Raw genomic sequence first — 56435 nt, forward strand, 5'->3', positions numbered from 1 at the left:
GCTCTGCTCCCGTGGCGGGTTACTCTGCCTGCCTGACCAGCTTCACTTCGTCAATACGGTTCTCACTGCACGCTTACTGCCAATCCGCCATTGGAGACAAACTGCTCCCCATAGTTGTGGATAGTGGTGCCAGTGGCCAAACCGCCGCTGTAGACGTACTGCTTACCATTGTCGATAGTAGATTCTGTAGCCATACCTCTACTGTAGACTTTCTGCATGCCACCACTGTTTATGATAGTAGAGGTGGTCGAGCCACTTATTGTCTGCAGACCACCACTGTTTATGATTGTAGAAGTTGCTGAGCCCCCAATGTCTACGCGCTGTTGGCCACTGTGAATGGTCGTGGATGTGACAGAGCCGCCAACTTCCTGATAGCCACCTATGTAGATAGTAGTAGAGGTGGCAGAACCACCACTGCGTACGAACTGCGAGCCGCCGCGGAGTGTAGTGTGGATGGCTGAGCCGCCAAGGTTGACCTCCTGATAACCACCTCCTGCGCTGATGATAGTAGAGGTTGCTGAACCGCCGGATAAAATATGCTGCTGACCACCACTGATTGTTGTTGAGGTGGCTAAACCTCCTGCGGAGATTATCTGCTTTCCAGCATTATATATAGCAGTAGAGGTTGCAATGCCGCCAACACTGACGAGTTGAACTCCAGCATTGTTTATAGAAGTGTCTATGGCCGAACCCCCAGTGAAGACGGTTTGGACTCCAGCACTGTTTATACGTGTGCCTGTGGCCGAACCGCCACTGGAGACTAGCTGAGACCCACCGCTGATGATAGTAAAGGTTGCCGTGCCACCACTGTCGACAAGTTGAGTACCGTCAATGTTTATGGTCGTTGAGTTAGCAACTCCTCCAGAAATTTTCTGAGTTCCATCGTGGATGGTAGTAGAGGTGGCCAAACCTCCGCCGTAGACGTGCTGCGTCCCAGCACTGATAGTGGTATTAGTTGTGGAGCCTCCACTGTAGACGTGCTGATTGCCAAAAATTCCGTTGATTGTGGTGCTAGTTGTAGTACCCCCACTGGAGACGTACTGAATGCCACCGTTTAAGATTATGGTGCTGGTTGCCGTGCCGTTACTGTATACCTCTTGAATACCGCCACTATTGATGGTGGTGCCAGTAGCTGATCCACCACTGGAGATGTACTGGAACCCGCCACTGTTGATGGTGGTATCATTGACCGATCCTTCCCCGTATACGGTCTGTGTCCCACGTCGGTTGATGATAGTAGAAGAGGCCGTTCCTCCACTAAAGACGTACTGAGCAGCACTACCGTGAATTGTTGTACTGATGGCTGTCCCGCCGGAAACCATCTGTAGAGCACCACTGTTGAGAGTCGTGTGAGTGACTTCGCCGCCATTATAGATAGACTGAGAACCACCACTGTTGATGGTAGTAATGGTAGCAGTACCACCACTGGAGACACGCTGAGCACCGCCGTTGATGGTTGTAGATGTGGCCGTATCGCCTGAATAAATATTCTGCAAACCAGTTACTATAGTTCCCACATGATCTGCAGCCATGACCGGCTCTGAAGGCAGCAGCACGGCACCCAGCAGTAACGCCAGTGCGCTTTTCTTCGGCGTCAGCTTCGGACGACCGGACCCGGTCGCGAGTTCAGAGGTAACAACCCACTGCTGGCGCGACTCGCACCACACTCTGGTATATATCTTGTTCATATTTACGTCCCTTACTTATCAACTAATCCTGAATGCAGACGGTCCACCATGCCGATAACCTGCCGACCGGTTATCAGGCTCGTGCACTCGTACTGTCGAGGGGTGTGCTTGTGATGCGGACACCACAAATAATCCACGTGGTCAAAATCAACGGACGTGTCATCCCAGCAGCCGTTACAGCCATGGCTGCTGAACACCCGCCAGGGGGTGTAAAATTCGCTGTTGGGGAGACTGAATCCGCTGATTAACACCACAGGGATACCGGACGCCCAGGCTAGCCATGACAGCCCGCTGCCAAGTCCGATAAAGAAGCTCGCATGCCTTAACAGGTCCACCCGCTCCTGAAGTGGAATATCCCCCGTGAAGTCTTCGGCACCCTGGGGAATATGGTTCCAGACGAAGCCCTGGCCGTAATGCGCATGGCGGTCAATGCACAGCACCCGGTATCCTAGGGACTTAAGGTGGGCTACCACCTCTGCCCAGCCATGGCCGTTGTTCCAGTACTTCGCCTGGTTGGTGGACTGCGCGGCGATGCAGACATACGGCTCCGCAATTTTTCGTTCCGCATCCAGTTTCAGGCGGGGAGGGCACTCCCGCGGATCGACCCCGAGGATGTAGCCGGCATTGCGGTGGAAACCGACCTTCCTGAAATCGATGGGTTGATGAGTGGTGTCCCCCTTAAAGAAGAGGCCTACATACCAGGATGCGTAGGGATTTACCGTCTGCAGATTGTCCTTTGTGGAGAAAGTGATCTCGGGATACTGTGCGCTGAGCAGTTCAATGATTTCCTGCCCCATAACGCACTCAAGCTGACAGCGGTGCAGCTGGCGAAAACGCTCTGCATAATGGAACCACCCAAGCATGTCGCCCAGCGTACCCGTTGGGAAAAAGATGACGACGGGCTTGTCCTTCATATCCAGCGTTTCATCCAGGACCGGGCTCGCCGATCCCTGGTGGAATACCTGAATGCGGAAGCGGACGTAATATTTTTTATTACTGGTGACCCAACCGCCTTCTGAATCACAGCTGAAAAGAATATTACCGCTGTCGTCGTCCATTAAAATGACGTGCCATTTTCCTTCCGGAAGCAAAACGCGCGCGCCATAGTTAAAGTCATAAAGAATTCCGTCCGGTCCTGTGCAGGACGGAAACTCTGGCGGATTTGGGAAGTTAGCTGACATATATAATTTGTCCTTGGTGGTGATTTTAAATCTGTAACAATGAGGTTGAGTGCACTACTGTTATTTAAGTAATGCTTTTCCATAATGGATTGCGAATTGCTGTATTTACGTTTTTGAAAAGTGTTATATGTGCGTGCAAAACTCGCGCATGCTTATGGGTTTTGAAAATAGATAACCTTGAAAAATATCCACTCCTTTGTCTTTCAAAAGCGATAGTTGTTCTTTATCTTCTATCCCCTCCGCAATAACATGAATTTGCAATCGTTCTGCAAGCGTTACAATCGAGTCAATTACCGCGGAATAGATTAATGATCCATTGCTCGCAATTGTCAGGCATTTATCAATCTTGATTGTTGAGAAACCTGCATGCTCAATATATTTAAGGCATGAACTCCCGCTGCCAAAATCATCAATCGCAAATCGCACACCTGACTCAGTAAGTTGCTGCATAGCATCGAGTGCAAAGTCGTCCAGGTTCATTGTCCCGCGTTCGACAATTTCCAGCGTGACAGCAATGCGTCCGTCGAATACTTTCTTAAAGTCCGTCACTGCTTCAATAACTCTTGAAGAGTTCAACTGTCTCGCACAGATGTTGAAGGAGAGATAAAAATCATCAGGTAGCGTTCCTTCATAGCCTTCAAAAAATGTTTTAACATCTGACATGAGGCTGCATGTGACATCATTAATCACCTCGCATGATTCCATTGCCGAAAGGTATTTTTCGGGAGATTGGTAAATCCCATCTTTGAGAACTCTGAGTAAAACCTCTCCGCCTACAATCTCATCGCCCTTACATACCGGCTGGATGAAGGGAACAAATTCAGCACCGGTCAGTTCCGCTGATAAGATTGTTTCTCTAATCAATGTACGAGCTTTGATGAAGAAACGTTCTGCCTTCATGAGCATTTTGGTGCTTATCACAATGTCGCTCCTTATCTACTGGATTCGCTACCCGAGGTGTCTCTTCGTACCCGGGGCTGTGAATGGCGGTAGGTCGGATGGCTGCTCCTGAAGAATAAGAACCTGCTCATTCACTTCTGCGAATAATCCTATCAACCCAAAACGGCGTGTAGATACATGTATTGTGAATTTATTAAAATACAAACTTATATTCTGATTGGCGTTTAATTTACAAGTGATAAGTCTGCAGAAGAGGTTGTTGCGTCTTGCTGTGCTAAGATGCGAGAAAGAAGTTAATGGGCTTTCGCAGGCTGGATAAATGTGAAGATCCATTCAATTACCATCATGGATAAGGAGTCAGAGATGGTTTTTGTGATTGATAATAGGGTTTTTTATCGCTCTGAAGATGGTGCCATATGGCCATCCGGAGACGAGGGCTCTACTGTCATTCTGACCCTGACAATGAACAGGCTACTCACATGCCTTCTCGAAAAGCATGGTCAAGTCCTGACACGGAATGAACTCCTGGATAACGTCTGGGATGCTCATGGGTTGCGCTCATCGAGTCACACATTAAATAAATACATCTCAGAACTGAGAAAACACTTCGTCCAGTTTGGTATTACGGATGAATGTATTACCACAGTGCCTCGGGTCGGCTTTATGTTTAACAGTGATATTGATGTCAGGGATATAACTGAATCTACGATTGCTGATGGACGACTCAAAGAAGATGAAGAGTCGGGGAAAATAAAGGTAGTACACCGTACGGCGGTAGCGGGTAAGAACAAGGCTCTTCATTATACGCTGGCACTGATTATCCTTTTAATCAGCGCTACCTTAGTTGTGTCAGGTTTCGTAATTTCGTCGAAAGACGTAAAGGAAATAAAACAGATTAAGCCTCATTTTTTGTTTAACTACGACACCTGTCCTGTCTATACAGTCCAGAGCAACTCTGCATCCCTGTCAGAGCAAAAAAAAGAACTGTTTTTAGAACTGGCTAACTCAAATCATATTCAGTGTCTGGAAGGCACTTCTTTTCTCTATCAGGTTTCAGAGTCCTATCTGTACGGCAATAAGGGGAGGGCGTTTATCAGTCGATGCACGCAAAAGAATAATAATTACATCTCCTGTCTGAATAACTACTGGAGTGGTTATGAACGCAATCAATAAAAAAACAGGGATATCTGCCGTAATTTTACTCCTCATCCTGGCGTTATCGGTGTGGTTCTACGTTCACATGCGTCATAAACAGAGTGCATTGAGTGTTAACTGTTCCACAATTGTACGTTACAACCATCACGAACCTGATTTCGTCGCTACGCTGGAGTTTATTTTCCGTTTAGATAAAAACCACGATGGCCAGGCTGTCCTGTCTGGGAATATCCAGTCAGCGCGAGGTGTTAATGTCATCTCACGCACTATTCTCTTTAGCTATGAGATGAACAGGCCGGGTGAGATTGCCCTGACCGATACGCGCTACGTTAAAAATCCGCGTGATACAGCTGATGATGACAGTTTTAAAAGCAGCTTCTTTTATGTTCCCGAGGGAACCGTTCGCCAGCTGAAGATTGAACCTACAGGTAATGGCTGGCTGATTGGAAATCTGCAGTCGCCATTTGCGCTTTGCGTGAACAGGTAAGGCTGGTCAGGGATTGTAAACCTGCTCATATTCCTGTGTCGCTATCGGTTGGGAGCGGTTCATGGTGTTGGCTTAAAAAACCGGGCGTTACGCCCGGTTTTTTTATCTTACAACCAGCACAGGGCATTTCGCATGCCGCACCACTGCCGCAGCGTTCGAACCCAACAGATACGTCGATATGTCAGGTTTGTGGGAGGCAATGATAATCAGGTCGGCGCCGATTGTGTCAGCGAGCTTAAGGATTTGATCCTTAGGCGATCCCGTCACGGCGTGAGTCTGTATCTTATCTGCAGGAATTTTGAATTGCTTAACAATCTCATCCAGTTTCGCTAAAGCAGCGTGCTGGAATTCTTTCATCTTCGGCATTTCCACGGAGTAGGCCAAACCTAACGATGAATAATAGGGAAGCGAAGGAATAACGGTAAGAAAGTGGACCTTGGCCGTGTTAAGTGCGGTGTGTGCCTGAACGAACGGGATAACCATGTGCGTCAGGCTATCCTCGGAAATGTCAATAGGAACCAAAATTGAGTTATACATGTGTCCCTCCTGAGTGTTTTTTGCACAACTCAGAGTAGGCCGTTAATTCCTGCAAAACAGAGAGCAGGCTGTCATAACGAGGACAAATTTTGGTTATGTGATATTCGCCCGGTCGAACATGCCTCTGAATTCGTCAAGTAGTGTGATAAAGAACGTTTGTTGAACGGGGCATCCTGGGATTCATCGGCCCATGTCACTGCCCATTTCTGCAAAACGGGAAGCCTCAACCGGGCGCAATGCCCGGTATCGTATTCATATTGCGTGGCAGCTTACGGAAGCCATAATTTTATTCCCGCCAATATTACCCATAATTAGCTCGAGTAATTTCCGGTATTCCTCACGGGTCATTACCTCGGCCCGTATTTCAGTTTTTCCTTCTGCTTGCGCCGTATCGCAATAAATGGCTTTCAGACTCAACGTCAACTCTTTCGCCATGTTGACCACACTCTGCCGCACCGCATCTTCATGCTCGTCATCACAGGTGATTTTCAGGACATAGCATTTTTCGCCTTCATGGAGCGCGGGCAGTTGATTAATCCGCTGCGCAGCTTCGCGAAGCAGGATGTTGGCGCAGAGAATAATCACGCTGGCCATACCGGCATTCCAGAATTGACCTAAGCCACAGAGCACGCCAATTCCGGCCGAACACCACAGCGTCGCGGCGGTATTAAGACCGCGAATATTCATTCCCTCACGCATAATAACGCCAGCGCCAAGAAAACCTATTCCGGAGACAATCTGCGCTGCAATACGCCCCGGGCTATCGGGTGACGTCGAGAGGGAACTTAAAATAAACACGGCCGCACCCGTTGCAACCAGAGCATTGGTGCGAAGCCCGGCCATACGCTGGCGCCACTGTCTTTCCGCGCCAATAATTGCGCCCAGCAGCATCGCTGCGAGCAGATGAGAGATATAAGGGAACATCAGCCTGTCGCCTGTTAACATGGTTACACGATAAGCGTCAGCGCTTCACAAAGCACAGTATGACGCCGTTAAAACGCAAAGCATGTCAGCGCGAGGGCGGCGGAAAGAGTGAATGATTAAACATGAACATCGCGATGCTCCACAAATTTGGCCGTTCTTAATGTATTGGGATGCAATCACGTCAAGAGGATTGCTGCCCACCGTTAAGGTAAGCAGCGAGAAAATCGCGTCAGCTTACCTTCGTATCAACGATAAAATGGCTTTCCAACGAAGGACTCCTGTGAAAATTTTTGCCAGTATAAGCAGGCGCAATAATGAGTAAAGTAAAAAAACAGCGCCCTTGATGTATTGTTTAAGTTTGCAGGGAATATTTTTCAGACGTCATCTGATTTTCAAAAATACCCGGTATACTGCATTTTGCTTATTTCAGGCAATAACAGGCAAGGCAGGAAGTATGTCTCTTCGTTCGCTGCGGGCGTTATGCCTGACAAGTTTTTTCATTGCTGATGTTCGTGATGGTCTGGGGCCTTTCCTCGGTATTTTCCTGACCGAACGCCACTGGACCCCTGATGATATCGGCATCCTGATGACGGCCGGCGGGCTGGCGGGGTTACTGGCCACGCTGCCGGCGGGATTCATCACCGACACCTCCCGCAACAAGCGCGCTGTGCTCGCGCTTCTGTGCATTCTGATCACGCTCAGCACGCTTCTGCTCTGGTTTAGCCAGCAGAGCGGCGTTGTCGCCGTGTCGCAAATCGTCACCGGTCTCTGTGCGGCATTTGTCGGGCCGTTGATCGCCGGGATTACGCTGGGGTTGACCGGGCAGAGCGGGTTCAGCGCGCAGATGGGCAGAAACGAGGCGTTCAATCACGGCGGCAACTTTGTTACTGCACTGATCGCGGGCGGCATTGCGTGGTACTGGGGCGTGGGCGGGATTTTCCTGCTGATGACCAGCACCACGCTGTTAACGCTCTGCGCGCTGCTTGCCATTCGCAACGGGGATATCGACAACGACGCGGCGCGTGGGCTGTCCTCTTCCGCGAGCCTGCCGGTTCCCGGATTTGCCGTGCTGATAAAAAACCGGGCGCTGTTGGTGACCGGACTGACGCTGCTGCTCTTTCACCTGGCGAACGCCGCGCTGCTGCCGATGCTGAGCATGAGGGTGGCCGCCGCGCCCGCCTCGATCAACCCCGGTTTGTACGCGGCGGGCACCGTTATCATCTCCCAGGCCGTGATGATCCCCGTCGCCATCTGGGTCGCCAACCGAATAGACCGCTACGGCTACTGGCGCTTAATTATGCTGGCGCTACTGGTGATGCCGGTGCGCGCGGCGCTGGCGGCGTCGACGGATGCGCCGTTAATGATGATCCCGGTACAAATTCTCGACGGGCTGGCCGCGGGGATTCTGGGCGTCGCGGTACCGTCGTTTATCGTGGTGCTGTTGCGCGGGAGCGGGCACGTCAATGCCGGGCAGAGCGTGGTGATGCTGATGCAGGGGGTTGGGGCATCCATGAGCCCGGCGTTAACCGGCACGATTGCGGGTCATTACTCATTTGCCACGGCATTCAGCGTTCTGAGCGCGATTGCGCTGGTGGCCGTTCTGCTATGGTGGTGCTTTGCGCACCGGACCTGGGAAACTGACAGTACGCCGGATGGGGCATAGACGCCACCCGGCGTCACGCTTACGCCAGTTCGTTAGGGCACGCTTCGCCCTTTTCCAGCTGCTGCAGATTACCCAGCGTGGTTTCCGAAATGCTGATCAGCGCTTCGGCAGTCAGAAACGCCTGGTGTCCGGTAAACAGCACGTTATGACAGGCAGACAGGCGGCGGAACACGTCGTCCTGGATCACATCATTCGACTTGTCCTCAAAGAACAGATCGCGTTCGTTCTCGTACACGTCCATCCCCAGCGCGCCAATTTTCTGAGTTTTCAGCGCTTCGATAGCGGCCTGAGAGTCAACCAGCCCGCCGCGGCTGGTGTTGATGATCATCACGCCATCTTTCATCTGGTCAAACGCCGCCTGGTTTAGCAGGTGGTAGTTCTCCGGCGTCAGTGGGCAGTGCAGGGAGATCACGTCAGACTGCGAGAACAGGGTCGGCAGGTCGACGTATTCCACGCCCAGCTCCAGCGCAGCGGCGCTCGGGTACGGATCGAACGCCAGCAGACGCATGCCGAAGCCTTTCAGAATGCGCAGGGCGGCGATGCCGATTTTACCGGTGCCGATCACGCCCGCGGTTTTGCCGTACATGGTAAAGCCGGTCAGCCCTTCCAGAGAGAAGTTGGCATCACGGGTGCGCTGATAAGCGCGGTGAATACGACGGTTGAGCGACATCATCATGCCAATCGCATGTTCCGCGACCGCTTCCGGGGAGTACGCCGGGACGCGCACCACCCTCAGACCCAGCTCTTTCGCCGCGTCGAGGTCCACGTTATTAAAGCCCGCGCAGCGCAGGGCGATATATTTCACGCCCTGTTTTTTCAATTCTTCCAGCACCGGGCGACTGCCGTCGTCGTTAACAAAAATGCAGACGCCTTCACAGCCGTGCGCCGTTTTGGCGGTTTTTTCGGACAGCAGAAAGTCGAAAAATTCAAGCTCAAACCCGTAAGCCTCGTTAACATGTTGCAGATACTTTTTGTCGTACTGCTTTGTGCTGTATACCGCGAGTTTCATAAGACTTTCTCCAGTGATTTTGCATTCACGTTAGCATGATTAAAATTATCTTACAATTTCTAAAATATTATTGAATTCAATAAGTTCTATCAATTATTCTAGAGCATATGTGCACCCTAACTCCATGATATTCATATCCACCGATTTCTTAAGCGGGACTGACACCAGCGACATGTCTGCTTGTTTTACTCTAAGGGGGCTATGGGGGAGACTAAAGTCACAACAAGTGCGTATGTTTGGGTAAGTGGTTTCCCAATGCTTGAAAATGTGACTACCTTTAGCTGTTAAAATGACGTAGCTCTTTGAATGTCCTAACATCGAAGGTAGTATTATTACTATCATTTTAAAATGACAGGGAGACCGAATGTACAACCATAATCGGGATAAAAGTCATTTCGAAGAGAAAGTCTTAGAGATTGAAAATCTTGCGCAGCGAATTGCCACAAAGCATTTGCTTTATGGTACCGCTGGTATGTTTTTTGAAACTCAACAACTTGTTGCTCACCTGAGAAGGGAGATCGAGTCGCATTGCTTGACCTGGTCAGGCGGGATTCAATTACTTGATGAACAGATACATCATCTTAAGGAACAGGATGATTTACTCACCTTCAATAAAGCTAAGTTATTTATTGTTGTTGAAAAAAACCGAACAACAACGACGACTTTAGCGCTTAAACAGATCGGTTTCGTTGCCGGTGGGGCGCAAGTGTATGGGGGCGCTAGTTTATGCGTCGGTTCGCTGGGTCTGGCCTGTGCTGCGTATGGTGCACCTATGATTACTCATGGGCTAAACAACATGTATGAAAATGGATACTATCTTCTTTATCGTGAAGATCGGTCTGGCACGCTAAGAGATGCTTATCGTTACGTAGCAGCGAAACTCGGCTATGGGAATAATGAAGCTGATATTGTCTATGGAGTAGTTGATATCTCTTTATCAGCCTATGGCGCGGGCAGGAGAGTACTGGCTCCCCGAGAAAAATCCTGGAGTCTGTTTCGCAACATTGAATCTGATTATATCAGAGGATGGCAAGAGGCTTCTAAAACAGCGATGGCTCTGGATTTAACCAGTGGAAGCGTCACAGGTTGGCAGATGTACCAGATAGCTAAAGAGAATTAATTATGTCGGAACAATTCGAGTTGTCATTAACCCCACCGATTCTACCTGCCGTATGCTATTTTATTGTATCTATTGTCGTTTTTTTCTTGTTGTACCTCGGGAAACTCAAGGTCAACAGGCTTCATAAATATCCTCTGTTCATTGCCTATACGCTATTTGTGATAGCCATCGCAGCCATTCAAATTAACGTTTTTGCCAACGGCTATGAGTTTGTTAGCGGTTTTTTACATATTGATTTTGATCCCTGGCGGTACGACTCGGTGTATTGGGGGTCATTGATATTCGCCATGCTTTACCTGCTGGCAATGCCACGGAATAGGTATTAATGTCGCAAATCTGCTCTGCGATTATTCTTGAACTTATGCGTAACCAATTGAACCGAAACTATATTCTTTAGGTTACGCATAGCAAAAAAATTACCGCTTACTATTACAGCATCTATTCTTAACTTGGCGTCAACTTCAACTCAACCGCTAAACATGCGACAATGATCGGCACTGCCGGCTTAATTCTTTCGCTAAATCAGGATATTAACTGCCCATGAAGGGTAAATACAAAGCCGCTCTTGCGCTTTTACTGCTGTTCATACTGTTGCCGCTGACGCTGCTGATGACGCTCGCCCAGTGGGTGCCGACGCTCGCCGGGATCTGGCTTCCCGTCGGAACGCGCATCGCGTTCGAAGAGAGCCCGAAACTGACTCGCCACGCGCTGGTGATCCCCGATCTTCGCTATCTGGTGGAAGACTGCGAAATTGCCCGCATCGATAACGTGACGCTGTCACATCCCAGCCGCTGGAAGCTGGATATCGGCGCGCTGGATCTTAACACCGTCTGCCTGAGCAAAATTCCCCAGTCGGCGCCCTCAACGGTCGCCCCGAAAACGCTGGCACAATGGCAGGCTGTGTTACCCAATACCTGGCTCACGATTCACCGTCTGACGCTATCGCCCTGGCAGCAGTGGCAGGGCGAGCTGCAGGCGTCGCTAACCCCGTCCAGCCAGGAGATCGCCTATAAAGGCGAGCAGGTCAGCATTAAAGGCACGCTTCGCGGTCAGACGCTCTCGGTCAACCAGTTCGATGTTCAGCTCCCGGATCAGCCGCAGCCGATTAAGCTGGTGGGTGAGTTTACCCTGCCGCTGGTGCCGGACGGCGTGCCGGTGAAAGGCCACGCGGTGGCGACCTTTAACGTGCCACAGTTAACGTCTCTGGTCGATGCCGATCTCGACTGGGAAGACAATCAGGGACAGCTGGTGGTGATGGCGAGAGACAACCCCGATCCGCTTCTCGACCTGCCGTGGCAGATCACGGCGGAACAGCTCAACATCAGCGACGGGCGCTGGAACTGGGATCTCTCGGGTATGCCGCTGAGCGGGCGGGTGTCCCTTCGCGCCGACAACTGGCAGCAGGGGCTGGAGAAAGCCACCCTGACCGGACGACTGAACGTCTTGACGCAAGGCGATGCGGGTAAAGGCAACGCGGTACTGAATATTGGGCCCGGCAGGCTCAGCATGGAAAACAGCGACATGCCCCTGCACCTGAGCGGCGAGGCGAAGCAAAACGATCTCATTCTTTACGCCAAATTACCGGCAAAACTGACCGGCAGCCTGTATGAACCGCAGCTCGCCTTTGAGCCGGGCGCGCTGCTTCGCTCGCGCGGGCGCATCATTGACTCGCTCGATATCGATGAAATCCGCTGGCCGCTGGCGGGCGTGAAGCTCACCCGGAAGGGGGTGGACGGTCGTTTACAGGCGATTCTGCGCGCCCATGAAAACGAGATGGGCGATTTTGAACTCCACCTGGACGGTCAGGCCAACGACTTTTTACCCGATAACGGCCTGTGGCAGTGGCGCTACTGGGGCAAAGGCGGCTTTACGCCGATGCATGCCCGCTGGGATGTCGCCGGGAAAGGCGAGTGGCGCGATAACCTTATTGAGCTGACGGCGCTCTCCACCGGCTTTGACAAGCTTCAGTACGGCACGATGGAGGTCAGCACGCCGCGTCTGGTGCTGGATCGGCCTGTACGCTGGCTGCGCGATGCCGAAAAACCAACCTTCAGTGGGGCGTTGTCGCTCAACGCAGGGCAAACCCGTTTCTCCGGCGGCAGCGTGTTGCCGCCCTCGGTCCTGACCTTCAGCGTCGACGGCACCGACCCGACGATTTTTCAGTTTAAGGGTGACCTCCATGCGGACAACATCGGCCCGGTACAGGTGAACGGACGCTGGGATGGCGTGCGCCTTCGCGGGCAGGCCTGGTGGCCGAAACAGTCCCTCACCGTATTCCAGCCGCTTATCCCGCCGGACTGGAAAATGACGCTGCGCGACGGTGAGCTTTATGCGCAGGTCGCCTTCTCGGCGGCGGCCGATCAGGGCTTTGAAGCGGGTGGTCACGGGGTACTGAAATCCGGCAGCGCCTGGATGCCGGACAACCAGATTAACGGCGTCGATTTTGTGCTGCCGTTCCGCTTCACCGAGGGCACCTGGTCTCTGGGCACGCGCGGTCCGGTCACGTTGCGCATCGGTGAAGTGGTAAACCTGGTGACCGCGCGCAACATTACCGCGGATTTACAGGGCGATTATCCCTGGACGGAGGACAATCCGCTGCTGCTCACCAACGTGAAGGTGGAAACCCTCGGCGGGAAGATCACCATGCAGCAGCTGCGAATGCCGCAGCACGATCCGGCCCTGCTGCGGGTGGACAATATCTCCTCGAGCGAGCTGATTAGCGCCGTCAATCCGAAACAGTTCGCCATGTCGGGGCCGGTCAGCGGGGCGCTGCCGTTCTGGCTGGACAACGAAAAATGGATCATTAAGGATGGCTGGCTGACCAACCCGGGGCCAATGACGCTGCGCATCGACAAAGATACGGCCGACGCCATCGTGAAAGACAATATGGTCGCGGGCGCCGCGATTAACTGGCTCCGCTATATGGAAATTTCGCGTTCGTGGACGAGAATCAATTTAGATAATCTGGGTGAATTAACCATGCAGGCGACCATCAAGGGGACCAGCCGGGTCGATGGCAAAAGCAGCTCCGTCAACCTGAACTATACCCATGACGAGAATGTCTTTACCCTCTGGCGCAGCCTGCGTTTTGGAGACAACCTGCAAACCTGGTTTGAGCAACACGCGGCGATACCCGGTCTCCGCAGTTCGACTGGCAAGGAAAGTGAGGAATAACAATGAAAAAGATGGCTGGTGCGCTCACCGTTGCCGTTGCCGCGCTACTGTCCGGCTGTACGCCGCGCATTGAAGTCGCTGCGCCAAAGGAGCCGATTACCATCAACATGAATGTCAAAATCGAACATGAGATCCACATTAAGGTCGATAAAGACGTTGAAACCCTGCTGAAATCGCGCAGCGATCTGTTCTGAGGATGCCATGAAACGAGTAGCTCTGATTTTGCTGGCGCTGGGGATGAACGTACAGGCGGCTACGCTCACCCTCAACGATGCCCGGGCCCAGGGGCGCGTGGGGGAAACCCTCAGCGGTTATCTGGCCCCGATTCAACAGGATGCCGAAACGCTGGCGCTGGTCAATCGCATCAACGCGGCGCGCACGGAAAGCTACCAGAAGCTGGCTGACAGCAATAATTTGCCGGTCGATGAAGTGGCCAAAATGGCAGGGCAAAAACTGGTTGCCCGCGCCCAGCCGGGCGAGTATGTGAAGGGCATTAACGGAAAATGGCTGAAAAAATAGCTAGCGGTAGCGCTTGCGGTATTCACCCGGCGAAACGCCAAAGCGCTGCTTAAACGCCGTTGAAAAATGGCTATGGTCGGTGAACCCCCAGCTGTAGCCAATGCCCGCCAGCTTTTCGTCATCACCGGCTGCGCGCAGCACCTCCGCGCAGCGATCCAGGCGGCGGTTTTTAATGTACTGCGCAACTACCAGCCCCTTCTCGGCAAACATACGGTAAAGGCTGCGCACGGACATTCCGCTCTCGGCGGCAATCCACTCCGGACGCAGCGATTCAGACTGAATATGGTCGTCAATCAGGGCCACCACATGCTGGAACTGGCGCTCCTTACGCGGCTGAATAATTTCGCGCTGCTGGAACGCGGGGCGCAGCAGGCAGATCATCGCTTCGAGCGCCGCTTCACTCTCCCGGTCACTCAGGCTGGCATTGCTCATGCTCTCCATCAACAGGCGATGGCTTAGCTGCACCGTGGGCAGCGTGCGGGAAAGGGCGGTGGCGCAGCTTATCTCCTGAAAACGGCACTGCTGCTCAATAATCTGACGGGGAACCAGGAGCGAAATCTGGCGGGATTTTTCCTGCCAGTTGATCGAGCAGGGGCGTGAGGCGTCAATCAGCGTGATATCCCCGGTTCTGAGTACCGCGCGACGGTCATCCTGCTCAATCTCCGCGCTGCCTTCGAGCTGAAACACGGTATAGAACCAGGCATCGCTACTCTGTTTGATCTCCTCATGGGAGCGGAACAGGTTGACACCACCGGCGGTGACGGTGCTGAGCTTCAGGCTGCGCGCATAGCTGGTCTCCAGCTCGCCGTAGAATCTGCCCCCGGTGGGCTGCGCGTTAAAACGCCCGCAAACCTGGTTAATTTGCGCCAGCCACTGCTGATACTGTTCCTGCTCGCTTGCACACGCCATCGTTTCTCTCACTGCACCGTCAACGTTTTCGTATTGTTGCATTTGTGTTGCATTTTGTCAGAGCTATGAGGCTGACTATAGGAAAGAACACTCACCGGTAACAGCGATATAAGCGGCAATTATCGCGATTTGCGGCGCCTGTCACAGGTGGCAAAGCGAATGTCACAGAGACAAAAGCGAGAATGCAAAACCCCTCTTAGACTGGATGAACACCCTGCGAAGAATAACGAAGGAGTATCCTATGTCTGAATCACTGGTGGCTATTCAGCCTGCCGTGCAACAATTTTTAGACCGACAGCATGGCCTGTGGATTGAAGGGCGTCAGGCCGCGTCGGACAGTGAAAAGCGGCTTAATGTCTACAACCCGGCCACGGGCGAGGTGATTGCCTCAACTGCCGACGCCAGCGTCGACGACGTTGATCGTGCCGTCATGTCCGGCTGGCGCGCCTATGTGGCCCGTACCTGGGCCGGAAAACTCCCGGCGGAGCGCGAGCGGATCCTGCTCCATTTCGCCGATCTCGTTGAAAAGCACGGCGAGGAGCTGGCTCAGCTTGAAACGCTGGAGCAGGGCAAGTCCATCAACATCTCCCGTGCCTTTGAAGTCGGCTGCACCCTGAACTGGATGCGCTATACCGCCGGGCTGACCACCAAAATTGCGGGCAAAACCCTCGATCTCTCCATCCCGCTACCGCAGGGGGCACGCTATCAGGCGTGGACGCGTAAAGAGCCGGTTGGCGTGGTGGCCGGGATCGTGCCCTGGAACTTCCCGCTGATGATCGGGATGTGGAAAGTGATGCCAGCGCTGGCCGCGGGCTGCTCTATCGTCATTAAGCCGTCGGAAACCACGCCGCTGACCCTGCTGCGCGTGGCGGAACTCGCCAGTGAAGCGGGCATCCCGGACGGGGTGTTCAACGTGGTGACCGGCAGCGGCGCGGTGTGTGGCGCAGCGCTGACCTCGCACCCGCATATCGCGAAGGTGAGCTTTACCGGCTCAACGGCGACGGGTAAGCAAATTGCCCGCGCGGCGGCGGATACGCTCACCGGCGTGACCCTCGAGCTCGGCGGGAAAAACCCGGCAATTGTACTCAAGGATGCGGACCCGGCGTGGGTGATCGAAGGCCTGATGACCGGCAGCTTCCTGAACCAGGGGCAGGTGTGCGCGGCCAGCTCGCGTATCTACATAGAGGCGCCGCTGTTTGACACGCTGGTCGGCGGGTTCGAACAGGCGGTGAAATCCCTGAGCGTCGGGCCGGGCATGTCGCCGGAGGCGTTTATCAACCCACTGGTGTCACGTGCGCACTGCGACAAGGTGCAGTCCTTCCTTGATGAGGCGACGTCGCGCAACGCGGAGCTGATCGTCGGTAACCGTGGTCCGGAGGGCAAAGGCTATTACGTGTCGCCGACGCTGGTGGTGAACCCGGATGCCTCGCTGCGGCTCACCCGTGAAGAAGTATTCGGTCCGGTGGTCAACCTGGTACGCGTCGCCGACGGGGAAGAGGCGCTCCAGCTGGCAAACGACACCGAATATGGCCTGACGGCCAGCGTCTGGACGCAGAATATCAGCAAGGCGCTGGAGTACACCGACAGGCTGCAGGCGGGCACCGTGTGGGTGAACAGCCATACGCTGATCGACGCCAACCTGCCGTTCGGCGGGATGAAGCAGTCCGGGACAGGGCGTGACTTCGGTCCGGACTGGCTGGACGGCTGGTGTGAAACCAAGTCGGTGTGCGTGCGGTATTAAAAAGCAAGCCGGGTGGCGGCTACGCCTTACCCGGCCTACAACGACTCGAACCGTAGCTTTTATCTACAGCGACCACCGATCCCGCCCGGCCTCTTTCGCCCGATACAGCGCCGCATCGGCGCGGGCGATAATCTCGGTGCCCGCGAGTCCCCCCGCCATCCCCGCAATCCCCATGCTCACGGTGACATGGTCGCTGACCGTCGAGGCGCCGTGCGGTATGGCCTCTGCGCGAAGGCCGTCCTGGATACGCAGGGCGACCTTTTCAGCGATGTTCTCCGGGCAATTAAACAGAATCACCAGAAACTCTTCGCCGCCGTAGCGTGACACCACATCCTCAGGTGTGCGCACCGACTGCTTAAGCACGCGCGCCACGCGCGTCAGACAGTCGTCACCCGCCTGGTGCCCGTAGGTGTCGTTGTAGCGCTTGAAGTAGTCGATATCCAGCATAATCAACGAGAAGGGCTTCTTCTGCTCAACCGCGTTCTCCAGCACCACCTCCATTTTCCGTCGATTGGCGGTTTTGGTTAACGGGTCCTGATGCGCCAGCGCATCCAGCCGCGAAATCAGCAGCTGATTCTGCTGGTTACGTCGCCAGGCTTCGTCAAACCAGCTCAGCAGAATAAAACGCCCGCAGATCAGGATCAGCGTAAAGACGCTCCAGATAACAACGAAGTGAAGGTTGAGACCATCGTTTCGTATCCAGCTTGCTATCGGCAGGGTGATCCAGAGCGGGAGCACAAAGGCGAGCAGCCCTTCAGGGTAAAAATAGAGCGCCGTCAAACCGGCGAGTAACAGAATAACGCACAGCGGCCAGACGTGCGGGAGCAGCAGCTGGGTGATAAACCAGAAGCAGGAGACCGACCAGATGGCGCTGCAGATAAACAACACCACGCTGATGCCGGCGATGCGCCGCCAGGCCATAAGGATCAGCGCAGCCGAGAGGATGATAATACCGAGCATGGAGGCATCGACGATTCTCGTCAGCTGCGGCGAGTGGGGATAAAGAGGATCGCTGGCCTTAAGCAGAACGTGTCGCAGCAGAATCATCACCGCGAAGCTGATATTGACGAAGGCCAGCCACGGCAGGTTCATCGCCAGTCCATGCATGACCATGGCCTGGCGCGTTGGCCAGGTTGCCCGTTCCAGCGTCGGTTTTTTTCTTTTCTCCATAAAGCCCTTTCCCGTCCGGGGGATAAATCATGCAGGTGAGATATCAGTAACTATAAGCAAGCCAGGACGATCCTCAAACGCCAGGGCAAAAAAAACCGGGCAATTGCCCGGCGGATGGTTATTTTTCGTCTTTTTTCTTCCCGAGCGTTGGCGTCTCGTCGAAGAAATTCCACGGTTTAAGCAGGGTATGCACCCATTCCGTCGGCATAATCGGCCACTCTTCCGCACGCGCCACGTGGGTGGTGCCGGTGGTCATCCAGACCACGTCATCCTGATCGTTCAGCGACTCGTTATCCTTGCTGTACTGCCCCAGGCCCGTGTCGTGGATGGAGCGGTTCGGGAATTTCCCTTCCGGGTAGAGCTCATCCGGATGGTAACGGGTCACCCACAGCTGTTTGTCCATAAAGCTCAGGCGATGGTAAATCCACTCGTCCGGGGCAAATTTCGCGCCGGTTGCCACCGGGTGCGTGCCGCCCGCGTAAGGGATGATCTGGTACGAGACCGGGTTGCCCATGCGGTTCTCTTTACTGGTGTTGCTCAGCAGTCGAATCGTGCCCGGGTCGAACTTCTGCGCCGCCTGCTGCTCGGTATCAATATCGTACTGATTAATCTGCATGGTGCTGGTGCGCGGGCCCCCGGCGGTATTCGGCTTCACTTCCGGATCCATCGCCACCAGCTTGTTGTTGATGCCGTCCACGTCCATATCAAGACGGAAGTTGTAGATGTGCTGGTGTGTGGTGCCTACGATGTTGTGGTCGATCAGCGTGCCGTATTTTGTATCGTCTTTGGCGGTGGCGTCGTGCATGGTTTTCGCCTGCACGCCTTTCACCGCCTCGATACCCGTCGCGCCGGCATCAATGCCGATGGTGCCATTTTCATGGAACACCCAGTCGAAGAGGTAATCGTAATTGCCCACAGTACTCACCCAGCGCACCACCAGTTCGCGGCGCTCGGTGCTGACGTTAGGCTGGCCCATCTCCTGATGCTTATATTCCGGCCCCGCGTAGCGTTCGAAAATCGCAATCGCGCGCGGGATCTCCATCGGCGCGCCGGTGTAGTCCGGGATAGTTTCGTTGAGCATCACCGCGTTGGACGGCACGTCTTTACCACGCACCAGCGGCGAGGTCAGGGTGCCCATGCCGTAGTCGCCGGAATCAAGATAGGCCTTAAAGTACCAGCCCACGTCCGGATCGCCGTAAGGGACGATCATGCCGCCGAGCGACCCCTGATACATAATCTGGCGTTTTTTGCCGTTGTCGTTATAGGTGACGGTTGAAATCATCGGGCCGACCCGGGAGTCCAGGCTCAGGTGGAAATCCCAGTTCTGCCAGTGCACCATATCGCCGGTAATGGTGTAGTTCTTGCCTTCCGGCTCAATGATGTCGAGCGGTTTTTTCGGCGTCTCTATACGGTCGCGGCCATCGTAGGGGCGCGGCGTCATCGGAACCGGAACAACGGCACCTTCCTCAATCTTCTGGATCTTTTTCTGTTCAAGATCGACCACGGCCACCAGGTTCTCAATCGGGTGCGCCCAGTAGTTGCCGTCGCCGACGTCGAGATAGCTCACCACCTTCAGCAGGCGATCTTCCTGCTTCAGGCCGTCTTTACCGTCGAAATAGCCCACGGTCAGCGGCGTGGTAATCACTTTTTTCGGGTCGGTGATGCCGTGTTTTTTAAGCACCTCGGCAAACTCCGTGCTCTCGTTAACGATCTGCTGCACCGCAGTGAAATCATCCAGCAGCACCATGCCGTGCGCGTCTTTCACCGGCTCCCAGCGCAGGATTTTTTTATCCTTCAGATCCACCACGCTTTCGATAACGTGCTTGCCATCGAGCATCACAATCTTTGCCTGACGCGGGGCATCCACAGCCGTACCGTTAAGCACAAAGTCCCACACTTTGGCTTTCTCTGGCTCAGCAAGGGCAATCTGGGTAAAGCGGGTATTCGGTTTAAAATCCGCCGAGGCTTTGACAATCTCAACGGCTTGCTTAATTTCGTCCGCCGTCAGCGCGTTCAGCGGGTGAGGGCGTTTTTCAACCTGGAAAGTCTGGTCAAGACCGGACTGGAAAACATCATTGATGAAGCTGTCAGAGATAAAGGCTTTCTTGCCTTTCATCACCACCGGCACCTCGAGCTTGAGGGTTTTCCCGTTGACGATGGCGGTTTTAGCGCCCGGTTTGACCTTCACAAAGGCGCCGTCTTTCGCAATGGTGAACATCTGTGCGTAATCATCCCACTGAACGTCGGCGCCAAAGTCCTGCAGCGTTTTGTCCATCGGGACCATATGCGCCTCGCTGCCGTGGGCGAAAACAGGGGATTGCCAGGCGCAACACAGCGCAACGGCCATAGCCAGCGCCGTTCTACGGGCAGAAAAAGAAGAATTGCTTCCCATCGTAGACCTCATCTTGTTGTGTTTATAGTGTTGTGACAGTCCTATCCTGACAGGCGCCTGAGAAAAGCGTTTGCCTGCATCTGCCAGATTATTTGCCAGTCTTGCCAGGTTAAAAAAAGAGCGAGGCGAAGTCACACCCCGGCTGGTCGTCGTAGGCCGGGTAAGCATCGCGCCACCCGGCAGGAAAGGCGGTGAAGGGAAGGTGTCAGAAATCCCCCTGCTGGCGCGCCACCAGCGTCAGGATGGAGTAGAGCGCCACGGCCTGCTGGTGCTGGTTGAAGATCTCAACCGCCCATTCCACCACGCCGGTTGGTTTTTCCTCGGCACTGCGTTGTTTCTTCAGCGTTTTACGCTTGCAGGTCAGACGCACCTGAATGGTATCGCCCGGTTTAACCGGCTCGATAAAGCGCAGGTTTTCCATGCCGTAGTTGGCAATGACAGGCCCAACGCCCGCATCAACGAACAGCCCTGCCGCGGCGGAAATCAGGAAGTAGCCGTGCACCACGCGCTCGCCAAAGATCGACTCTGCCGCGCCGATCTTGTCCATATGGGCGTAAAAGTGGTCGCCGCTCAGGCAGGCAAAATTCACGATGTCCGCTTCCGTCAGGGTGCGGCGCGGCGTCAGCAGGCTGTCGCCCGGCTGCAGCTCCTCAAAGTATTTACGGAACGGATGCACGCGATCTTCCTGCACCGCTGCGCCACGCACCCACTGCTTGCCGATGGCGGCCAGCATGGTTGGACTGCCCTGAATGGCGGTGCGCTGCAGGTAGTGCTTCACCGCGCGCAGGCCGCCCAGCTCTTCGCCACCGCCCGCACGTCCGGGACCGCCGTGCACTAGCTGTGGCAGCGGGGAACCGTGGCCGGTGGATTCTTTCGAGGCTTCCTCGTTGAGGATCTGAATACGCCCGTGGGCGCGCGCCGCGCCGAGAATAAACTGGCGGGCAATGTCCAGGTCTGCGGTAACCAGCGTGCCCGCCAGGCTGCCGCCGCCCGCGCGGGCAAGCTGCATTGCGTGCTGTGCGTTGCGATACGGCATCAGGGTCGCGACCGGCCCGAAAGCCTCCGTTGCGTGGACGGCAGGGGTTTCATCCGGCTGCGGGCAGAACAGCAGGGTCGGCGGGAAGAACGCGCCCGCGGCCTGCAAATCCGCTTTGCCGCCCAGGCGGACCTGGCAGCCTGCGGCGATCAGGTGATCCACTTTCTCCTGCACGTCCGCGCGCTGTTCGGCGTTGACCAGCGCGCCCATCTTTACCCCTTCCTGTGCCGGGTCGCCCACCACTACCTTTTCCAGGCGGGCAACCAGCGCCTGGCTCACGGCGTCAATCTGGCTCTGCGGGACGATAATGCGGCGGATGGCCGTACATTTCTGCCCGGCTTTGGCGGTCATCTCGCGCACCACTTCCCGAATGAACAGGGCAAATTCCGGCTGCTCCGGCGTGACGTCTTCCCCCAGCACGCAGCAGTTCAGGGAGTCGGCTTCCATCGTGAACGGAATGGCATTCGCCACAATATTCGGGTGCACGCGCAGGCTTTGCCCGGTGCTGGCGGAGCCCGTAAAGGTGACCACGTCCTGGCTGTCGAGCTGGTCGAGCAGATCCCCCGCACCGCCGCAGATCAGGCTGATAGCGCCGTCCGGCACCAGCCCGCTGTCGACGATGGATTTCACCATCGCCTGCGTCACCTGCGCGGTGGCGGTGGCAGGTTTGATGATGGCGGGCATGCCCGCAAGCCAGGTCGGGGCCAGTTTTTCCAGCATTCCCCAGCAGGGGAAGTTAAAGGCGTTGATGTGCACCGCCACGCCGGACTTCGAGGTCAGAACGTGGCGCGCGGCAAAGCCGCCCTCTTTCGACAGCGGGATCGGCTCGTCTTCCGGCCACACGGTGTCATCCGGCAGCTCGCGGCTGCCCAGGCTGGCGTAAGTGAAGAGGGTGCCGATGCCGCCTTCGATATCGACCCAGCTGTCTGCTTTCGTCGCCCCGGTCTGGGCGGACAGAGCATAAAACGTCTCTTTCTCGTTAAGCAGGTGCTTTGCCACCGCCTTCAGCATGGCTGCGCGTTCGATAAAGGTCATCGCGTGAAGCGCTTCGCCGCCGCGCTCAATCGCATAGCGACGGGCGGCCGCCATGTCCAGCCCTTCGCTGGTCACGCTCCACAGCGCTTCGCCACTGATGGCGTGATGAATAGTGCGTTCGCGGCCCCGGCCAGACTGCCAGGCGCCGGACAAGAAGCTGGGTAACTGCTGCATCGCTTATCTCCAAATGTTACGTGATTTACCCATTAATAGTTTGATCGTGAATCATAAAAATCAAGCCGAGTTTTTAATGAATTGTTAACGATGTGATCTGGATGGATGAATCACAGAATACCAAGGCCCGCTTATCAAGGCTTTCAGCAAAAGCCTTGCGAGCAGCATCACAAAACAAGCAAACAATTCTTGGGGTTATATTTAACCTTTGTGTAACTTTTAAAAAACAAAGTGATTCAACATTACGCTTTAATTTGCAAACTAACGAATCATAAAGGTGATGACGTGACGCAAGAACAACGGTTTGAGCAGCGCATAGCGCAGGAGACGGCGATTGAGCCTCAGGACTGGATGCCTGACGCCTACCGTAAGACGTTGATCCGCCAGATTGGCCAGCATGCGCACTCCGAAATTGTCGGCATGCTGCCGGAAGGGAACTGGATCACCCGCGCCCCGACGCTGCGCCGAAAAGCGATCCTGCTGGCGAAGGTGCAGGACGAAGCCGGACACGGGCTTTACCTCTACAGCGCGGCGGAAACGCTGGGCTGCGCGCGGGAAGACATCTACCAGAAGATGCTCGACGGCAAGATGAAATACTCCTCCATCTTCAACTATCCGACCCTGAGCTGGGCCGATATCGGCGTGATCGGCTGGCTGGTGGACGGCGCCGCCATCGTCAACCAGGTGGCGCTGTGCCGCACCTCTTACGGTCCGTATGCCCGCGCGATGGTGAAAATCTGTAAAGAAGAGAGCTTCCACCAGCGTCAGGGCTTTGAAGCTTGCATGGCGCTGGCGCAGGGCAGCGAGGCTCAGCGCCAGATGCTGCAGGACGCCATCAACCGCTTCTGGTGGCCCGCGCTGATGATGTTCGGGCCGAACGACGACAATTCGCCGAACAGCGCCCGCAGCCTGGCCTGGAAAATCAAACGCTTTGGCAACGACGAGCTGCGCCAGCGCTTTGTCGACAACACGGTGCCGCAGGTGGAGATGCTGGGCATGACGGTGCCCGATCCCGACCTGCATTTTGATGAAGAGAGCGGTCATTATCGCTTCGGCGAGATTGACTGGCACGAGTTTGACGAGGTCATTAACGGGCGCGGCATCTGCAACCACGAACGCCTGGCCGCGAAACGTAAAGCCTGGGAAGAGGGCGCGTGGGTGCGGGAAGCCGCGCTGGCGCACGCCGAAAAACAACGCGCCCGTCAGGCCGCTTAAGAGGAAATAAGCATGAGCAATGTCTACTGGCCGCTGTACGAAGTGTTCGTACGCAGCAAACAGGGGTTGTCCCACCGTCACGTGGGCAGTCTGCATGCCGCCGACGATCGCATGGCGCTGGAAAATGCGCGTGATGCCTATACCCGCCGCAGCGAAGGGTGTTCTATCTGGGTGGTGAAGGCGAGCGAGATTGTCGCCTCCCAGCCGGAAGAGCGCGGCGAGTTCTTCGACCCGGCGGAAAGCAAGGTTTACCGCCACCCGACGTTCTACACGATCCCTGACGGCATCGAGCATATGTGAGGCAAAGAATGAACTCAGTGACTGCCTATGCCCTGCGTCTGGGCGACAACGGTCTGGTGCTTTCTCAGCGTCTCGGCGCCTGGTGCGGCCACGCGCCGGAGCTGGAGATCGACCTCGCGCTCGCCAATATCGGTCTCGATCTGCTGGGCCAGGCGCGTAATTTCCTGACCTATGCCGCGGAGCGGGAAGGCCAGGGCGATGAAGACACGCTGGCGTTTGGCCGCGACGAGCGCCAGTTCCGCAATGTGCTGCTGGTGGAGCAGCCGAACGGCAGCTTCGCCGACACCATTGCCCGCCAGTACCTGATGGATGCCTGGAACGTGGCGCTGTATGAACGCCTGACCCAAAGCCGCGACGGCCAGTTTGCCGCTATTGCCGCCAAAGCGATTAAAGAGGCGCGCTACCACCTGCGCTTCAGCCGCGGCTGGCTGGTGCGGCTGGGCGACGGGACCGAAACCTCCGCGCAAAAAATGCAGCAGGCCATCGACAGCCTGTGGCGGTTTACGGCCGAGCTGTTTGACGCCGATGACGTCGAGCGGGAGCTGATTGAGTCCGGCGTGGCGGTTGACCCGCGCCTCCTGCGCCAGCCGTGGGAAAGCGAAGTGTATGCCGGTCTGAATGAAGCCTGCCTGCAGGTGCCCGCCGAGGTGGCGTACCGCACCGGGGGCAAGCAGGGGCTGCATACCGAACATCTGGGCCCGATGCTGGCGGAAATGCAGTATCTCCAGCGCGCGTATCCCGGTCAGCAGTGGTAAAGGAGAACGCTATGCAACGCCTCGTCGACATCGCGCCTGCGCAAATCCCGCAGATCTGGGCGCTGTTAAGCCAGATCCCCGATCCGGAAGTGCCGGTGTTAACCATCACCGATTTAGGCATGGTGCGCAGCGTGAAGGCGCAGGGGGAAGGCTGGGTTATCGGCTTCACGCCCACCTACTCGGGCTGCCCGGCGACGGAACACCTGCTGGGGGCGATCCGCGAGGCGATGACCGCGCACGGCTTTACCCCGGTGCACATTGTGCTCCAGCTTGAACCCGCATGGACCACCGACTGGATGACCCCCGACGCGCGCGAGCGCCTGCGGGCGTACGGCATCAGTCCGCCGGTGGGGCATAGCTGTCACGCGCACGCCCCGGTGGAGGTGAGCTGCCCGCGCTGCGCCAGCACCGACACCGCGCTTATCAGTGAATTTGGCTCGACGGCCTGCAAAGCCCTCTACCGCTGCAATTCCTGCCGTGAGCCCTTCGACTATTTCAAATGTATTTGAGGCTGCCATGACAACGTTTCATTCATTAACAGTGGCAAAAGTGGAACCCGAAACCCGCGACGCGGTGACCATCACCTTTGCGGTGCCGCAGGCCCTGCAGGAGGCCTACCGCTTCCGTCCCGGCCAGCACCTGACGTTAAAAACGACGCTTGGCGGGGACGAGCTGCGCCGCTGCTACTCCATCTGCCGAAGTACCGCCCCGGGCGAAATCAGCGTGGCGGTCAAAGCGATTGAGGGCGGGCGCTTCTCCCGCTATGCCCGGGATGAGATCAAAGCGGGCATGGCGCTGGAGGTGATGGTTCCCCAGGGGCAGTTTGGCTACCAGCCCCGGGCCGAACGCGAAGGCCACTACCTGGCGATTGCGGCAGGCTCCGGGATTACCCCGATGCTGGCGATTATCTCCGCGACGCTTGTGACCGAACCCAACAGCCATTTCACCCTGATCTACGGCAACCGCAGCAGCCAGAGCATGATGTTCCGCCAGGCGCTGGCGGACCTGAAGGACAAATACCCGCAGCGGCTGCAGCTGCTCTCCATCTTCAGCCAGGAGCGGCTGGACAGCGACCTGCTCTATGGCCGCATCGACGGGGAAAAGCTGCAGGCGCTGGCGAAAACCCTGATCAACTTCCGCCAGTATGACGAGGCGTTTATCTGCGGCCCGTCTGCAATGATGGATGACGCGGAAGCCACGCTGAAGGCGCTGGGGATGCCGGAGAAATCCATTCACCTTGAGCGCTTTAACACCTCCGGAATCACCGTTAAGCGCGCGGCGCACGTGCAGGCAGAAGGACAGAAAGTGACCGTTCGCCAGGACGGGCGCGACCGTGAAATCACCCTGACGGCGGACGACGAAAGCATTCTGGATGCCGCCCTGCGTCAGGGAGCGGATCTGCCGTATGCCTGCAAGGGCGGCGTCTGCGCCACCTGTAAATGCAAAGTGCTGCGCGGGAAGGTGGACATGGCGACCAACTACAGCCTGGAGCCGGACGAGCTGGCCGCCGGGTATGTGCTGAGCTGCCAGTCGCTGCCGTTAACCGCCGACGTGATCGTCGACTTTGACGCGAAGGGGATGGCATGAGTGAACTGATTGTTACCCGTCATGGCCGCGTGCTGCAGCTGACGCTGAACCGTCCGGCGGCGCGCAACGCCCTCAACAACGCGCTGTTGACCCAGCTTGCAGAACAGCTTGAGGCCGCCGCTGTGAATGCCGACATCGCCGTCTGCGTGATTTACGGCAGCGAGCGCTGCTTTGCCGCCGGGGCCGATCTCAATGAGATGGCGGAGAAAGACCTGCCTGCCACTCTGAACGATATTCGCCCGCAGCTGTGGGCGCGAATCAACGCGTTTCCTAAACCGCTGATCGCCGCCGTAAATGGCTTCGCGCTGGGGGCGGGCTGCGAGCTGGCGCTGCTGTGCGACGTGGTGATTGCCGGTGACAACGCCCGTTTCGGCCTGCCGGAAATCACGCTCGGCATCATGCCCGGCGCGGGCGGCACCCAGCGTCTTATCCGCTGCGTCGGTAAATCCCTGGCCAGCAAAATGGTGCTGACCGGCGAGAGCATTACCGCAGAGCAGGCGCTGAGCGCCGGGCTGGTGAGCGACGTTTTCCCGGCGGCGCTGACGCTGGAGTATGCCCTGAAGCAGGCGGCCCTGATGGCGCGCCACTCGCCGCTGGCGCTGCAGGCGGCCAAACAGGCGCTGCGGCATTCCCAGGAGGTGCCGCTCCAGGCCGGTCTGGCCCAGGAGCGCCAGCTTTTTACGCTGCTTTCTGCCACCGAAGACCGCCGGGAAGGTATCGACGCCTTCTTACAAAAACGCACTCCCGACTTTAAAGGACGCTAATTGTGGAATTTATTCTCAGTCATGTAGAACAGGGCGTGATGACCCTTACGCTGAACCGTCCGGAGCGTCTGAACAGCTTTAACGACGTGATGCACCAGCAGCTGGCCGAGTGCCTGAAACAGGCCGAGCGCGATGACACTATCCGCTGCCTGCTGATCACCGGGGCTGGACGCGGCTTCTGTGCCGGTCAGGACCTGAACGACCGCAACGTCGACCCCAACGGCCCTGCGCCGGATCTGGGCATGTCCGTTGAAACCTTCTACAACCCGCTGGTGCGCCGCCTGGCAAAGCTGCCGAAACCGGTCATCTGTGCCGTTAACGGCGTAGCGGCGGGCGCGGGCGCCACGCTGGCGCTCGGGTGCGACATGGTGATTGCGGCGCGCTCCGCCAGCTTTGTGATGGCCTTCAGCAAGCTCGGTCTGGTGCCGGACTGCGGCGGCACCTGGCTGCTGCCGCGCGTGGCCGGACGCGCCCGCGCCATGGGGCTGGCTTTGCTCGGCGACAAGCTCAGCGCTGAACAGGCGCAGGCGTGGGGGATGATCTGGCAGGTGGTGGATGACGAACAGCTCTCCGCTACGGCGCAGCAGATGGCCCTGCATTTTGCGTCGCAGCCGACCTTCGGGCTGGGGCTGATCAAGCAGGCGATCAACGCCGCGGAAACCAACACTCTGGACGCCCAGCTCGATCTTGAGCGCGACTATCAGCGCCTGGCCGGGCGCAGCGATGACTACCGCGAGGGCGTCAGCGCCTTCCTGGCGAAGCGCGCGCCGAACTTTACGGGGAAATAAGATGCTGAATATACGGACTGTCGCCGTGATCGGCAGCGGCACGATGGGCGCAGGGATTGCCGAAGTCGCCGCCAGCCATGGTCATCAGGTGCTGATCTACGACATCTCCAGCGATGCGATATCGCGCGCCATCGACGGGATCCGCCAGCGTCTGGCCTCCCGGGTAACGCGCGGAAAACTCTCCGCCGATGCCGGGAGCCAGATCCTTGCCCGGCTGGTTCCCGTCACGGATATCGAGGCGCTCTCCGCGGCCGATCTGGTGATTGAAGCGGCCTCAGAGCGGCTGGAGGTGAAAAAGGCGCTGTTTGCGCAGCTGGCTGAGATCTGCCCGCCGCAGACGGTGCTGACCAGCAATACCTCTTCCATCTCCGTCACGGCGATTGCGGCGGACGTCCACCACCCGGAGCGGGTCGCAGGGCTGCACTTCTTTAACCCGGCGCCGGTGATGAAGCTGGTGGAGGTGGTCAGCGGGCTGGCGACCTCTCAGGAAGTGGCCGACGCGCTGTGCGAGCTGGCGCTGAACTGGGGCAAACAGCCCGTTCGCTGCCAGTCCACGCCGGGGTTCATCGTCAACCGCGTTGCGCGTCCGTTCTATTCCGAAGCCTGGCGCGCGCTGGAAGAGCAGGTCGCGCCGCCGGAGGTAATTGACGCCGCCCTGCGCGAAGGCGGCGGCTTCCCGATGGGGCCGCTGGAGCTGACCGACATGATTGGTCAGGACGTGAACTTTGCGGTGACCTGCTCGGTCTTTAACGCCTTCTGGCAGGAGCGTCGTTTTCTGCCTTCGCTGGTTCAGCAGGAGCTGGTGCTGGCAGGCAGGCTGGGCAAAAAGAGCGGGAAGGGCGTTTACGACTGGCAGGGTGACAAACCCGACGTGCAGTGGGTCAAGGCGGTGAACGACAGCTATAGCCCGATGCGCGTGGAAAAAAGACGTGACGGCGTCACCGAAATTGATGATGTGTACCTGATTGAAACGCAGGGGGAGACCGCGCAGGCGCTGGCGCTGCGGCTCAACGGCCCGGTGGTGGTGGTCGACCGCATTGAGCGCGACGTGGCGGTCATTGCCGCCGCGGCCAGCAATCCGCATACCGCGACGCAAAAAGCCATCCGCTACCTGCAGCAGCAGGGGCTCCGGGTGGTGCAAATTGCCGATTATCCCGGCCTGCTGATCTGGCGAACGCTGGCGATGATTGCCAACGAGGCGCTGGATGCCCTGCAAAAAGGGGTCGCCAGCGAGAAGGACATTGATACCGCCATGCGCCTGGGCGTGAACTACCCGAGCGGGCCGATCGCCTGGGGCGAGCGTCTGGGCTGGCAGCGCCTGCTGACGCTGCTGGAGAACCTGCAGCGCCATTACGGCGAAGAGCGCTATCGCCCCTGTTCACTGCTGCGCCAGCGCGCGCTTCTGGAGAGTAGCTATGAGTCATAACGCCTGGCATAACGCCCGCGCCATGTACGAACGGGACGCCTGCGCGCAGGCGATGGGGATGGACATTGTCGAGATGGACGAGGGCTACGCGGTGGTGACCATGACCATCACCCCGCAGATGCTGAACGGCCATAAAACCTGCCACGGCGGACAGCTGTTTTCGCTGGCGGACACCGCTTTTGCCTACGCCTGCAACAGCCAGGGGCTGGCGGCGGTAGCCTCCGGCTGTTCGATTGACTTTCTGCGTCCGGGCTTCGCCGGGGACACGCTCACCGCCACCGCGCGGGTGAAGCATCAGGGCAAGCTGACCGGCGTATACGACATTGAAATCCAGAACCAACAACAAAAAACCGTCGCCCTTTTTCGCGGAAAATCTCACCGCATCGGCGGCAGCGTGACAGGAGAGGCCTGATGCGTGACGCATTTATTTGTGATGGCGTTCGAACCCCGGTGGGGCGCTACGGCGGCGCGCTTGCCGCCGTCCGAACCGACGATCTCGGTGCCGTGCCGCTACGCGCGCTGCTGGCCCGCTATCCGCAGCTCGATCTGGAGCGGATTGACGACGTGATATTCGGCTGCGCCAACCAGGCGGGGGAAGATAACCGCAACGTGGCGCGCATGTCGTTGCTGCTGGCCGGTGTGCCGCAGACGGTCTCCGGCACGACAATCAACCGCCTGTGCGGATCCGGGCTGGACGCGATTGGTTTTGCCGCGCGCGCCATTAAGGCGGGCGACGGCGACCTGCTGATTGCGGGCGGGGTGGAGTCGATGTCCCGCGCGCCGTTTGTGATGGGCAAAGCCACCGCGGCGTTTCAGCGACAGGCGGAGATCTTCGATACCACCATCGGCTGGCGATTTGTGAATCCGCTCATGCATCAGCAATTCGGAACTGACAGTATGCCGGAAACGGCAGAGAATGTAGCTGAATTGTTAAATATCAGCCGTGCCGATCAGGACGCGTTCGCGCTGCGCAGCCAGCAGCGTACCGCGCAGGCGCAGCAGAACGGCATTCTGGCGCAGGAGATTGTCCCGGTGCCGGTGCCGGGCAAAAAAGGGACGGTTACGGCGTTCAGCGTGGATGAACATCCGCGCGCGGACACCACGCTCGAACAGCTTGCCGGGCTAAAAACGCCGTTCCGCAGGAACGGGGTGGTCACGGCGGGCAATGCCTCCGGCGTCAACGACGGCGCGGCGGCGCTGATCGTCGCCAGCGAGAAGATGGCGCTGGCGCAGGGGTTAGTCCCGCGCACGCGGATCGTGGCGATGGCGACGGCGGGCGTGGAGCCCCGTTTGATGGGGCTCGGCCCGGTGCCGGCCACCCGCAGGGTGCTGGAGCGCGCCGGACTCAGTATTCACGATATGGACGTCATTGAGCTTAACGAAGCTTTCGCCGCGCAGGCGCTGGGCGTGCTGCGTCAGCTGGGCCTGCCGGATGATGCCGCGCACGTCAACCCGAACGGTGGCGCGATTGCGCTGGGCCACCCGCTGGGCATGAGCGGCGCCAGGCTGGCGCTGGCCGCGAGTAACGAACTGCACCGACGCGGCGGGCGCTACGCGCTGTGTACGATGTGCATCGGTGTGGGTCAGGGCATTGCCATGATCCTTGAGCGTGTTTGAGCATAAAAACAATGTGAGTACCCTGCGATGATAAATACAACAAAGCTTGACCCGATCGAAACCGCGTCCCTTGACGAATTACAGGCGCTGCAGACCGCGCGTCTGAAATGGACGCTGCATCACGCCTATAACAACGTGCCGATGTACAAACGCAAGTTTGATGCCGCGGGCGTTCACCCTGACGATTTCAACGAGCTGGCGGATATCCGTAAGTTCCCGTGCACCACCAAGCAGGACCTGCGGGATAACTACCCGTTCGATACCTTTGCCGTGCCGATGGAGCAGGTGGTGCGCATCCACGCGTCATCCGGCACCACCGGCAAGCCGACCGTTGTCGGCTATACGCAGGGCGACATTGATAACTGGGCCAACCTGGTGGCGCGCTCCCTGCGCGCGGCGGGCGGCAGCGCGAAGGACAAAATTCACGTGGCCTATGGCTATGGCCTGTTTACCGGCGGGCTGGGGGCGCACTACGGCGCCGAGCGCTTAGGCGCGACGGTGATCCCGATGTCCGGCGGCCAGACGGAGAAACAGGCGCAGCTGATCCGCGATTTCCAGCCGGACATGATCATGGTGACGCCATCCTACTGTCTCAACCTGATTGAGGAGCTGGAACGCCAGATGGGCGGCGATGCCAGCGGCTGTTCCCTGCGCGTGGGCGTCTTCGGCGCCGAGCCGTGGACGCAGGCCATGCGCCGCGAAATTGAAAAACGCTTAGGCATTACGGCCCTGGACATCTATGGCCTCTCCGAAGTGATGGGGCCGGGCGTGGCGATGGAGTGTATCGAAACCGTCGACGGCCCGACCATCTGGGAAGATCATTTCTACCCGGAGATCGTTAACCCGAACGACGGCACGCCGCTGGATGATGGCCAGCAGGGCGAACTGCTGTTCACCACGCTGACCAAAGAGGCGCTGCCGGTGATCCGCTACCGCACCCGCGACCTGACGCGTCTGCTCCCGGCCACCGCGCGCAGCATGCGCCGTATGGACCGCATCAGCGGCCGCAGTGACGATATGCTGATCATTCGCGGCGTTAACGTCTTCCCGTCGCAGCTGGAGGAGGAGATTGTGAAGTTCGAACATCTCTCTCCGCACTACCAGCTGGAGGTGAACCGTCGCGGACATCTTGATTCACTTTCCGTGAAGGTGGAGCTGAAAGAGAGCAGCCTGACGCTGACGCACGAGCAGCGTTGCCAGGTGTGCCACCAGCTGCGCCACCGCATTAAATCGATGGTGGGGATTTCCACCGACGTGACGATCGTGAACTGCGGCAGCATCCCGCGCTCGGAGGGGAAAGCCTGCCGGGTGTTTGACCTGCGTAAAGTTGCGGCCAACGGCTAAGTTTCCTCTCACCCCGGCCCTCTTCCAAAGGGAGGGGGTTAGGGTGACGGGCTATCCCAGAATCCTATGCTATGATTCATCCAGGACAAAAATAACAACAGAATGAATCACATGAATAAACTCGACGCCTTTATCCAGCACGCGGTCAGCTCCGTTCCCGTCAGCGGGACCTCGCTTATCTCCTCGTTATACGGTGACGCGCTTTCCCATCGCGGCGGTGAGATTTGGCTCGGCAGCCTGGCAGCCTTACTGGAAGGCATGGGGTTTGGCGAACGGTTCGTGCGTACCGCGCTGTTTCGCCTCAACAAAGAGGGCTGGCTGGACGTCTCGCGCATCGGGCGGCGCAGCTTTTACCGCCTGAGCGATAAGGGGCTGCGCCTGACGCGTCGCGCGGAGAATAAGATCTACCGCGCGGAACTGCCCGCCTGGGACGGCAAATGGTTATTGCTGCTCTCCGAGGGGCTGGATAAAACCACCCTGGCCGACGTCAAAAAGCAGCTGATCTGGCAGGGGTTTGGCACGCTGGCGCCGAGCCTGATGGCCTCGCCGTCGCAGCATCTGGCGGACGTGCAGTGCCTGCTTCACGATGCCGGCGTGGCCGAAAACGTGATTTTTTTTGAAGCCCACTCGCCGCTGGCGCTCTCGCGCGCCGCGCTGCGTTCACGCGTAGAAGAGTGCTGGCAGTTAACCGAGCAAAACGCGATGTACGAGTCGTTTATCAACTCGTTCCGGCCGCTGCTGCCGCTGTTGAAAGAGGCCGCGCCGGAGGAGCTGACGCCGGAACGCTGCTTCCAGATCCAGCTGCTGCTGATTCACTTTTATCGTCGCGTGGTGCTGAAGGACCCGCTGCTGCCGGAAGAGTTACTGCCTGCGCACTGGGCGGGGCAAAGCGCCCGACAGCTCTGCATAAATATCTATCAGCGTGTCGCGCCGGGAGCGCTGACGTTTGTCAGCGAGAAGGGCGAAACCTCTGTCGGCGAACTGCCCGTGCCCGGCACGCTCTACTATCAACGCTTCGGTGGTCTTACAAGCGCATAAGGAGGGAAGATGCCTGTTTATCAAATTGACGGCCTGACGCCGGTCGTGCCTGACGAGAGCTACGTTCACCCAACGGCGGTGCTCATTGGCGACGTGATTCTGGGCAAAGGCGTGTATGTCGGTCCCAATGCCAGCCTGCGCGGTGATTTTGGCCGTATCGTGGTGAAAGACGGGGCGAACATTCAGGATAACTGCGTGATGCACGGCTTCCCGGAGCAGGACACGGTGGTGGAAGAGGACGGGCACATCGGCCACAGCGCCATTCTTCACGGCTGCGTGATCCGCCGCAATGCGCTGGTGGGTATGAACGCGGTGGTGATGGACGGGGCGGTCATTGGTGAAAACAGCATCGTCGGCGCGGCGGCGTTCGTGAAGGCCAAAGCGGAGATGCCTGCCAACCATTTGATCATCGGCAGCCCGGCCAAGGCGATCCGTGAGCTGAGCGAGCAGGAGCTGGCATGGAAGCAGCAGGGCACGCGGGAGTATCAGGTGCTGGTGGAGCGCTGCAAGCTCACTATGCACCAGGTCGAGCCGCTGCGTGAGGTTGAGCCTGAACGGAAACGGCTGACGTTTGACGAGAATTTGCGGCCGAAGTCGGCGAACCAGGGGTAAGGCCGTCTTTTTTCGCCATATCCATCAATAGCGCAATGCCAATGTAATTACTCCAGTTAAAGGTATTTTGCAGCACTACCACCGCATTGCCTCTTTCTTTGTCATAACCGATAAAGCTGGAGTAGCCGCCGATATAGCCGACCTGATAGGTGATTTTTTCCAGACCGATAAAGTCGGTGGTCCAGGCAATACCCTGTACCCCGTCGGGACGTTGAATATCGGTATTTCTCACTTCGGCAAAGACGCTGTCCAGCAGGGGATTGTGGGTCGTTGAGACGTGATAACGGGCGTAGGTCGCCAGATCTTCGGCGTTACTGTATAGGCTCGCTGCCGCCACCATGTTGTTGGAAAAATGCCAGTCCGGGGTGATTTGCCCGCGCGGGATAAATTTCGGCTGATCGCCCGCGTGGCCAAGCGCACGCTGGGGATACCCTCTTAGCTGCCGGGGCGTAAAGCTGCTGTTAGCCATTTGCAGCGGACGGAAAATATAGCGCGAGGCTAAACTCTGGATATCTTCGCCGGTTTTGTGCTTCAGGATGTAGCCGATCAGGGCGTAGCCGGTATTGGAGTATTGCGGCACTTTATTCTTTGGCGCTCGCCAGTCGGCGAGGTAGAGCAGCACGTTATCGCTATCCAGCTCACCGTAGAAATTATCGCCGGTGCTTAAGTAGCTGATGAATTTCCCAAGCATCGGAACATCCATATTCTGACGCGGCAGGCCGGAGGTGTGGGTGACCAGTTCAAGTAGGGTGATTTTTTGTGCATCCGCGCTAAGCGCCGTCCCCGGCGGAAGCAATGTCGCCAGGCTATCGTTCCAGTTCAGTTGCCCTTCATTCACCAGACAAGCCACTACTTCTGCCGTGATCCCTTTGCTGATCGAGCCGAGCGCAAACAGGGTGTCGGGCCTGATCGGATAGCGATTGACCGCATCGGTTACGCCCCAGGTGTAAAACTGCGGTGAGCCGTGATTATGGATCACCGCGACCGTCATCCCGGGAACGGATTTTTGCGCCATGTAGTGACGCACCACGCTGTCAACGTCGCCATCCAGCGAATCATGAGTGAGAAGTTCCTGAGTACCTTCCGGGGAGGACATTTGCGAGAGCGTGCCACAACCGCTGAGGAGTGGCAGAGTAAGCAGAAGCCAGTGAATTTTTTTTGTTATGTTCTGCATACCTGATAGCGAGTGTGGTGGTCATGGCGCGCCAGGAATGTATCACAAATAGCCTGCTTGAATGTAAACTTTCTACACGGTGACGGCCCTGCGGGTGGTCACCATGACTTTTCGGCCAGCTTTGAGGGATATTAGTATGACTCGCTTTTATCAACTTACCGCCACCCGTCTGGATGGGCAACTTATCTCTATGGCCGACTATGCGGGTAAGGTCATTCTGGTTGTGAATACGGCCAGCCAGTGCGGCTTTACGCCCCAGTATGCGGGTCTTGAAGCACTGTACAAAAAATACGCCGATCAAGGGCTGGTGGTGCTTGGCTTCCCCTGCAACCAGTTCGGTAAGCAGGAACCTGGCGGTGCCGACGACATCTCAAAGACCTGTTACATTAACTACGGCGTCAGCTTTCCCATGTTCGAGAAAGTCGAGGTCAACGGTGCCGCAGCACATCCGATTTTTCGTTTTCTGAAAGACGAATTGCCCGGCGTGCTGGGTGGGCGGATCAAGTGGAACTTTACCAAGTTCCTTGTCGGGCGTGACGGTAAACCCCTCAAGCGCTTTGCACCGATGACTACGCCCGAGAAAATGGAGGGGGCAATTGTTGCGGCACTGGGAAGGTGAGTGTTTTTGTCGCCAGAGCCATCCGTTTGTTGGGGATAGACGATATTCTGATGTCCGCTCTGTGCCAGATGCGGACGTCGAGGAGAATGTTATTTTGATGCGAAATATTTGCGTAATATTTTTTCTAATAACGAGAAAACGACCGTCACCCTTTTGGGAGTAATCAGCTGGTAAGGCCGATATAAATAAAATTGCCATTTCTCCTGTCGCAGTTCTGGCAATGGGGGAACAAGTTGGCCGCTTGCTAAGTACTCCCTACAGATAAAGTCGCTGGACTGTACAACCGTTCTCCCGGCCAATGCAGCCTGAATTTCGGCATATGGATCTGTAGTATAAAACTCAATATGACGAGGGACAAAAGTATTTACTGCGTCACTCATAAACTCAAATGATTTTCCCGTTTCAGGATTAATTAAACCACTAAATGGATAACGCTGTCGAAGATCTTCTAAATCAGTAGGTGCTCCCAGGCGCTCAATAAGTTCAGGGGATGTAACCAAAATATGTTCAACTTGTCCGATATTTTTAATGATAAAGTTTGGATTAGGTTCTCGTCCTACGCGTATACCTATATCGATACGATGTTCAATAGTATCAAGTTTCATCATATCTAAACGCCAGTCGATAAATAACTCAGGATAGGGACGTAGTGCAGTCAATAGTTCATACAAGATTTGTTCATGATTTGGAAATCGAAGTAATGTGATACGAACAATACCCTTCATTTCATTATCATCTTTCGCTGTCTGAAAAAGTTTTTCAGAATCTTCAAGCAGTCGCTTCGCTTGGGGTAAAAATAGTTCGCCGAAACTGGTGAGAAAGATCGAACGCGTATTGCGTTTGAATAAAGGCTCACCAAGTTGTTTCTCCAGCTCAGCGACTGTTCGGGTTACTACTGATGGTGAAACCGACAGCTTGATGGCTGCTTCGCGGAAGTTCAAGGTCTCAGAGGCGATGATAAAAAATTTTAGAGCGTCAAGTTTGTCCATGATTATTGTGAAATCTGCAATAATGTATTTTGATAATAGCAATTAATTTGCAACTATTCCAGCCATATAATCGAACAATCAAATAAGTAACCTGTCTTACTTTTTATCAGAACTCAAAAGAGTAAACTATGTCAATTCAACCAGTAGAGTTAAACAAAGCCTATCGTTTATTACAGGTCGGGCCAACGACGATGATATCGGCTAAAAATGATGGCGTTGAAAATGTCATGGCAGCGGCCTGGGTGGGATTAGTAGGCAATAACAAAGTGATGGCTTTTATAGGTCCACAGGCATTTACTCGCGGGCTTGTAGAAAAAAGCGGATATTACGTTGTACAGATCCCAGTAGTAAATCAGATGGAAATGGTTTTATATGCTGGAGGTCACAGTTATTCCGACACACCCGATAAAAATAGTAAAATCCCACTATTTTATCAGAAAGAGTTTGATCTGCCTTTAGTGGAAGGTTGCGCTGGCTGGTTAGTATGTAAGGTCATACCCAATGAAGAAAATGAAAAGCAGCACAACTTGTTCATGGGGGAAATTGTCGGAGCATGGAGTGATGACCGCGTTTTCAGAAATGGGCACTGGATTTTTGATGATGCACCAGATGAATTACGTACTGTCCATTACGTTGCTGGCGGACAGTTTTACGCCATTGGCAAAGGGACAAAATTTAATTATGGTCCGGGAAAAGACTAATCCTTACTTCTATATAAATGTAGCCATATAACATGGCTACATAGAGGTAGTAGCATAAAAGAACAACCTACTTAAGATGTTTGCTTCTCACTCACAGCGGACCTTTAGCTCAGTTAGCATATCCGCTCAGTGCCAGAAGCGGATGTCGTAAGGTTCGTTCGGCTAAAATGGCAAATTCTTCTGTATCAGAGTGACTGGCCTTGCGGATTCACATTTATCATTACTCTCTGCAAAGTACTTTTATTTTTGCCCGGGGTTACGATAAATATCGGGTCGATTGATTTGCCAGACAAAATCTGGTCGGTTCAATGGGTTATACCCCAGCTTCTGGTATAACCATGGCGCGCTGTCGGTTACCAGCATTATCCGTCGCAGACGTGACAACAATGGATGGGCATGACAGCATTCAATCAGCCAACGGCCAAGACCACTTTTCTGATAATCGTTCAGCACGTAGACGTCACACAAATAACCAAAAGTGGCATAGTCTGTGACCAGACGGGCGAAGCCGATTTGTCTTGTTCCATCCAGGAGCGCGAAACAAAGGCTGTTCTGGATTGATATCCTGACCGTTTCAGCATCAATACCAGGAGCCCAGGACGATTGCGAGAGGTAATCGTGAATGGCTTCCAGCTGAAAAAAGCTGGGATCGGTTGTGACAATAAATTTGTCTTTGGTAAAACGCAGATGCTGATTATTCACCGAACTCCTCCTTTTGGGCTACTTGTGATGAGGCACAGGGCTGTCCTCTATGCCGGGGAATGCTCAGGATGCTTTTTCATGTACTGTCATGATAAATACCAGCGTGTTCTCCCCCTGGTTTTCATAGAAATGAGGAACGTCCGTTCTGGCGGTTGCCGAACAGCCAGTATTTACCCGATACACGTGTTCCTGTACGCCGAGTGTGAGCGTGCCCGACTGCACATAAAACAGTTCAAGCGTACCTTCCGTGTGGCCGGGGGACGCAAACTTTTCCCCCGGCTGCATTTCCCACATCCAGAGCTCGGTCATATCAGGGCCACCTGACCCTGCGAGCAATCTTGCTCTCCCGCCTTTTTCACCTTCCCACAATTCTGGGATCTCATCTTCAGCAATGAGATGCACGGTCGGTTTTGAACTGACATCCACAAAGTCAGCCACCGAAACCCCCATTGCGGCAGCCAGGCGGCATAACAGGGCAATGCTGGGATTCGCCCGGCATCCCTCTATCTCAACCAGCGCTCCCTTGCTGACGCCTGCCCGACGGGAGAGTTCATCGAGGGATATCTTCTTATGCTTACGATAGAGTTTAATTCGCTGAGATACGGCTTCATTCACAGTGTTGACGATAGCGTTTGCATCGGTCATTAAATTGACTTTTTTGGTCATTGGTCATTATCATGGAATAAATTGGTCATTACAGGATTATCACGTGCTAACAGTATCTCCGTCAATTACCCCTGAAATTTATCGTATTGCTCCCGGTTTTCGTGCACTGAGCATTTGCGTAAAAGCTGCGCCAGTGCTTAATCCCGACATTGGGGAAACGGCGCTGCGTGAAGCCTGTGAAGCCGTTCTGGCCGGTGAACCAGATTGGGCGGACTCTCATCTGGCGGCATGGGCCGACGTTTTTCAAAAGTTTGGTGCTAAACCTAAACGCACCCCTTGCTCAGCAGATGCGTTACGCAAGCGCGTGTTACGTGACGGAACGATGCCAGCGCTCGATCCTATCGTTGATCTTTATAATGCCGTTAGTCTCCGCTATGCCGTTCCGGTTGGTGGAGAGAATCTCTCTGCCTATCAGGGGGCGCCGCGTCTGACTGTGGCAAAAGGAACAGAGCCTTTTGATACCGTCAAAGAGGGAGAGGCCACCGTTGAGTATCCTTCACAAGGCGAGGTTATCTGGTGTGATGATATCGGCGTGACCTGCCGTCGCTGGAACTGGCGACAGGGGATCAGAACCCGCTTAGGCGTGGAGGCTCAGCAAATGTGGTTCATTCTGGAGAGTCTCCCGCAGATGCCGCTGGATAGACTTCACGAAGCCGGGAAGATGCTGACCGACGGCCTGGAAAAAATGATGCCCGGTCTGTGGTTTGAAGTTGCTCTCATCGAAGAACAACAGCTGTAATACCCTTCAGGAGAAAGAGTTATGTTTACCGGTTTGTCGGCGTTTCCATTAACCCCAGTCACTGCCCGCGGCGTGGATGAAAAGGGTTTTAGCCATATTCTTTCCCGTCTTACAGACGCTCGGGTTGATTCTATGGGCATCCTGGGGTCAACCGGAAGCTACGCCTATCTGACCCGGGAGCAGCGCAAGCGCGTAGCAACGTTGGCTAAACAGCATGCAGGGAACATCCCCGTTATGGTGTGTGTGGGAGCGGTCAGTACCGATGCCATTCTGCATCTGGCAGAGGATGCACAGGCAGCTGGTGCGAATGCGCTGTTACTCCCGGCGGTCAGCTACCAGCCTCTCCGTGACGAAGAAGTCTTTTCACTCTTTGAGACCGTTACCCGGCACGCGTCTGTACCGGTGTGTATCTATGATAATCCGGGCACTACGCATTTTACCTTTACGGATGAACTCCACGGTCGTCTCTCCTCACTTGAGGGGGTTCGCTCGGTCAAGATCCCTGGCGTCCCGGATAGCCCCGCTGCAGCGATTGAAAGGGTGAATGCGTTACGTCAACATTTGCGCCCTGGTGTAACAATCGGTATTAGTGGCGACGCTTATGCGGGGCTGGGATTAAACGCCGGTTGTGAAGTGTGGTATTCCGTGTGTGGCGGTCTGTTCCCTGAGATGGCGAAACAAATCACCGAAGCTGCGGCGGCAAACGATCGTCAACGCGTTACAGCCCTGACAACCCGCCTTGAGCCGTTGTGGTCGCTGTTCCGTAAACATGGCGGAAGTATTCGCGTTATTGCCGCTGCGGCTGGCGTGCTTGGGCTTACCGACATGGATTGCCTGCCTCGCCCTCTGCAACCGTTGTCAGCTGGCGACATCGCGGATATTGCCCATGTAATAAGCACGCTGGAGCTGAAGTGATCTCCGCAGGACTGGGTGTCTACCGGTCCTTACCGCAAAATTTTATTAGTGAAGTGACTCTTCTTCGCCTGATAGCTTATCTGCATCAGGAGAATAATTCCGGTAAACGCATGCCAGTTTATGCCCGTCAGGATCGCGCAGATAGGCAACATAAAAATCGGGGCCGTAGGCGGTTCGTGTACCGGGCACGCCTTCATCCTTTCCTCCCGCAAGAAGGCCCGCTGCATGGAAGCGTCTGACAATTTCCGCGCTATCGGCTCTGAATGCGAACATTGTCCCGTTTCCCGCCGTCGCGGGTTGCTGGTCAAAAGGAGGACAAATGCAGAAGCTAAATTCGTCATCCGGATGATTTTCGTTTCCCCACATTGCCCAGCTATCAGTCCAGGCGGGCAGACGTGAATAGCCCAGCACGTTAAAAATAGCATCATAAAAGTTCACGGCGCGCTGAAAGTCATTTGTCCCTATCGTGATATAAGCCAGCACCTTATAACATCCTCTATCCACGCAGCCACGGCGTAACTGTTAGTCCGGTCAGCAAACCTTCCGGGCTGAGCAGGCGAGTAACGGTTTGTCCCCACGGTTCCGTGCGGTTGGCGACCAACAACCGATAGCCTTTTTCACTCAGAACACGGGTAGCGGAATCGAGATCCTGCACCTCGTATTCAATCCATCCCTGCGGTATCGGATGCTCCACGGGCCACTCCGATTCACCAAAACAGGACGTTGCCGCCTGTGACAGCGGCCAGACGGCAAAATGCTTCACGCCCGGTAAGCGTCCCTCTTCGGTGAGCAGATACTCGGCATTGCCCTCCATCGGCTTCAGCGGCAGACCGAGTGTCTGGATATAAAACGCGGTGCTGGACGCTGTATCCCGTGAAATGGGCCCGAACCCGGCGACGAACATGACATCAATTCCCGGTAACGTCTGCGACATATCCACTCCTTAATAGCCTGAAATGATGGAATTTAGCGTAGAGCCTTCTGAAATACGACTCTCAATTCTGGTACCGCATTCACCGCGCCTGCACATTCGCGGCGGGTTTGAAAGTGAACGCGATAGCGATCAACAGCACGACTCCCGCACTCATCACCAGCCAGGCGCTGGTGAGCGAGACCGAACTGTCGCGAACGATCCCGGCAACTAGCGGCATGAGCGCGGCGATCATATATCCTCCTCCCTGAACTTTAGATAGTAGCTTCCCGGCCTGGGCGGGCGTTCGCGCATGATCGAACGTGACGATAAGCGACAGCGGGAAGAGGGCGCCGATACCGATGCCAAGCAGCAAGGTTGATAAGACCGGCGTCATACCTGGAGAGAAGACCAGACACAGTAACCCCGCGAGCAGCAGTAACAGTACAGTTATCAGCGGAACACGGCGGTCGGGGAATTTACCGATCAGCGCGGAGACGGCAAACCCGGCGGCCACCTCGGTTAAGGTCAGCCAGGCCAGCATATAGCCGCTGCTGCGTGCGGACCATCCTGCCTGAATATAGAGCGGGGGCAGCCAGGCTAAGACCAGCGTGTAGGCACCCGTCCCCACGCCGAAAAAGAGCAGAAGGAGTCCAGTCCGGGAGGAAGAGAGCGTAACGGATTCATGTACTGTTTGTTCCCCTTGAGGCTGCTTAACCAGGGGCAACCACAGCATCAGCGCCAGCAGCGCGAGCACGCCTGCCATAGCCAGCGCGGGCTTGAGCGTGAGCCATGAAAACAGCGGCTCGGCGCTGGCGGCGGCGACTGCCGCACCGGCCATAATGCCCGTGCTGAATAGCGACATGATCGTGCAGGCCGTTTGCGTATACGCCTTTTTTATCAGGGCAGGCATTAACGCCTGGATCGTGCCGATGCTGGCCCCGCCCAGTAACGCGGTGCCCATCAAACCCGTCAGCGAGGTGCTAAAACCGCGTAATGAACAGGCTACCAGCAGGATGAACAGCCCGAACAGAATTCCCCTGACGGCACCGATCCTGGCTAAAAGCCAGGGGCCACACAGGGCAGCCAGTCCCATCATCGCCACCGGCAGGGTGGTCAGCAGGCTGAATTGCGTCGCGGTCAGCCCTGCTTCGCGCTGCAGCACGGAGAACAGGGGGCCAACCGAGGCCAGAATGGGGCGCAGGTTCAGCCCGACGATAAAAGCGATAACGGCGAAGAGTAACGGTGATGTGCGTTTCAACATGGCATCCTTTTCGGGTGTGAATGGCCCGGGCAAATTGCCGCGAGCATTTATCTTAACGTTAAGATAAAATCTGTTTTAGTGTAAGATGTACCGCACAACTCGATAAATTCCCACGCCATCGGGGGTGAAGATGAAAGACCATGTAGACTTCGTTGTCGGCCAGTGGAGCCGCGCCATGCCCGAGCTGGACGCCTCGTCGATGAAAATTTTTGGCCGAATGCTCAGGCTGATGAAGCACCTGGGAAAAGAACGCGCGCTAGCTATGGCGCCGTTTGGCTTTCGCGAGGGCGAGTTTGACGTCCTCGCCACGCTGCGCCGCGCCGGGGAGCCGTACTGCCTTTCGCCCACGCAGCTGTATACATCCCTGTTGATCACCTCAGGGGCGATGACGAACCGGCTCAACCATCTTGAACAGCAAGGCTTTATCAGGCGGATTGCCGATCCCGACGACAAGCGCAGCTCGCTCGTCAGCCTGACGCCGCACGGGCAGGAGCGTATCGAACAGGCGCTGCTCGTGCACACGGAAACGCAAAATGCGCTGCTGAGAAACCTCTCTGAGGCGCAACGCGCGCAGCTTGAGTCCCTGCTCAGGGTGCTGCTGCTGACGTTTCCGGCTGAAGAATGGGATGAAACGTCACCGAGTGCCGATAATACAAAACCTGCATGATTACACCTGACAAAAAGGGAACATATGTCTTTACCGCCACTGTATGCGCTGCGCGCGTTCGAAGTTGCCGCACGGCTGAACTCCTTTAGCAAAGCGGCTGAAGTCCTGAATATCACGCCGGGGGCGGTCAGCAGGCATGTCCGGACGCTTGAAATGTGGTTTGACTGCGAGCTGTTTAAACGGCAGGGTCCGAGAGTGGAGGTCAGCGACGCCGGGCGCATTCTGGCCGGGCAGCTTAGCGAAAGTTTCTCGAATATTGAGTGGGCCTGTCGCGCATTCAAAAGTGAAAACCACCTTCTGCGCCTCAAAGCCCCCAGCACCCTGACGATGCGATGGCTCCTCAATGTGCTTAAATCCTTTCGCGAGAACCACGCGAAGCCGAAAATCGAAATCGCCAGCGTCTGGATGGACTTCGACACCGTTGACTTCAGCCGCGAGCCCTACGATTGTGCGATCCTCCTCGGGAACGGCTATTTTGGCGAGTCAACGGAGAGCCGGCTGCTGTTCAGCGAATGGCTTATTCCGGTTTGTACGCCGTCTTTGCTGGAGCCTGCCCGGCATCAGCTTCCAGAGTGCGATCTTATTCATCCGTCACCGGACAGACGGGACTGGAAGCGCTGGCTGAAAAGGACGGGCTTATTCCCCGGCCTCGACATGGGCGGCGGGATCGTGTTCGACACCCTGGAGCAGGGCAGCCTTGCGGCCATGAACGGACACGGCGTAGCGATGGCGGATCTCCGGCTCACGCTCGACGCGCTGAAAAGCGGCCTTCTCGCGCTGCCCTTCAGGGAGGCGATAGCAACAGGGGACGGTTACTACCTTGTCTGGCCCAAAAATTCGCTCAGAGGACAGAGTATTGAACGGTTGCTGGCCTGGCTTAACCTTAATGCGCCAGTGGTGCCCTCTTTGGATATTGTCTGTCTTGATTTCAATGAAAAGCGGATTTAATAAATAGCGGAATATTAACATGGAGATATTCCGCACAGTGAACGTATTTATGCGTAGGGAATATTTGCCATCTTTTTATATCTTTCCGGCAGGGCGCTGTTCAGGTTGAGTAATTTATCCAGTATATATAGCGCAGGGGTTCCCTTTGCGCGTTCAGCTTCGATCAGCGCAGAACGTAACAGATTGGTAGCCGATGTCATTTCACGGAAGTACTCCTCAGATTCAGGCGTCTGAACTTCGCCTGAAGCGGCGTAACGCACCCGGGGCCAGTCCGCGAAGTCCAGAACCGGAAGGATCCCGTCGTCTTTGGGTAAATGCGCAGAGAGCAGCTCTTCGGCGTTACCCGGATTGCTTTGGGCGAAAGACAGAAGATGCAGTCGATGAATAAAGGGCGAAAGCACCTCACCGCTATCGTTTTCTGACGAAAGTAACGTTATTAACGCATGTATATTTTCACCCGCGATGTTTTTTTCAGGTGAGATCATTTTCATTAGATGAAATAAAACATCGAGTGTCATACGTACTCCATATGCATGCAGGTGTATTTATTATTTGAGTTTCGCTCTCTGTTCCAGGTCAGGAAGAGACCGGGAATGAAGGGATGGTATTTCAATGAGATTACGTTTGAAAAACGAGAAATAGTGGGAATCAATGTGAGTTTTACTCAACATAGGTTTTATTTTTCAATGAGATTCTCCAGATGTGATGATTAACTTACAATGATCAGCAGAATATCTGTCCGACAAGCGTCTACAGAGGCGAGCAAACATGAGATTAGAGAGTGCGTCAGTTTTAGAAGAACTCCGGACCAGGCTAAGACCCGCATCGGTCGCGCAGGTCGGTGGGTTCCGGCCGCCTGAAGATCCCATTACGTCATGGTTTCTGAAGGGCGTTTCTCGCGCAGATGAAGGATTACCCACCTGGAAGGGCAAATCCATGTTTCCACTTCTTCAGATCAGGGTCGACGAGCTTCCTGTTATTCCTGACCAGTTGAAGGGCATAGCCCTTCTGGTGTTGTTTCACAATGTGGAAAAACATCCCTTTGACGAACCGCACGGTGAAGGATGGTTAATTCGCGAGTATGCCAGCCTCGAAGGGCTTCAGCCATTGCCTGAATTGGACACGCCGTATCGGCCGTTTCCAGTTCAATGGCTGAGTGTCATTGACGATGCTCCAGGATGGGAAGATGCCTGGGATATTATTGATCTCTCTTGCGTAAATGATGATGAGCAGGCCAGTGAGAGTTTTTTTGAAGATTTCAATCGCTACAGGGGAACCAAGGTAGGGGGATTTCCGACTGAGATACAACACGGTGTGGGAATCGAAGAGTTTGTTTTTCAGGTTGGGTCAGAAGAAAAAGTAAACTGGATGTGGGCGGATAACGGTATCGGTTACTTTCACCGGTCATCAGAAGGGGAATGGCGGTTTTCATGTCAGTTCTACTGATGAACTTCCTGCCGGGGGATCGACCACTCGCCCGGCAGTGATTTGTTTCACAAATCCCATCGCGCCTCGACCGTTCAGGATGGTATAACGTCCTGCGGCAACCGGGTTGCCGCAGACAGCCCACATACCTAAAGGTGTATATGAAACAGATTACTTTCAGTGACCTGCAGCAGCAAAGCGAGCAGGCCGCACATTCTCCTCGCTTACGCGCGCACCGTAATTTACACCCTGACCTGAGCGACCCGGTGCAGCGCCTGGCCATTGCAATGGAACCCGGTACCTATGTCCGCCCCCACCGCCATCCGCACACGTTTGAACTGCTGACGGCGCTGAGCGGTCGCTTTCTGGTGCTGAATTTTGACGACAGCGGCAACGTGACCCGGCGCGTGGTGTTAGGCGAAGAGTGTAAAGTCCTGGAGATGGATGCCGGAACCTGGCATGCCGTGCTGTCGCTGGATAAAGGCGGCGTCATTTTTGAGGTTAAACACGGGGGGTATCAGCCCGTGCCCGAGCATGATACCGCCCCATGGTCACCGGCAGAAAACGAGCCCGGCACCGAGAAGCTGATGCAATGGTATGCTCAGGCACAGGTGGGTGACGGTGGTTTTACCCTGTAATTATTCTCTTATGTGCCCGGCGCGCGGAAAGGCGAGCCGGGTAAAGAGATAAGCGATCACCTGAGTCAACTCACCGTACTAAAAAGCCAGTCACGAGCAGTCGACAGCGTCACAAACGGGCCTGCCAGTGTGTTGTTGTGATGGGCAATAATGTCGCTGGCGGATAAACAGTCATTATCCATTGTGGTATGCGCATCTGAAATTAATACCGTCCTGAAACCCAGCTCCGGTGCGGCCCGGCAGGTCGTATCGACGCAAAACTCTGTTTTCATCCCGGCAATGACCAGCTGCTTGATGCCTCTCTGATTAAGTTCACGCAGCAATACCGTATCCCGAAAACAGCTGGGATAGCGCTTGGTGAAAACAACGTCCTGCTTCTTCACGTCCAGTTCAGGTATCAGCTGTGTTAACGGCCCCTTTTCTGAGAAGGGGGAGTCGTCCGGCCCAATATGGCGGGCAAAAAAGACGGGCACCTGCGCGTCTCGGGCGTTGGCAATTAACAAGCGGATATTGGCCAGAACGGCATCGGCGGAGCGAGGGGAAACCGGGCCCCGAAAGAGGCCCTGCTGCATGTCGATAATCAAGAGAGCATTGTCAGATGAAACCATTTTCTTTCTCCATTCAGAGGGTGGTGAACGGAGAGAGATTTCCCCGTCCATGTCGGCGGGGGATTGAGGTTCTGTTTGTCAGTCGTTCACTACAGACACGCTCGCACCGCCGAAGGGTCCGGTGGTGGTGAGGGGGGCTGTTGGCTGAACTGACGTAAACATGTTATGACCTGCGCTGATATATCTTTTAAACCATATCCGGACGAGCCGTTAAACTTTAAAAATTTGCTGCCGATAGTTCTTTTCAATACCATCAATATGCATGTAAAGATGAACAAAATCATATCAGCATATTTGGTAGTTGCGTATTTGTCGGCCGACTTATTGCACAATCCAACTGTGCGAGAGACTGGATAAAAACCGTTGTGTTTCGATAAAAAAAATACAAAAAGGATGTGCGTATGTTGAAAAGATTAGTCGCGGGGCAGATGAGCTTACCGATGACTTTCTGGGGATGGGGAATTTGCGGTAATTTTCTACTGGGTCTCATTGGGCTTGCTGGAGTGCAGACCGGTCACCCGGCCATGGTGCCGCTTTCCTATATACTTAAAGCCATTCTGTTCAGTGCTGTACTTTCCGGCATAACTTTCATTCTGCGTCGAAAAATCACCGTATTGGGTGGGATCGCTTTTTTTATTATCTTGATTCAGGTGATTATGAGTGTAGTGATGACGATTGGCCTTTCCTCGTTATTTTTTGAATAATCACAAGAAAGAGCGTTCCGGTTTGCCAGCAGGATCCCTGACGGTTAGTAACATCGAGAACACGTGCCTCCTTATGGCGAAGGAGGCACGCCGTTGCCGGCTGGATAGCCGATATTATTTTAGGTTGCCGATCTCGCTCAGGAATTCGTCAACCTGCTCGGGCGTCGCCGTGTCTGCCTGGTAAAGGATATCGAGCTTAACGTTCTTCAACCCGCAGAAGCCAAATACCCCTTCGATTATCTGCGTCTGAATCGCCCTCGAGTAGCCGTGTTTGTCGAACCCGGTAAAATCGCTCCCGCCAGTGGCAATCAGGCGGACGGGAACATCCCTTAAGTTGCCCACAATCCGGCCGTCGTCGGCCACCTTATACGCCCAGTTCAGGGTTAACACGCGATCGAACCAGCCTTTCAACAGCGCGGGAACCGACCACCAGTACACCGGGAAGACGAATACCAGCATATCCGCGCGCTCGACGCGCTGTTGCTCGCGCAGAATATCGTCGGGAAGGGCGCTCGGATCGCCGTGATACAAATCGAGATCGGCGTGGGTCATCGACGGATTAAACCCTTCAGCATGCAGATCGGCGATCTCAACCTGCGTACCTTCCTCGCGTAATTTCCCGGCAATGCGGGCTGCCAGCGTATGGGATAAAGAATTGTCGATCGGGTGTGCCGTCACGATCAGCGCGTTTTTAATGGCATGTGTTGCAGACATAGCGACCTCCAGATGGGGGAGAAGTGATGCCTATATTACTATTGGTAACTTAGGTGTCAATCCGCCCCCGGCGATCATTTTGTGCTATTCGCGTAGGTCTCCAGCACCCCGGTCATGGCGCCGCAGAGCATATCTTCTGCCACATTTCGGGCGAGCACGCCGTTGCCCGCCGCGGTGCTGAGCGCCTCCGCCGCGCCAATGATGGCCGTCAGTACCGCTTCTCCCTGAACGCCTTTTAAGACGATAAAAGGAGAAAGCGCGGTGCGCAGGCAGTCGGCACATTCGGCCACGCACGCTTCCCGAAACGTCTGCAGCGCGCGAGAACCGGACAGCGCCGCGGCGATTGGCCCGGTTTCAGGCCCGGCGGCAATCGCACAGTCGATATAGGCCGTGCTGAAAAAGCGGATCGTCTTCTCCAGCGTTTTGCTGTCCACCGCCAGCGTCTCGCGGAATTTTGCCAGCTGCCGATCGCTATAGTCCTGGTACAGCGCCATCAATAGCCCTTCACGATCGCCAAAGTGGTCGTAGGGGATAGGCTTGGTCACGTTGGCCCGTTCTGCCAGATAGCCAAGGGTCAACGCCTCCGTGCCTTGCTGACGCACGATCCCTCGCGCAACCTCCAGCAGCTGCACGCGGCGGTCCTCTTTTCTTAAGCGTTTAACAACCATGCTTGCCTCAGGTCAGTTATCTACTGATGGTAGTTTACACGTTTCCCGTGGCAGGCTGCACGCGTTGTTCAACCGGGCGGATCCGGAACCAGATCGCATACATCGCGGGCAGGAAGACGAGGGTAACGATCGTCCCGCCCAGCGTTCCGCCGATCAGCGTCCAGGCCAGCGTGCCCCAGAACACCGAATGCGTCAGGGGAATGAACGCCAGGACGGCCGCCATGGCGGTGAGTAAGACCGGTCGCGCTCGCTGAACCGTCGCCTCGACCACCGCCTGGAACGGATCGAGGCCGTCCTTCTGGTTATGATCGATTTGGCCGATCAGGATCAGCGTATTGCGCATCAGAATGCCGGAGAGGGCGATCAGGCCGACCAGCGCGTTGATGCCAAACGGCTGATTAAATATCAGCAGGGTCGGCACGACGCCAATCAGCCCCAGCGGCGCGGTTAAGAACACCATGACCATCGCGGAGAGTGAGCGCACCTGCAAAATGATGATCAGCAGCGTCAGGGCAATCATGATCGGGAACAGCGGTAACATGGCCTGCGTGGCTTTACCCGACTCCTCAATCGACCCCGCCATGTCAATGCGGTAGCCAGCCGGCAGCGAATCAACGATCGGCTGGAGCTGCTTCATGATGGCGACCGACACGTCCGGCGGCTGAAGATTGTCGGCGATATCGCCCCGTACGGTAATCGTGGGGGTGCGATCGCGGCGGCGCAGGATCGGGTCTTCCATGCCGACCTCTATCTTGCCAATTTGAGACAGCGGCACGCGCTGTCCCGCATTGCCGACCAGGGTAAAGCCTTCGATTTTTGCCGGATCAAGGCGGATATCACCCGCCGCGCGGGCAACGACGTCTACCGATCGAATACCTTCCCGCACGGAGGTGACAGGCACGCCGGAGAGCAGGAACTGAAGCTGCCCGGCAACGGCGCTGGAGGTTAAGCCGGTCGCCTGCAGGCGGTTCTGATCGAGAGTGAAATGGAGCACCGGAACGCGCGAGCCCCAGTCGGTGTTAACGGTTCGCATCATCGGGCTTGCCTGAAGCACGGCTTTCACCCGTTCGGCGATGTCCTGCACCTGTTTGACGTCCGGCCCCGACACGCGCCAGGCAACCGGGAAAGGCGAGTAGGGGCCAAACACCAGCTGCGTCACCCGCACGCGGGCTTCGGACGCAAGGCCGCTGGCGACGGCCTCCCTGAGCCTGAACTTGAGCGCCTCGCGTGACGTCTCGCTGTCCGTCAGGATCACGATTTTCGCAAAAGAGGGATCGGGCAGCTCGGGGGCCATTGCCAGATAGAAACGGGGCGAGCCCTGACCAATATAGGCCGTGACGATTTTGGCTTCCGGCTGCTTGCCCAGCCACGCTTCTATTTTTGCGGTAGCGGCGCTGGTTTGTGCAATCGAGGTGCCATAGGGCATCTGCACTTCAACCAGCACTTCCGGGCGATCGGAGGTCGGGAAGAACTGTTTTTTTACCAGCCCCATGCCAAGCACGGCCAGAATGAAAATGGCGACCACGGATCCGGCCACGCGCCATTTTCTGGCGATAACGCGGCCAAGCAGCTGGCGAAAACGGTTATAGCGAGGCGTGTTATAGATGGCGGCATGGCCGCCTTCCACTTTGGGGATCGCCGGTAGGATCTTCACCCCCAGATACGGCGTGAACACCACCGCAACAAACCATGAGGCAATCAGGGCGAGGCCGACAATCCAGAACATATTGCTGGTGTATTCCCCGGCGGTCGACTGGGCAAACCCATTCGGCATAAAGCCAATCGCCGTCACCAGGGTACCGGCCAGCATCGGCGCGGCGGTGTGGCTCCAGGCGTAGGCCGAGGCTTTGATTCTGTCGTAACCTTCCTCCATCTTCACCACCATCATTTCGATGGCGATAATCGCATCGTCAACCAGCAGGCCGAGGGCGAGGATCAGGGAGCCCAGCGTGACGCGGTCAAAGTTTATTCCCGCAGCCTCCATCACCACGAAAACGACCGCCAGCGTCAGCGGCACCGCCGCCGCAACCACCACCCCCACGCGCCAGCCCATGCTGACAAAACAGACCACCATGACCACAAGCAGGGCGACGAAGAATTTGATCATAAACTCATCGACCGAGGAGCGGATATTCACGGACTGGTCGGTGACTTTGGTCAGGGTCATGCCAAGCGGCAGGCTATCGTTGATTTTCGCCGTCTCCGCATCCAGCGCTTTACCCAGCGCCAGGCCGTTCCAGCCCTCACGCATGACAACGCCCAGCAGCAGGGCGGGTTCATGCTGATTGCGTATCAGCATCGTCGGGGGATCTTCATAGCCTCGTTCAACCGTTGCCACGTCCGACAGCGTGAGCGTTTTGCCCTGAGCGACTAAAGGCGTATCGCGGATTTTCTGCAGTTCATCGAACGCGCCGTCCAGGCGGATAAAAATCTGCGCGCCCCGGGTCTCAATGGCGCCCGCCGCGGCCAGGGCATTCTGGCCGTTGAGAGCATTGAAAATATCCTGCGGTGAGAGGCCCATCGTCGCCAGACGGTCATGGGAGAAGGCGATATAAATCCGCTCGGCCTGTTCGCCGATAATGTTCACTTTTTTGACCCCGGGAACGTGCAGAAGCTGCTGGCGCAGGCCTTCGGCATCGCGTACCAGCTGCCGCTGCGGTTCGCCTTTTGCTTTCAGAGCAAAGAGGGCAAAGGTGACATCCGAGAATTCGTCATTGATCATCGGGCCGATGACGCCCGCCGGGAGACGCTGGGATTCATCCCCAAGCTTTTTACGCGCCTGATAGAACTCCTCCTGCACCTCAGAAGGCGGGGTCTTGTCCTGCAGTGACAGCGTGATAAATGCCATGCCGGGACGGGTATAGGTTTCGGTACGATCATACCATTTGAGTTCCTGCAGGCGCTTTTCCAGCGGCTCCGCGACCTGATCCTGGATCTCCTGCGCGGTCGCACCCGGCCAGACGGCAATCGCCGTCATCTGCTTCACGGTGAAGGGCGGATCTTCCGCGCGTCCCAGTCCAAAAAAGGCGTAAATACCGGCAATCGTCACCAGAACGATCAGAAACAGCGTGACGGAACGCTCGCGGACGGCCAGCGCTGACAGGTTGAAGCGACTTCCGCTCATGGCGCGTTCTCCGCCGGAGCGGCATGGCGCTGTTCTGCCAGCCTGACAACTTCACCTTCGTGCAGAAGATGGGCCCCTAACGCAACGATCTTCTCCCCGGGCTTCACGCCGCCCGCGATCTGGACCGCGTCTTCGCCCACGCTCAGCACCTTAACCGGTGTCCATGTGACCTTTGCCGGCTGGGCGGAAATGCGCCAGACGCCGGGCCCTTTACCCGCATCGTAGAGTGAGGCCAGCGGGACCTGCATGGCCTGACCTTCCGCTTTCGGGTCTTCAAGGCTGAGCGTGACGGTCGCCCCCAGCGGCGCGTTCGCCAGCTGGCCTGCCAGCACGTAGCGTGCTTCATACGTCCGGGTTGCGGCATCCGCGGAATCAGACAGCAGGCGCAACGTGGCGGTGACCGGGTGCTGTTCACGGCCATAAAGCGTGGCCCGTGCTTCGCTGCCGACGGCAGGGCGCAGCGTCTCCGGAAGCTGCACGAGCGCTTCGCGCTGTCCCGCTCTGGCAAGGCGGATCGCCACCTGTCCGGCGCTGACCACCTGACCGGGTTCTGCAAGCGTCTCCATCACCACGCCGTCTGAATCCGCCAGCAGTATGGCATAGCCCGTGGCATTTTGCGCCACGTTGGCCTGCGCGCGGGCAGCGCTGAGATCCGCCCTGGCCGTATCGGCCGCCGCTTTAATCTGATCGTACTCCGCGGCGGACACCGCGCCGGACGCCACCAGACCGCGATAACGCGCCTCATCGCTGGTGGCTTTTCTCGCCCGCGCCTGGGCAGCATCCACCGCGCGCTGCTGCGCCTGAGCCTGTAATTTCAGGTCAACCGGATCCAGACGCAGCAAGGGCTGGCCCTGTTTGACGGACTGCCCGGTATCCACCAGGCGTTCGAGGATTTTACCCTGAACCCTGAAGCCCAGGTCGCTTTGCGTTCTTGCCACCACCACGCCCGTGAAGGTGCGAGCGGCTGGATTCGCCCTCTCGACGGAGGCGGATCTGACAAGCGGTGGCCTGGTGCGCGGATCGTCACTCGCGGAAATATCGCCGCATGCCGCGAGGGCAAACGGCAGAAGACATATGGCAAGGCGGGCTGAAGTGAGCCTGAGCATGGGAAACCCTTTTGAAGTAACAGGACAGTTTCCGCATTCTGTGATTAGTGACCAATAAAGTCAATGGTCACTAATCAGGGGGCCAGGCTTCTTAGAATCAGTGAGGAGAGAAGTACCGCCGCCGTTGGGGCAGTTTCAAGGTTGTACTGCAGCTGAACGGGGTTAATGTAAGGGCACATCACCATGTAAACGGCACAGGTGACCTCGTCCAGCGGCGTCTTCCTTTCGAACTCTCCAGCCTGTCTGCCTTCGATAATGATGGTCTCAATCAGCTTCAGGAGGCTTTCGGTGTACCTTTCCGTCGAGGGCCACTTCTCCCGTGACGCGACGGCGGCGATGTCGTAGAGCTTGCGATCGTGGAAAAACAGCTCGCTGCCGGCTTCGGTGAGCGACTTAAAAAGACGGCGGAGTTTTTCGCTGGCTGACGGCGCATCCTCAATGGCGGAAAGCACGGCCGCCATGATCAGCTCCAGGCGGTTAGCGCAGATCACTTCGCCGATAGCCTGCTTGGAATCGAAGAACTTATAAATGTAGGATTTTGAAAAACCGATAGATTTCGCCAGCTCGGCGACGGTGGTTTTTTCATAGCCGTAATGGCCGAAGTGCTCAAAGGCCGCTTCGACGATTTGCTCTCTGACAGAATGGTCAAGTGGACCACGTATTGATGGGGCGTTTATAGTTTTAGTCATTATGTAAGCTTAGCGTGACGAGCCAGGGTTGGCAACGAGTGACCGTTTTGTACTTTGGTTACTGTTATGCTGTCTTACGTCGTGAAGACGGGACAATCGGCCAGGTGGAGTAAGTGTATCACTGTTTTTTACGTTAATGTTTTTTAAGCCAGTCGAGAAAAAACTGGCTGAACGCCGTAACCTGAAGCGGCTGCAGCTTGCGCTGCGGGTAAACAAGCTGCAGCCCGACATCTTTGCGATCGTAGCGGCTAAAGCCGGTGAAGCTGTCGGCAAACAGCACCGTGAGTCTTCCGGCGTCAACGTCGTTTTTGACGTCCCACCACGATTTCCCGGCGATGCCCGCTCCGCCCAGGGCCCACTGACGAAGCAATGCCCCGTCGTCGCACACCATGGCGGGCTCGACGCGAACAACGCTTTCCTCTCCCTCATGTTCAAAGCGCCATTCGTTCATCACCACGCCCTGAGACTCCAGCGCCAGGCACCGGTGCCGGGCTAGATCGGCAAACCTGGCGGGGATACCGTGGTCGTTAAGATACGCCCCGGAGGCAACCAGCACCCGACGGTTCGGGCGGATGTTTCTGACGACAAGGCTGCTGTCCGGCAAATTGCCGAAGCGCACACTCATATCCAGCCGGTTAGCGACCAGATCCTCAACGTGTTCTTTTAGCGAGATGTAAAATTTGACGGCAGGATGGTGACGAGAAAATTCGATGACGGCAGGGCTGAGATACTGTCTGCCAAAGTCCGAGGGCGCGGAAAGGCGAATATTGCCGCTGAGCACGCCCTCTTTTTGCGCCAGCAGCGACTCGGCGTAATGCACCTCTTCCAGCACGCGCAGCGCGGCGTGATAAAACTCTTCGCCTGCGCGGGTCAGGGTGAGGGATCGCGTTGAGCGATGAAACAGGCGCGTCTGGTAACGCTCCTCAATTGCCTTCAGCCTGGCGGTCATCGTGGCAGGAGAAAGCGACAGGCGTCGTCCGGCGGCGGAAAGACTTCCGGCCTCGGCGACTTCCACCAGTAAAGCCATGTCTTCGAGTTTACCCATTATTCATCTTTTCCGAAAAGTGCATCTGTTTTTAGCGTAATTATCAAAATCAGATGCGGACTGTAAAGTGATTTCATCCAAACCATAAGGGATGAAAACATGAAACCTGCTTCACTCTTTGAACGCTACAGGCTGGGGTCGCTGGACCTGAAAAATCGTATCGTCATGGCGCCGATGACCCGCGCGCGCTCCCTTCAGCCGGGCAACATTCCCTCCGCGCTGATGGCGGAGTATTACCGGCAGCGGGCCAGCGCGGGGTTAATCATCACCGAAGCCACGCAAATCTCGCCTCAGGGTCAGGGATACTCCTGGACGCCCGGCATCCATTCGCCGGAGCAGGTTTCAGGATGGCAGCTCACGACGGGGGCCGTACATCAGGCGGGCGGGGTCATTTTTTCTCAGCTCTGGCACGTTGGGCGAATGTCGCACGCCAGTTTTCACCAGGACGGTCAACCCGTCGCCCCGTCAGCGCTGGCCCCGGACGCGCAGGTGTGGGTGGTGAATGAGCGTGGAGAAGGCCAGATGGTTGACTGCCCGCAGCCGAGAACGCTCTCACGCAAGGACATTCAGAACATCGTCGCGGACTATCGCCAGGCCGCTTTGAATGCCGTTCAGGCCGGGTTTGATGGCGTGGAGGTCCACGGCGGAAACGGCTATCTGATCGACCAGTTCCTGCGCCAAACCTCCAACAAACGCACGGACGAGTACGGCGGTACGGTGGCTAACCGGATCCGCTTCGCCCAGGACGTGTTAAGCGCGATTGCCGAAGCCATTGGTCACGAACGTACGGGCATCCGTCTTTCGCCGTTTATTACCCAGCGCGGGATGAACGACCCGCAGGTCTCTGAAGCCATACTCGCGCTTGCGGCCTGGTGCGAACAAAAAGGGATTGCGTTTATCCACCTGGCGGAAGCCGACTGGGACGACGCGCCGCAGATTCCTGCGCATTTCCGTCAATCGCTTCGCGAGACCTTCAGCGGCACCCTGATCGTCGCGGGCAACTATGACCTTGCCAAAGCCGAAGAAATTCTGGCGGCGGGCTATGCCGATTTGATTGCCTTCGGACGACCGTTTATTGCCAACCCGGATTTGCCTCACCGGCTGGCGCACCGCTTGCCGCTGGCCCAGGTGCGCGACCCCGCCACGCTGTTTGGCGGCAC

General features: G+C 56.2%; 57 protein-coding genes (1 of these 57 running past the window's edge). 32 read left to right on the plus strand and 25 right to left on the minus strand.

The genetic code is table 11. The annotated features are described in order from the left end of the window. Positions 1-62: 62 nt before the first annotated feature. The 3 genes from C6A40_RS20245 to C6A40_RS20255 all read right to left on the minus strand — a co-directional run bounded on the left by C6A40_RS20245 (position 63) and on the right by C6A40_RS20255 (position 3790). A complete protein-coding gene (locus tag C6A40_RS20245) occupies positions 63-1688 on the minus strand; it encodes an AIDA repeat-containing protein (protein WP_114191385.1) in 1626 nt (541 codons plus the stop codon). 11 nt (positions 1689-1699) lie between these two features. Then, positions 1700-2869, minus strand: a complete 1170-nt coding sequence (locus C6A40_RS20250) for an autotransporter strand-loop-strand O-heptosyltransferase (protein WP_045335948.1) — start codon at positions 2867-2869, stop codon at positions 1700-1702. Positions 2870-2992: 123 nt separating this feature from the next. Further along, positions 2993-3790 carry an EAL domain-containing protein gene (locus tag C6A40_RS20255; RefSeq protein WP_045335946.1) on the minus strand — a complete coding sequence of 266 codons (798 nt, stop codon included), beginning with the start codon at positions 3788-3790 and terminating at the stop codon, positions 2993-2995. Positions 3791-4132: 342 nt separating this feature from the next. On the opposite strand from C6A40_RS20255, the gene C6A40_RS20260 reads away from it, so the two are divergent. After that, a complete protein-coding gene (locus tag C6A40_RS20260; protein ID WP_045335945.1) occupies positions 4133-4942 on the plus strand; it encodes a winged helix-turn-helix domain-containing protein in 810 nt (269 codons plus the stop codon). Then, positions 4926-5411: a hypothetical protein gene (locus C6A40_RS20265; RefSeq protein ID WP_008502396.1), complete on the plus strand. Its 486-nt coding sequence runs from the start codon at positions 4926-4928 to the stop codon at positions 5409-5411. Before C6A40_RS20260 ends, C6A40_RS20265 begins: the two co-directional genes overlap by 17 nt. 102 nt (positions 5412-5513) lie before the next feature. On the opposite strand, the gene uspF is transcribed toward C6A40_RS20265, so the two are convergent. Both uspF and C6A40_RS20275 read right to left on the minus strand, forming a co-directional pair. After that, positions 5514-5948: a universal stress protein UspF gene (uspF, locus tag C6A40_RS20270; RefSeq protein WP_023335555.1), complete on the minus strand. Its 435-nt coding sequence runs from the start codon at positions 5946-5948 to the stop codon at positions 5514-5516. 252 nt (positions 5949-6200) lie between these two features. After that, on the minus strand, positions 6201-6872 hold the full coding sequence (locus tag C6A40_RS20275; protein ID WP_025911395.1) for an MgtC family protein: 672 nt from the start codon (positions 6870-6872) through the stop codon (positions 6201-6203). Positions 6873-7326: 454 nt separating this feature from the next. On the opposite strand from C6A40_RS20275, the gene C6A40_RS20285 reads away from it, so the two are divergent. Then, positions 7327-8535, plus strand: a complete 1209-nt coding sequence (locus C6A40_RS20285; protein ID WP_045335942.1) for an MFS transporter — start codon at positions 7327-7329, stop codon at positions 8533-8535. A gap of 19 nt (positions 8536-8554) precedes the next feature. Here the strand turns inward: C6A40_RS20285 and C6A40_RS20290 are convergent, their stop codons facing one another. Continuing rightward, on the minus strand, positions 8555-9544 hold the full coding sequence (locus C6A40_RS20290; RefSeq protein WP_023311563.1) for a 2-hydroxyacid dehydrogenase: 990 nt from the start codon (positions 9542-9544) through the stop codon (positions 8555-8557). Positions 9545-9908: 364 nt separating this feature from the next. On the opposite strand from C6A40_RS20290, the gene C6A40_RS20295 reads away from it, so the two are divergent. The 5 genes from C6A40_RS20295 (at position 9909) to C6A40_RS20315 (ending at position 14357) form a co-directional block, all read left to right on the plus strand. Then, on the plus strand, positions 9909-10664 hold the full coding sequence (locus C6A40_RS20295) for a DUF4225 domain-containing protein (RefSeq protein WP_023327356.1): 756 nt from the start codon (positions 9909-9911) through the stop codon (positions 10662-10664). A 2-nt stretch (positions 10665-10666) separates the two neighbouring features. Further along, the gene (locus tag C6A40_RS20300) at positions 10667-10990 is read left to right on the plus strand and encodes a hypothetical protein (RefSeq protein ID WP_008502390.1); all 324 of its coding nucleotides are present in this window, start codon (positions 10667-10669) and stop codon (positions 10988-10990) included. A gap of 214 nt (positions 10991-11204) precedes the next feature. Then, positions 11205-13838 (plus strand): YdbH family protein, encoded by a 2634-nt coding sequence (locus C6A40_RS20305; protein ID WP_045335941.1) that lies wholly within the window; start codon positions 11205-11207, stop codon positions 13836-13838. A 2-nt stretch (positions 13839-13840) separates the two neighbouring features. Beyond that, on the plus strand, positions 13841-14032 hold the full coding sequence (locus C6A40_RS20310) for a YnbE family lipoprotein (RefSeq protein WP_008502388.1): 192 nt from the start codon (positions 13841-13843) through the stop codon (positions 14030-14032). A gap of 7 nt (positions 14033-14039) precedes the next feature. Continuing rightward, a complete protein-coding gene (locus tag C6A40_RS20315; protein ID WP_008502387.1) occupies positions 14040-14357 on the plus strand; it encodes a YdbL family protein in 318 nt (105 codons plus the stop codon). On the opposite strand, the gene feaR is transcribed toward C6A40_RS20315, so the two are convergent. Continuing rightward, entirely contained in the window at positions 14358-15266 is a 909-nt protein-coding gene (feaR, locus tag C6A40_RS20320; protein WP_045336182.1) for a transcriptional regulator FeaR, read from the minus strand. Between the two features lie 241 nt (positions 15267-15507). Here feaR and C6A40_RS20325 point away from each other — a divergent pair, with 241 nt between their 5' ends. Continuing rightward, the gene (locus C6A40_RS20325; RefSeq protein ID WP_032663599.1) at positions 15508-17007 is read left to right on the plus strand and encodes an aldehyde dehydrogenase family protein; all 1500 of its coding nucleotides are present in this window, start codon (positions 15508-15510) and stop codon (positions 17005-17007) included. A 63-nt stretch (positions 17008-17070) separates the two neighbouring features. On the opposite strand, the gene C6A40_RS20330 is transcribed toward C6A40_RS20325, so the two are convergent. The 3 genes from C6A40_RS20330 to paaZ all read right to left on the minus strand — a co-directional run bounded on the left by C6A40_RS20330 (position 17071) and on the right by paaZ (position 22814). After that, complete coding sequence (locus C6A40_RS20330; RefSeq protein ID WP_023344047.1) at positions 17071-18177, minus strand: GGDEF domain-containing protein; 1107 nt, start codon at positions 18175-18177, stop codon at positions 17071-17073. Positions 18178-18295: 118 nt separating this feature from the next. Then, entirely contained in the window at positions 18296-20569 is a 2274-nt protein-coding gene (gene tynA, locus C6A40_RS20335) for a primary-amine oxidase (protein ID WP_045335940.1), read from the minus strand. A 205-nt stretch (positions 20570-20774) separates the two neighbouring features. Next, a complete protein-coding gene (gene paaZ, locus C6A40_RS20340; protein WP_045335939.1) occupies positions 20775-22814 on the minus strand; it encodes a phenylacetic acid degradation bifunctional protein PaaZ in 2040 nt (679 codons plus the stop codon). Positions 22815-23099: 285 nt separating this feature from the next. Between paaZ and paaA the strand changes: the two genes are divergently transcribed. The 13 genes from paaA (at position 23100) to paaY (ending at position 34260) form a co-directional block, all read left to right on the plus strand. After that, entirely contained in the window at positions 23100-24029 is a 930-nt protein-coding gene (paaA, locus tag C6A40_RS20345; protein WP_045335938.1) for a 1,2-phenylacetyl-CoA epoxidase subunit PaaA, read from the plus strand. Positions 24030-24041: 12 nt separating this feature from the next. Further along, complete coding sequence (gene paaB, locus C6A40_RS20350; RefSeq protein ID WP_008502380.1) at positions 24042-24329, plus strand: 1,2-phenylacetyl-CoA epoxidase subunit PaaB; 288 nt, start codon at positions 24042-24044, stop codon at positions 24327-24329. 8 nt (positions 24330-24337) lie between these two features. Continuing rightward, positions 24338-25084, plus strand: a complete 747-nt coding sequence (paaC, locus tag C6A40_RS20355; protein WP_045335937.1) for a 1,2-phenylacetyl-CoA epoxidase subunit PaaC — start codon at positions 24338-24340, stop codon at positions 25082-25084. Positions 25085-25095: 11 nt separating this feature from the next. Beyond that, a complete protein-coding gene (paaD, locus tag C6A40_RS20360) occupies positions 25096-25593 on the plus strand; it encodes a 1,2-phenylacetyl-CoA epoxidase subunit PaaD (protein ID WP_008502378.1) in 498 nt (165 codons plus the stop codon). A 7-nt stretch (positions 25594-25600) separates the two neighbouring features. Next, entirely contained in the window at positions 25601-26671 is a 1071-nt protein-coding gene (gene paaE, locus C6A40_RS20365; RefSeq protein ID WP_044596347.1) for a 1,2-phenylacetyl-CoA epoxidase subunit PaaE, read from the plus strand. Further along, complete coding sequence (gene paaF / locus C6A40_RS20370) at positions 26668-27435, plus strand: 2,3-dehydroadipyl-CoA hydratase PaaF (protein WP_045335936.1); 768 nt, start codon at positions 26668-26670, stop codon at positions 27433-27435. Before paaE ends, paaF begins: the two co-directional genes overlap by 4 nt. After that, positions 27435-28223 carry a 2-(1,2-epoxy-1,2-dihydrophenyl)acetyl-CoA isomerase PaaG gene (paaG, locus tag C6A40_RS20375; RefSeq protein ID WP_094945109.1) on the plus strand — a complete coding sequence of 263 codons (789 nt, stop codon included), beginning with the start codon at positions 27435-27437 and terminating at the stop codon, positions 28221-28223. The genes paaF and paaG overlap by 1 nt, the downstream gene beginning before the upstream one ends. A 1-nt stretch (position 28224) precedes the next feature. Further along, positions 28225-29649 (plus strand): 3-hydroxyacyl-CoA dehydrogenase PaaH, encoded by a 1425-nt coding sequence (gene paaH / locus C6A40_RS20380; RefSeq protein ID WP_045335935.1) that lies wholly within the window; start codon positions 28225-28227, stop codon positions 29647-29649. Further along, positions 29639-30061 carry a hydroxyphenylacetyl-CoA thioesterase PaaI gene (gene paaI, locus C6A40_RS20385; protein WP_023327372.1) on the plus strand — a complete coding sequence of 141 codons (423 nt, stop codon included), beginning with the start codon at positions 29639-29641 and terminating at the stop codon, positions 30059-30061. The genes paaH and paaI overlap by 11 nt, the downstream gene beginning before the upstream one ends. Further along, the gene (gene pcaF / locus C6A40_RS20390; protein ID WP_045335934.1) at positions 30061-31266 is read left to right on the plus strand and encodes a 3-oxoadipyl-CoA thiolase; all 1206 of its coding nucleotides are present in this window, start codon (positions 30061-30063) and stop codon (positions 31264-31266) included. The genes paaI and pcaF overlap by 1 nt, the downstream gene beginning before the upstream one ends. Positions 31267-31293: 27 nt before the next feature. Next, entirely contained in the window at positions 31294-32610 is a 1317-nt protein-coding gene (gene paaK / locus C6A40_RS20395) for a phenylacetate--CoA ligase PaaK (protein WP_045335932.1), read from the plus strand. 102 nt (positions 32611-32712) lie between these two features. After that, positions 32713-33648, plus strand: a complete 936-nt coding sequence (gene paaX / locus C6A40_RS20400; protein WP_045335930.1) for a phenylacetic acid degradation operon negative regulatory protein PaaX — start codon at positions 32713-32715, stop codon at positions 33646-33648. Positions 33649-33657: 9 nt separating this feature from the next. Beyond that, a complete protein-coding gene (gene paaY, locus C6A40_RS20405) occupies positions 33658-34260 on the plus strand; it encodes a phenylacetic acid degradation protein PaaY (protein ID WP_045335928.1) in 603 nt (200 codons plus the stop codon). On the opposite strand, the gene C6A40_RS20410 is transcribed toward paaY, so the two are convergent. Beyond that, positions 34163-35434, minus strand: coding sequence for a serine hydrolase domain-containing protein (locus tag C6A40_RS20410; protein ID WP_045335926.1), 1272 nt, complete (start codon positions 35432-35434; stop codon positions 34163-34165). The two genes, paaY and C6A40_RS20410, sit on opposite strands and share 98 nt — an antisense overlap. A gap of 136 nt (positions 35435-35570) precedes the next feature. On the opposite strand from C6A40_RS20410, the gene C6A40_RS20415 reads away from it, so the two are divergent. Beyond that, positions 35571-36053, plus strand: a complete 483-nt coding sequence (locus C6A40_RS20415) for a glutathione peroxidase (protein ID WP_045335924.1) — start codon at positions 35571-35573, stop codon at positions 36051-36053. Positions 36054-36142: 89 nt separating this feature from the next. Here C6A40_RS20415 and C6A40_RS20420 read toward each other — a convergent pair whose 3' ends face one another. After that, positions 36143-37042, minus strand: coding sequence for a LysR family transcriptional regulator (locus tag C6A40_RS20420; RefSeq protein WP_045336177.1), 900 nt, complete (start codon positions 37040-37042; stop codon positions 36143-36145). A 128-nt stretch (positions 37043-37170) separates the two neighbouring features. Here C6A40_RS20420 and C6A40_RS20425 point away from each other — a divergent pair, with 128 nt between their 5' ends. Continuing rightward, complete coding sequence (locus tag C6A40_RS20425) at positions 37171-37743, plus strand: flavin reductase family protein (RefSeq protein ID WP_045335922.1); 573 nt, start codon at positions 37171-37173, stop codon at positions 37741-37743. A gap of 240 nt (positions 37744-37983) precedes the next feature. Here the strand turns inward: C6A40_RS20425 and C6A40_RS20430 are convergent, their stop codons facing one another. After that, positions 37984-38445, minus strand: a complete 462-nt coding sequence (locus tag C6A40_RS20430; protein WP_008502363.1) for a GNAT family N-acetyltransferase — start codon at positions 38443-38445, stop codon at positions 37984-37986. Between the two features lie 63 nt (positions 38446-38508). After that, positions 38509-39111 (minus strand): helix-turn-helix domain-containing protein, encoded by a 603-nt coding sequence (locus C6A40_RS20435; RefSeq protein ID WP_045335920.1) that lies wholly within the window; start codon positions 39109-39111, stop codon positions 38509-38511. Positions 39112-39154: 43 nt separating this feature from the next. On the opposite strand from C6A40_RS20435, the gene C6A40_RS20440 reads away from it, so the two are divergent. Together C6A40_RS20440 and C6A40_RS20445 are read left to right on the plus strand one after the other, a co-directional pair. Beyond that, on the plus strand, positions 39155-39850 hold the full coding sequence (locus C6A40_RS20440; protein ID WP_032674709.1) for a B3/B4 domain-containing protein: 696 nt from the start codon (positions 39155-39157) through the stop codon (positions 39848-39850). Between the two features lie 21 nt (positions 39851-39871). After that, positions 39872-40765 carry a dihydrodipicolinate synthase family protein gene (locus C6A40_RS20445; protein WP_045335918.1) on the plus strand — a complete coding sequence of 298 codons (894 nt, stop codon included), beginning with the start codon at positions 39872-39874 and terminating at the stop codon, positions 40763-40765. Positions 40766-40810: 45 nt separating this feature from the next. Here the strand turns inward: C6A40_RS20445 and C6A40_RS20450 are convergent, their stop codons facing one another. The 3 genes from C6A40_RS20450 to C6A40_RS20460 form a co-directional block, all read right to left on the minus strand. Further along, positions 40811-41248: a VOC family protein gene (locus C6A40_RS20450; RefSeq protein ID WP_071283550.1), complete on the minus strand. Its 438-nt coding sequence runs from the start codon at positions 41246-41248 to the stop codon at positions 40811-40813. Between the two features lie 13 nt (positions 41249-41261). Continuing rightward, entirely contained in the window at positions 41262-41699 is a 438-nt protein-coding gene (locus C6A40_RS20455) for a VOC family protein (protein WP_045335914.1), read from the minus strand. Positions 41700-41778: 79 nt separating this feature from the next. Continuing rightward, a complete protein-coding gene (locus C6A40_RS20460) occupies positions 41779-42939 on the minus strand; it encodes an MFS transporter (RefSeq protein ID WP_045335911.1) in 1161 nt (386 codons plus the stop codon). Positions 42940-43069: 130 nt separating this feature from the next. Here C6A40_RS20460 and C6A40_RS20465 point away from each other — a divergent pair, with 130 nt between their 5' ends. Then, positions 43070-43606 carry a MarR family winged helix-turn-helix transcriptional regulator gene (locus C6A40_RS20465; RefSeq protein WP_045335909.1) on the plus strand — a complete coding sequence of 179 codons (537 nt, stop codon included), beginning with the start codon at positions 43070-43072 and terminating at the stop codon, positions 43604-43606. Between the two features lie 24 nt (positions 43607-43630). Continuing rightward, on the plus strand, positions 43631-44554 hold the full coding sequence (locus tag C6A40_RS20470) for a LysR substrate-binding domain-containing protein (RefSeq protein WP_045335907.1): 924 nt from the start codon (positions 43631-43633) through the stop codon (positions 44552-44554). Between the two features lie 47 nt (positions 44555-44601). Here C6A40_RS20470 and C6A40_RS20475 read toward each other — a convergent pair whose 3' ends face one another. Then, on the minus strand, positions 44602-45072 hold the full coding sequence (locus C6A40_RS20475; protein ID WP_025911315.1) for a hypothetical protein: 471 nt from the start codon (positions 45070-45072) through the stop codon (positions 44602-44604). Positions 45073-45322: 250 nt separating this feature from the next. On the opposite strand from C6A40_RS20475, the gene C6A40_RS20480 reads away from it, so the two are divergent. Both C6A40_RS20480 and C6A40_RS20485 read left to right on the plus strand, forming a co-directional pair. After that, a complete protein-coding gene (locus C6A40_RS20480) occupies positions 45323-46000 on the plus strand; it encodes a DUF1963 domain-containing protein (protein ID WP_045335905.1) in 678 nt (225 codons plus the stop codon). Between the two features lie 140 nt (positions 46001-46140). Further along, positions 46141-46617, plus strand: a complete 477-nt coding sequence (locus C6A40_RS20485; RefSeq protein WP_008502351.1) for a WbuC family cupin fold metalloprotein — start codon at positions 46141-46143, stop codon at positions 46615-46617. Positions 46618-46682: 65 nt separating this feature from the next. Here C6A40_RS20485 and C6A40_RS20490 read toward each other — a convergent pair whose 3' ends face one another. Then, positions 46683-47225 (minus strand): cysteine hydrolase family protein, encoded by a 543-nt coding sequence (locus tag C6A40_RS20490; protein ID WP_045335903.1) that lies wholly within the window; start codon positions 47223-47225, stop codon positions 46683-46685. Between the two features lie 401 nt (positions 47226-47626). Between C6A40_RS20490 and C6A40_RS20495 the strand changes: the two genes are divergently transcribed. Next, positions 47627-47929 (plus strand): hypothetical protein, encoded by a 303-nt coding sequence (locus C6A40_RS20495; protein ID WP_008502349.1) that lies wholly within the window; start codon positions 47627-47629, stop codon positions 47927-47929. 114 nt (positions 47930-48043) lie between these two features. Here the strand turns inward: C6A40_RS20495 and C6A40_RS20500 are convergent, their stop codons facing one another. The 6 genes from C6A40_RS20500 to C6A40_RS20525 all read right to left on the minus strand — a co-directional run bounded on the left by C6A40_RS20500 (position 48044) and on the right by C6A40_RS20525 (position 55275). Next, positions 48044-48643, minus strand: a complete 600-nt coding sequence (locus C6A40_RS20500; protein WP_045335900.1) for an NAD(P)H-dependent oxidoreductase — start codon at positions 48641-48643, stop codon at positions 48044-48046. Between the two features lie 74 nt (positions 48644-48717). After that, positions 48718-49311: a TetR/AcrR family transcriptional regulator gene (locus tag C6A40_RS20505; RefSeq protein WP_045335898.1), complete on the minus strand. Its 594-nt coding sequence runs from the start codon at positions 49309-49311 to the stop codon at positions 48718-48720. A gap of 34 nt (positions 49312-49345) precedes the next feature. Then, positions 49346-52435, minus strand: a complete 3090-nt coding sequence (locus C6A40_RS20510; protein ID WP_045335896.1) for an efflux RND transporter permease subunit — start codon at positions 52433-52435, stop codon at positions 49346-49348. Next, the gene (locus tag C6A40_RS20515) at positions 52432-53541 is read right to left on the minus strand and encodes an efflux RND transporter periplasmic adaptor subunit (RefSeq protein WP_045335895.1); all 1110 of its coding nucleotides are present in this window, start codon (positions 53539-53541) and stop codon (positions 52432-52434) included. The genes C6A40_RS20510 and C6A40_RS20515 overlap by 4 nt, the downstream gene beginning before the upstream one ends. 74 nt (positions 53542-53615) lie before the next feature. Then, positions 53616-54230: a TetR/AcrR family transcriptional regulator gene (locus C6A40_RS20520; RefSeq protein WP_114191386.1), complete on the minus strand. Its 615-nt coding sequence runs from the start codon at positions 54228-54230 to the stop codon at positions 53616-53618. Between the two features lie 133 nt (positions 54231-54363). Beyond that, positions 54364-55275, minus strand: coding sequence for a LysR family transcriptional regulator (locus C6A40_RS20525; RefSeq protein WP_045335893.1), 912 nt, complete (start codon positions 55273-55275; stop codon positions 54364-54366). Between the two features lie 99 nt (positions 55276-55374). Between C6A40_RS20525 and C6A40_RS20530 the strand changes: the two genes are divergently transcribed. Next, positions 55375-56435, plus strand: the 5' portion of a protein-coding gene (locus C6A40_RS20530; RefSeq protein WP_045335891.1) for an alkene reductase. 55 nt of this gene lie beyond the right edge of the window; only the first 1061 of its 1116 coding nucleotides appear in the window; it begins with the start codon at positions 55375-55377; its stop codon lies off the right edge, out of view.

The sequence above is a fragment of the Enterobacter sp. GER_MD16_1505_Eko_090 genome (assembly GCF_003331015.1).
In the GTDB taxonomy this organism is placed as follows: domain Bacteria; phylum Pseudomonadota; class Gammaproteobacteria; order Enterobacterales; family Enterobacteriaceae; genus Enterobacter; species Enterobacter roggenkampii.

Coding starts and splice junctions, on each gene's coding strand:
- C6A40_RS20420 (WP_045336177.1), bottom strand. CDS start 37,042: ATGGACAAACTTGACGCTCTAAAATTTTTTATCATCGCCTCTGAGACC.
- C6A40_RS20425 (WP_045335922.1), top strand. CDS start 37,171: ATGTCAATTCAACCAGTAGAGTTAAACAAAGCCTATCGTTTATTACAG.
- C6A40_RS20410 (WP_045335926.1), bottom strand. CDS start 35,434: ATGCAGAACATAACAAAAAAAATTCACTGGCTTCTGCTTACTCTGCCA.
- paaF (WP_045335936.1), top strand. CDS start 26,668: ATGAGTGAACTGATTGTTACCCGTCATGGCCGCGTGCTGCAGCTGACG.
- C6A40_RS20290 (WP_023311563.1), bottom strand. CDS start 9,544: ATGAAACTCGCGGTATACAGCACAAAGCAGTACGACAAAAAGTATCTG.
- paaX (WP_045335930.1), top strand. CDS start 32,713: ATGAATCACATGAATAAACTCGACGCCTTTATCCAGCACGCGGTCAGC.
- C6A40_RS20515 (WP_045335895.1), bottom strand. CDS start 53,541: ATGCTCAGGCTCACTTCAGCCCGCCTTGCCATATGTCTTCTGCCGTTT.
- C6A40_RS20285 (WP_045335942.1), top strand. CDS start 7,327: ATGTCTCTTCGTTCGCTGCGGGCGTTATGCCTGACAAGTTTTTTCATT.
- C6A40_RS20490 (WP_045335903.1), bottom strand. CDS start 47,225: ATGGTTTCATCTGACAATGCTCTCTTGATTATCGACATGCAGCAGGGC.
- C6A40_RS20510 (WP_045335896.1), bottom strand. CDS start 52,435: ATGAGCGGAAGTCGCTTCAACCTGTCAGCGCTGGCCGTCCGCGAGCGT.
- C6A40_RS20330 (WP_023344047.1), bottom strand. CDS start 18,177: ATGGAGAAAAGAAAAAAACCGACGCTGGAACGGGCAACCTGGCCAACG.
- tynA (WP_045335940.1), bottom strand. CDS start 20,569: ATGGGAAGCAATTCTTCTTTTTCTGCCCGTAGAACGGCGCTGGCTATG.
- paaE (WP_044596347.1), top strand. CDS start 25,601: ATGACAACGTTTCATTCATTAACAGTGGCAAAAGTGGAACCCGAAACC.
- C6A40_RS20455 (WP_045335914.1), bottom strand. CDS start 41,699: ATGTCGCAGACGTTACCGGGAATTGATGTCATGTTCGTCGCCGGGTTC.
- C6A40_RS20480 (WP_045335905.1), top strand. CDS start 45,323: ATGAGATTAGAGAGTGCGTCAGTTTTAGAAGAACTCCGGACCAGGCTA.
- C6A40_RS20495 (WP_008502349.1), top strand. CDS start 47,627: ATGTTGAAAAGATTAGTCGCGGGGCAGATGAGCTTACCGATGACTTTC.
- C6A40_RS20250 (WP_045335948.1), bottom strand. CDS start 2,869: ATGTCAGCTAACTTCCCAAATCCGCCAGAGTTTCCGTCCTGCACAGGA.
- paaI (WP_023327372.1), top strand. CDS start 29,639: ATGAGTCATAACGCCTGGCATAACGCCCGCGCCATGTACGAACGGGAC.
- C6A40_RS20445 (WP_045335918.1), top strand. CDS start 39,872: ATGTTTACCGGTTTGTCGGCGTTTCCATTAACCCCAGTCACTGCCCGC.
- C6A40_RS20460 (WP_045335911.1), bottom strand. CDS start 42,939: ATGTTGAAACGCACATCACCGTTACTCTTCGCCGTTATCGCTTTTATC.
- C6A40_RS20485 (WP_008502351.1), top strand. CDS start 46,141: ATGAAACAGATTACTTTCAGTGACCTGCAGCAGCAAAGCGAGCAGGCC.
- C6A40_RS20415 (WP_045335924.1), top strand. CDS start 35,571: ATGACTCGCTTTTATCAACTTACCGCCACCCGTCTGGATGGGCAACTT.
- C6A40_RS20305 (WP_045335941.1), top strand. CDS start 11,205: ATGAAGGGTAAATACAAAGCCGCTCTTGCGCTTTTACTGCTGTTCATA.
- C6A40_RS20475 (WP_025911315.1), bottom strand. CDS start 45,072: ATGACACTCGATGTTTTATTTCATCTAATGAAAATGATCTCACCTGAA.
- C6A40_RS20295 (WP_023327356.1), top strand. CDS start 9,909: ATGTACAACCATAATCGGGATAAAAGTCATTTCGAAGAGAAAGTCTTA.
- C6A40_RS20470 (WP_045335907.1), top strand. CDS start 43,631: ATGTCTTTACCGCCACTGTATGCGCTGCGCGCGTTCGAAGTTGCCGCA.
- paaC (WP_045335937.1), top strand. CDS start 24,338: ATGAACTCAGTGACTGCCTATGCCCTGCGTCTGGGCGACAACGGTCTG.
- C6A40_RS20520 (WP_114191386.1), bottom strand. CDS start 54,230: ATGACTAAAACTATAAACGCCCCATCAATACGTGGTCCACTTGACCAT.
- paaH (WP_045335935.1), top strand. CDS start 28,225: ATGCTGAATATACGGACTGTCGCCGTGATCGGCAGCGGCACGATGGGC.
- C6A40_RS20310 (WP_008502388.1), top strand. CDS start 13,841: ATGAAAAAGATGGCTGGTGCGCTCACCGTTGCCGTTGCCGCGCTACTG.
- C6A40_RS20325 (WP_032663599.1), top strand. CDS start 15,508: ATGTCTGAATCACTGGTGGCTATTCAGCCTGCCGTGCAACAATTTTTA.
- C6A40_RS20435 (WP_045335920.1), bottom strand. CDS start 39,111: ATGACCAAAAAAGTCAATTTAATGACCGATGCAAACGCTATCGTCAAC.
- paaD (WP_008502378.1), top strand. CDS start 25,096: ATGCAACGCCTCGTCGACATCGCGCCTGCGCAAATCCCGCAGATCTGG.
- pcaF (WP_045335934.1), top strand. CDS start 30,061: ATGCGTGACGCATTTATTTGTGATGGCGTTCGAACCCCGGTGGGGCGC.
- uspF (WP_023335555.1), bottom strand. CDS start 5,948: ATGTATAACTCAATTTTGGTTCCTATTGACATTTCCGAGGATAGCCTG.
- C6A40_RS20315 (WP_008502387.1), top strand. CDS start 14,040: ATGAAACGAGTAGCTCTGATTTTGCTGGCGCTGGGGATGAACGTACAG.
- C6A40_RS20505 (WP_045335898.1), bottom strand. CDS start 49,311: ATGGTTGTTAAACGCTTAAGAAAAGAGGACCGCCGCGTGCAGCTGCTG.
- C6A40_RS20500 (WP_045335900.1), bottom strand. CDS start 48,643: ATGTCTGCAACACATGCCATTAAAAACGCGCTGATCGTGACGGCACAC.
- C6A40_RS20245 (WP_114191385.1), bottom strand. CDS start 1,688: ATGAACAAGATATATACCAGAGTGTGGTGCGAGTCGCGCCAGCAGTGG.
- C6A40_RS20525 (WP_045335893.1), bottom strand. CDS start 55,275: ATGGGTAAACTCGAAGACATGGCTTTACTGGTGGAAGTCGCCGAGGCC.
- C6A40_RS20265 (WP_008502396.1), top strand. CDS start 4,926: ATGAACGCAATCAATAAAAAAACAGGGATATCTGCCGTAATTTTACTC.
- paaB (WP_008502380.1), top strand. CDS start 24,042: ATGAGCAATGTCTACTGGCCGCTGTACGAAGTGTTCGTACGCAGCAAA.
- C6A40_RS20300 (WP_008502390.1), top strand. CDS start 10,667: ATGTCGGAACAATTCGAGTTGTCATTAACCCCACCGATTCTACCTGCC.
- C6A40_RS20260 (WP_045335945.1), top strand. CDS start 4,133: ATGGTTTTTGTGATTGATAATAGGGTTTTTTATCGCTCTGAAGATGGT.
- C6A40_RS20465 (WP_045335909.1), top strand. CDS start 43,070: ATGAAAGACCATGTAGACTTCGTTGTCGGCCAGTGGAGCCGCGCCATG.
- paaZ (WP_045335939.1), bottom strand. CDS start 22,814: ATGCAGCAGTTACCCAGCTTCTTGTCCGGCGCCTGGCAGTCTGGCCGG.
- paaK (WP_045335932.1), top strand. CDS start 31,294: ATGATAAATACAACAAAGCTTGACCCGATCGAAACCGCGTCCCTTGAC.
- feaR (WP_045336182.1), bottom strand. CDS start 15,266: ATGGCGTGTGCAAGCGAGCAGGAACAGTATCAGCAGTGGCTGGCGCAA.
- paaY (WP_045335928.1), top strand. CDS start 33,658: ATGCCTGTTTATCAAATTGACGGCCTGACGCCGGTCGTGCCTGACGAG.
- C6A40_RS20275 (WP_025911395.1), bottom strand. CDS start 6,872: ATGTTCCCTTATATCTCTCATCTGCTCGCAGCGATGCTGCTGGGCGCA.